The sequence below is a fragment of the Metabacillus sp. KJ11-3 genome (genome assembly GCF_055808295.1).
Genome location: NZ_CM147865.1, coordinates 4005172 through 4061680, shown reverse-complemented (window position 1 = coordinate 4061680; position 56509 = coordinate 4005172). Strand labels below are relative to the sequence as shown.

At 37.2% G+C, this 56509-nt stretch carries 66 protein-coding genes and 2 pseudogenes (2 of these 68 running past the window's edge); 44 read left to right on the top strand and 24 right to left on the bottom strand.

Features of this window, described 5'->3' with window-relative positions:
• The 3 genes from AC0L8O_RS20270 to AC0L8O_RS20260 form a co-directional block, all read right to left on the bottom strand.
• On the bottom strand, window positions 1-479 hold the 5' portion of the coding sequence (locus AC0L8O_RS20270) for an ABC transporter permease (protein ID WP_026561930.1). It extends 358 nt beyond the left edge of the window; only the first 479 of its 837 coding nucleotides appear in the window; it begins with the start codon at window positions 477-479; its stop codon lies off the left edge, out of view.
• Between the two features lies 1 nt (window position 480).
• A complete protein-coding gene (locus AC0L8O_RS20265; protein ID WP_026561929.1) occupies window positions 481-1491 on the bottom strand; it encodes an ABC transporter permease in 1011 nt (336 codons plus the stop codon).
• Between the two features lie 81 nt (window positions 1492-1572).
• Window positions 1573-3372, bottom strand: coding sequence for an ABC transporter substrate-binding protein (locus AC0L8O_RS20260; RefSeq protein WP_473444892.1), 1800 nt, complete (start codon window positions 3370-3372; stop codon window positions 1573-1575).
• A gap of 183 nt (window positions 3373-3555) precedes the next feature.
• Between AC0L8O_RS20260 and AC0L8O_RS20255 the strand changes: the two genes are divergently transcribed.
• Complete coding sequence (locus AC0L8O_RS20255; RefSeq protein ID WP_473444890.1) at window positions 3556-4074, top strand: type 1 glutamine amidotransferase domain-containing protein; 519 nt, start codon at window positions 3556-3558, stop codon at window positions 4072-4074.
• A 57-nt stretch (window positions 4075-4131) separates the two neighbouring features.
• Here the strand turns inward: AC0L8O_RS20255 and AC0L8O_RS20250 are convergent, their stop codons facing one another.
• Both AC0L8O_RS20250 and AC0L8O_RS20245 read right to left on the bottom strand, forming a co-directional pair.
• On the bottom strand, window positions 4132-4281 hold the full coding sequence (locus AC0L8O_RS20250) for a hypothetical protein (protein WP_156932025.1): 150 nt from the start codon (window positions 4279-4281) through the stop codon (window positions 4132-4134).
• Window positions 4282-4434: 153 nt separating this feature from the next.
• Window positions 4435-4659, bottom strand: a complete 225-nt coding sequence (locus AC0L8O_RS20245; RefSeq protein ID WP_026561926.1) for a DUF1128 domain-containing protein — start codon at window positions 4657-4659, stop codon at window positions 4435-4437.
• Window positions 4660-4788: 129 nt separating this feature from the next.
• Here AC0L8O_RS20245 and AC0L8O_RS20240 point away from each other — a divergent pair, with 129 nt between their 5' ends.
• Genes AC0L8O_RS20240 through AC0L8O_RS20230 form a run of 3 tightly spaced genes read left to right on the top strand, consistent with a single transcriptional unit; the run spans window position 4789 to window position 6440 of the window.
• On the top strand, window positions 4789-5259 hold the full coding sequence (locus tag AC0L8O_RS20240) for a low molecular weight protein-tyrosine-phosphatase (protein WP_473444888.1): 471 nt from the start codon (window positions 4789-4791) through the stop codon (window positions 5257-5259).
• Between the two features lie 16 nt (window positions 5260-5275).
• Window positions 5276-5602, top strand: a complete 327-nt coding sequence (locus AC0L8O_RS20235) for a YtxH domain-containing protein (protein WP_078433347.1) — start codon at window positions 5276-5278, stop codon at window positions 5600-5602.
• A gap of 19 nt (window positions 5603-5621) precedes the next feature.
• A complete protein-coding gene (locus AC0L8O_RS20230) occupies window positions 5622-6440 on the top strand; it encodes a YihY/virulence factor BrkB family protein (protein WP_473444886.1) in 819 nt (272 codons plus the stop codon).
• A gap of 245 nt (window positions 6441-6685) precedes the next feature.
• Here the strand turns inward: AC0L8O_RS20230 and AC0L8O_RS20225 are convergent, their stop codons facing one another.
• Window positions 6686-6832, bottom strand: coding sequence for a BH0509 family protein (locus AC0L8O_RS20225; RefSeq protein WP_473444884.1), 147 nt, complete (start codon window positions 6830-6832; stop codon window positions 6686-6688).
• Window positions 6833-7122: 290 nt separating this feature from the next.
• Window positions 7123-8307: an MFS transporter gene (locus AC0L8O_RS20220; protein WP_473444882.1), complete on the bottom strand. Its 1185-nt coding sequence runs from the start codon at window positions 8305-8307 to the stop codon at window positions 7123-7125.
• A gap of 304 nt (window positions 8308-8611) precedes the next feature.
• Here AC0L8O_RS20220 and AC0L8O_RS20215 point away from each other — a divergent pair, with 304 nt between their 5' ends.
• From AC0L8O_RS20215 to AC0L8O_RS20200, 4 genes are all read left to right on the top strand, one after another.
• On the top strand, window positions 8612-8995 hold the full coding sequence (locus AC0L8O_RS20215) for an OsmC family protein (protein WP_473444879.1): 384 nt from the start codon (window positions 8612-8614) through the stop codon (window positions 8993-8995).
• 120 nt (window positions 8996-9115) lie between these two features.
• A complete protein-coding gene (gene cax, locus AC0L8O_RS20210) occupies window positions 9116-10177 on the top strand; it encodes a calcium/proton exchanger (protein ID WP_473444877.1) in 1062 nt (353 codons plus the stop codon).
• Window positions 10178-10429: 252 nt separating this feature from the next.
• A complete protein-coding gene (locus tag AC0L8O_RS20205; protein WP_026561919.1) occupies window positions 10430-11035 on the top strand; it encodes a YczE/YyaS/YitT family protein in 606 nt (201 codons plus the stop codon).
• A gap of 105 nt (window positions 11036-11140) precedes the next feature.
• Window positions 11141-11935, top strand: a complete 795-nt coding sequence (locus AC0L8O_RS20200) for a YfkD famly protein (RefSeq protein ID WP_026561918.1) — start codon at window positions 11141-11143, stop codon at window positions 11933-11935.
• 24 nt (window positions 11936-11959) lie between these two features.
• Here AC0L8O_RS20200 and AC0L8O_RS20195 read toward each other — a convergent pair whose 3' ends face one another.
• Window positions 11960-12808 (bottom strand): mechanosensitive ion channel family protein, encoded by an 849-nt coding sequence (locus tag AC0L8O_RS20195; protein ID WP_473444874.1) that lies wholly within the window; start codon window positions 12806-12808, stop codon window positions 11960-11962.
• Between the two features lie 9 nt (window positions 12809-12817).
• A complete protein-coding gene (gene yfkAB, locus AC0L8O_RS20190; protein WP_473444872.1) occupies window positions 12818-13939 on the bottom strand; it encodes a radical SAM/CxCxxxxC motif protein YfkAB in 1122 nt (373 codons plus the stop codon).
• A 321-nt stretch (window positions 13940-14260) separates the two neighbouring features.
• On the opposite strand from yfkAB, the gene AC0L8O_RS20185 reads away from it, so the two are divergent.
• The 5 genes from AC0L8O_RS20185 to rlmD all read left to right on the top strand — a co-directional run bounded on the left by AC0L8O_RS20185 (window position 14261) and on the right by rlmD (window position 19844).
• Window positions 14261-14449, top strand: a complete 189-nt coding sequence (locus AC0L8O_RS20185) for an SE1561 family protein (RefSeq protein ID WP_078433356.1) — start codon at window positions 14261-14263, stop codon at window positions 14447-14449.
• A 411-nt stretch (window positions 14450-14860) separates the two neighbouring features.
• Window positions 14861-16399, top strand: a complete 1539-nt coding sequence (locus tag AC0L8O_RS20180) for a fumarate hydratase (RefSeq protein WP_473444869.1) — start codon at window positions 14861-14863, stop codon at window positions 16397-16399.
• A gap of 275 nt (window positions 16400-16674) precedes the next feature.
• Window positions 16675-17475, top strand: a complete 801-nt coding sequence (pdaA, locus tag AC0L8O_RS20175) for a delta-lactam-biosynthetic de-N-acetylase (protein ID WP_473444867.1) — start codon at window positions 16675-16677, stop codon at window positions 17473-17475.
• 90 nt (window positions 17476-17565) lie between these two features.
• A complete protein-coding gene (locus tag AC0L8O_RS20170) occupies window positions 17566-18432 on the top strand; it encodes a DNA-3-methyladenine glycosylase family protein (protein WP_473444865.1) in 867 nt (288 codons plus the stop codon).
• A 17-nt stretch (window positions 18433-18449) separates the two neighbouring features.
• Window positions 18450-19844 (top strand): 23S rRNA (uracil(1939)-C(5))-methyltransferase RlmD, encoded by a 1395-nt coding sequence (rlmD, locus tag AC0L8O_RS20165; protein ID WP_473444863.1) that lies wholly within the window; start codon window positions 18450-18452, stop codon window positions 19842-19844.
• Between the two features lie 87 nt (window positions 19845-19931).
• Here the strand turns inward: rlmD and AC0L8O_RS20160 are convergent, their stop codons facing one another.
• Window positions 19932-20264, bottom strand: coding sequence for a winged helix-turn-helix transcriptional regulator (locus AC0L8O_RS20160; protein WP_445088823.1), 333 nt, complete (start codon window positions 20262-20264; stop codon window positions 19932-19934).
• 144 nt (window positions 20265-20408) lie between these two features.
• Between AC0L8O_RS20160 and AC0L8O_RS20155 the strand changes: the two genes are divergently transcribed.
• From AC0L8O_RS20155 to ant(6), 8 genes are all read left to right on the top strand, one after another.
• Window positions 20409-20804, top strand: a complete 396-nt coding sequence (locus AC0L8O_RS20155; protein WP_473444860.1) for a DoxX family protein — start codon at window positions 20409-20411, stop codon at window positions 20802-20804.
• A gap of 24 nt (window positions 20805-20828) precedes the next feature.
• A complete protein-coding gene (locus AC0L8O_RS20150; protein ID WP_473444858.1) occupies window positions 20829-21680 on the top strand; it encodes a VOC family protein in 852 nt (283 codons plus the stop codon).
• 16 nt (window positions 21681-21696) lie between these two features.
• The gene (locus tag AC0L8O_RS20145) at window positions 21697-22758 is read left to right on the top strand and encodes an LLM class flavin-dependent oxidoreductase (protein ID WP_473444856.1); all 1062 of its coding nucleotides are present in this window, start codon (window positions 21697-21699) and stop codon (window positions 22756-22758) included.
• Window positions 22759-22778: 20 nt separating this feature from the next.
• Complete coding sequence (locus AC0L8O_RS20140; RefSeq protein ID WP_473444854.1) at window positions 22779-23378, top strand: NADPH-dependent FMN reductase; 600 nt, start codon at window positions 22779-22781, stop codon at window positions 23376-23378.
• 254 nt (window positions 23379-23632) lie between these two features.
• Window positions 23633-24604 (top strand): DUF3231 family protein, encoded by a 972-nt coding sequence (locus tag AC0L8O_RS20135; protein WP_473444852.1) that lies wholly within the window; start codon window positions 23633-23635, stop codon window positions 24602-24604.
• 189 nt (window positions 24605-24793) lie between these two features.
• A complete protein-coding gene (locus AC0L8O_RS20130) occupies window positions 24794-25261 on the top strand; it encodes a GreA/GreB family elongation factor (RefSeq protein ID WP_473444850.1) in 468 nt (155 codons plus the stop codon).
• Window positions 25262-25434: 173 nt separating this feature from the next.
• Window positions 25435-25755: a hypothetical protein gene (locus tag AC0L8O_RS20125; protein WP_473444848.1), complete on the top strand. Its 321-nt coding sequence runs from the start codon at window positions 25435-25437 to the stop codon at window positions 25753-25755.
• Between the two features lie 99 nt (window positions 25756-25854).
• Window positions 25855-26727 (top strand): aminoglycoside 6-adenylyltransferase, encoded by an 873-nt coding sequence (gene ant(6), locus AC0L8O_RS20120; protein WP_473449053.1) that lies wholly within the window; start codon window positions 25855-25857, stop codon window positions 26725-26727.
• A gap of 73 nt (window positions 26728-26800) precedes the next feature.
• On the opposite strand, the pseudogene AC0L8O_RS20115 reads toward ant(6), so the two are convergent.
• Window positions 26801-27800, bottom strand: a pseudogene (locus AC0L8O_RS20115) (DUF3231 family protein).
• A gap of 319 nt (window positions 27801-28119) precedes the next feature.
• Here AC0L8O_RS20115 and AC0L8O_RS20110 point away from each other — a divergent pair.
• The 4 genes from AC0L8O_RS20110 to AC0L8O_RS20095 all read left to right on the top strand — a co-directional run bounded on the left by AC0L8O_RS20110 (window position 28120) and on the right by AC0L8O_RS20095 (window position 32114).
• Window positions 28120-29391 (top strand): hypothetical protein, encoded by a 1272-nt coding sequence (locus AC0L8O_RS20110; RefSeq protein ID WP_473444846.1) that lies wholly within the window; start codon window positions 28120-28122, stop codon window positions 29389-29391.
• Window positions 29392-29433: 42 nt separating this feature from the next.
• A complete protein-coding gene (locus AC0L8O_RS20105) occupies window positions 29434-29766 on the top strand; it encodes a hypothetical protein (RefSeq protein ID WP_473444844.1) in 333 nt (110 codons plus the stop codon).
• 96 nt (window positions 29767-29862) lie between these two features.
• Window positions 29863-30573 (top strand): hypothetical protein, encoded by a 711-nt coding sequence (locus AC0L8O_RS20100; RefSeq protein WP_026562893.1) that lies wholly within the window; start codon window positions 29863-29865, stop codon window positions 30571-30573.
• 422 nt (window positions 30574-30995) lie between these two features.
• A complete protein-coding gene (locus AC0L8O_RS20095) occupies window positions 30996-32114 on the top strand; it encodes an NAD(P)/FAD-dependent oxidoreductase (RefSeq protein ID WP_473444841.1) in 1119 nt (372 codons plus the stop codon).
• Between the two features lie 240 nt (window positions 32115-32354).
• Here AC0L8O_RS20095 and AC0L8O_RS20090 read toward each other — a convergent pair whose 3' ends face one another.
• Window positions 32355-32477: a hypothetical protein gene (locus AC0L8O_RS20090; RefSeq protein WP_473444839.1), complete on the bottom strand. Its 123-nt coding sequence runs from the start codon at window positions 32475-32477 to the stop codon at window positions 32355-32357.
• Between the two features lie 217 nt (window positions 32478-32694).
• Between AC0L8O_RS20090 and AC0L8O_RS20085 the strand changes: the two genes are divergently transcribed.
• The 7 genes from AC0L8O_RS20085 to AC0L8O_RS20055 all read left to right on the top strand — a co-directional run bounded on the left by AC0L8O_RS20085 (window position 32695) and on the right by AC0L8O_RS20055 (window position 40412).
• Window positions 32695-33723, top strand: a complete 1029-nt coding sequence (locus tag AC0L8O_RS20085) for a LacI family DNA-binding transcriptional regulator (RefSeq protein ID WP_473444837.1) — start codon at window positions 32695-32697, stop codon at window positions 33721-33723.
• Window positions 33724-33897: 174 nt separating this feature from the next.
• Window positions 33898-34923, top strand: coding sequence for a LacI family DNA-binding transcriptional regulator (locus AC0L8O_RS20080; RefSeq protein ID WP_473444835.1), 1026 nt, complete (start codon window positions 33898-33900; stop codon window positions 34921-34923).
• 101 nt (window positions 34924-35024) lie between these two features.
• Entirely contained in the window at window positions 35025-35747 is a 723-nt protein-coding gene (locus AC0L8O_RS20075; RefSeq protein WP_473444833.1) for a ThuA domain-containing protein, read from the top strand.
• Between the two features lie 73 nt (window positions 35748-35820).
• The gene (locus AC0L8O_RS20070) at window positions 35821-36852 is read left to right on the top strand and encodes a Gfo/Idh/MocA family protein (RefSeq protein ID WP_473444830.1); all 1032 of its coding nucleotides are present in this window, start codon (window positions 35821-35823) and stop codon (window positions 36850-36852) included.
• A gap of 5 nt (window positions 36853-36857) precedes the next feature.
• Window positions 36858-37880: a Gfo/Idh/MocA family protein gene (locus tag AC0L8O_RS20065; RefSeq protein ID WP_473444828.1), complete on the top strand. Its 1023-nt coding sequence runs from the start codon at window positions 36858-36860 to the stop codon at window positions 37878-37880.
• 257 nt (window positions 37881-38137) lie between these two features.
• Window positions 38138-39106: a sugar phosphate isomerase/epimerase family protein gene (locus AC0L8O_RS20060; protein WP_026562255.1), complete on the top strand. Its 969-nt coding sequence runs from the start codon at window positions 38138-38140 to the stop codon at window positions 39104-39106.
• Between the two features lie 109 nt (window positions 39107-39215).
• Window positions 39216-40412 carry a class I SAM-dependent rRNA methyltransferase gene (locus AC0L8O_RS20055; RefSeq protein WP_026562256.1) on the top strand — a complete coding sequence of 399 codons (1197 nt, stop codon included), beginning with the start codon at window positions 39216-39218 and terminating at the stop codon, window positions 40410-40412.
• Between the two features lie 41 nt (window positions 40413-40453).
• Here AC0L8O_RS20055 and AC0L8O_RS20050 read toward each other — a convergent pair whose 3' ends face one another.
• Entirely contained in the window at window positions 40454-40651 is a 198-nt protein-coding gene (locus AC0L8O_RS20050; protein ID WP_473444825.1) for a hypothetical protein, read from the bottom strand.
• Window positions 40652-40759: 108 nt separating this feature from the next.
• Here AC0L8O_RS20050 and AC0L8O_RS20045 point away from each other — a divergent pair, with 108 nt between their 5' ends.
• The 3 genes from AC0L8O_RS20045 to AC0L8O_RS20035 all read left to right on the top strand — a co-directional run bounded on the left by AC0L8O_RS20045 (window position 40760) and on the right by AC0L8O_RS20035 (window position 42786).
• A complete protein-coding gene (locus AC0L8O_RS20045) occupies window positions 40760-40957 on the top strand; it encodes a hypothetical protein (protein WP_473444823.1) in 198 nt (65 codons plus the stop codon).
• Window positions 40899-41273, top strand: coding sequence for a P-loop NTPase family protein (locus AC0L8O_RS20040; RefSeq protein ID WP_473444821.1), 375 nt, complete (start codon window positions 40899-40901; stop codon window positions 41271-41273). The genes AC0L8O_RS20045 and AC0L8O_RS20040 overlap by 59 nt, the downstream gene beginning before the upstream one ends.
• A 379-nt stretch (window positions 41274-41652) precedes the next feature.
• Window positions 41653-42786 carry a DEAD/DEAH box helicase gene (locus AC0L8O_RS20035; RefSeq protein WP_026562259.1) on the top strand — a complete coding sequence of 378 codons (1134 nt, stop codon included), beginning with the start codon at window positions 41653-41655 and terminating at the stop codon, window positions 42784-42786.
• A 359-nt stretch (window positions 42787-43145) separates the two neighbouring features.
• Here AC0L8O_RS20035 and AC0L8O_RS20030 read toward each other — a convergent pair whose 3' ends face one another.
• The 7 genes and pseudogenes from AC0L8O_RS20030 to AC0L8O_RS20000 all read right to left on the bottom strand — a co-directional run bounded on the left by AC0L8O_RS20030 (window position 43146) and on the right by AC0L8O_RS20000 (window position 48210).
• Window positions 43146-43739 (bottom strand): peptidoglycan-binding domain-containing protein, encoded by a 594-nt coding sequence (locus AC0L8O_RS20030; protein ID WP_473449050.1) that lies wholly within the window; start codon window positions 43737-43739, stop codon window positions 43146-43148.
• Window positions 43722-44222, bottom strand: a pseudogene (locus AC0L8O_RS20025) (peptidoglycan recognition protein family protein); the annotation flags it as partial. The pseudogene AC0L8O_RS20025 and the gene AC0L8O_RS20030, both read right to left, overlap by 18 nt.
• A gap of 270 nt (window positions 44223-44492) precedes the next feature.
• Window positions 44493-44687: a YfhD family protein gene (locus AC0L8O_RS20020; protein ID WP_026562261.1), complete on the bottom strand. Its 195-nt coding sequence runs from the start codon at window positions 44685-44687 to the stop codon at window positions 44493-44495.
• A gap of 78 nt (window positions 44688-44765) precedes the next feature.
• On the bottom strand, window positions 44766-44894 hold the full coding sequence (locus AC0L8O_RS20015; RefSeq protein ID WP_078433381.1) for a YfhE family protein: 129 nt from the start codon (window positions 44892-44894) through the stop codon (window positions 44766-44768).
• Between the two features lie 283 nt (window positions 44895-45177).
• A complete protein-coding gene (locus tag AC0L8O_RS20010) occupies window positions 45178-45735 on the bottom strand; it encodes a GNAT family N-acetyltransferase (RefSeq protein WP_473444819.1) in 558 nt (185 codons plus the stop codon).
• A gap of 421 nt (window positions 45736-46156) precedes the next feature.
• The gene (locus tag AC0L8O_RS20005; RefSeq protein ID WP_473444818.1) at window positions 46157-47281 is read right to left on the bottom strand and encodes an amidohydrolase; all 1125 of its coding nucleotides are present in this window, start codon (window positions 47279-47281) and stop codon (window positions 46157-46159) included.
• A 29-nt stretch (window positions 47282-47310) separates the two neighbouring features.
• Entirely contained in the window at window positions 47311-48210 is a 900-nt protein-coding gene (locus tag AC0L8O_RS20000) for a TIGR01777 family oxidoreductase (RefSeq protein ID WP_473444816.1), read from the bottom strand.
• A gap of 113 nt (window positions 48211-48323) precedes the next feature.
• Between AC0L8O_RS20000 and recX the strand changes: the two genes are divergently transcribed.
• Together recX and AC0L8O_RS19990 are read left to right on the top strand one after the other, a co-directional pair.
• Window positions 48324-49127, top strand: coding sequence for a recombination regulator RecX (gene recX, locus AC0L8O_RS19995; RefSeq protein ID WP_473444814.1), 804 nt, complete (start codon window positions 48324-48326; stop codon window positions 49125-49127).
• Window positions 49128-49139: 12 nt separating this feature from the next.
• Complete coding sequence (locus AC0L8O_RS19990) at window positions 49140-49466, top strand: YfhH family protein (RefSeq protein ID WP_473444811.1); 327 nt, start codon at window positions 49140-49142, stop codon at window positions 49464-49466.
• Between the two features lie 178 nt (window positions 49467-49644).
• On the opposite strand, the gene AC0L8O_RS19985 is transcribed toward AC0L8O_RS19990, so the two are convergent.
• Both AC0L8O_RS19985 and AC0L8O_RS19980 read right to left on the bottom strand, forming a co-directional pair.
• On the bottom strand, window positions 49645-49806 hold the full coding sequence (locus AC0L8O_RS19985; protein WP_084043099.1) for a YpzG family protein: 162 nt from the start codon (window positions 49804-49806) through the stop codon (window positions 49645-49647).
• Window positions 49807-49839: 33 nt separating this feature from the next.
• Window positions 49840-50004 carry a small, acid-soluble spore protein K gene (locus AC0L8O_RS19980; RefSeq protein ID WP_026562267.1) on the bottom strand — a complete coding sequence of 55 codons (165 nt, stop codon included), beginning with the start codon at window positions 50002-50004 and terminating at the stop codon, window positions 49840-49842.
• Between the two features lie 111 nt (window positions 50005-50115).
• Between AC0L8O_RS19980 and AC0L8O_RS19975 the strand changes: the two genes are divergently transcribed.
• Window positions 50116-50385, top strand: a complete 270-nt coding sequence (locus AC0L8O_RS19975; protein ID WP_473444809.1) for a YfhJ family protein — start codon at window positions 50116-50118, stop codon at window positions 50383-50385.
• 126 nt (window positions 50386-50511) lie between these two features.
• Here the strand turns inward: AC0L8O_RS19975 and AC0L8O_RS19970 are convergent, their stop codons facing one another.
• Entirely contained in the window at window positions 50512-51492 is a 981-nt protein-coding gene (locus AC0L8O_RS19970) for a metal-dependent hydrolase (RefSeq protein WP_473444808.1), read from the bottom strand.
• A gap of 455 nt (window positions 51493-51947) precedes the next feature.
• Here AC0L8O_RS19970 and mutY point away from each other — a divergent pair, with 455 nt between their 5' ends.
• Entirely contained in the window at window positions 51948-53045 is a 1098-nt protein-coding gene (mutY, locus tag AC0L8O_RS19965; RefSeq protein WP_473449048.1) for an A/G-specific adenine glycosylase, read from the top strand.
• Window positions 53046-53178: 133 nt separating this feature from the next.
• Here mutY and AC0L8O_RS19960 read toward each other — a convergent pair whose 3' ends face one another.
• Window positions 53179-53403 carry a hypothetical protein gene (locus AC0L8O_RS19960; RefSeq protein WP_026562271.1) on the bottom strand — a complete coding sequence of 75 codons (225 nt, stop codon included), beginning with the start codon at window positions 53401-53403 and terminating at the stop codon, window positions 53179-53181.
• Window positions 53404-53546: 143 nt separating this feature from the next.
• On the opposite strand from AC0L8O_RS19960, the gene fabL reads away from it, so the two are divergent.
• The 5 genes from fabL to AC0L8O_RS19935 all read left to right on the top strand — a co-directional run.
• Window positions 53547-54302, top strand: a complete 756-nt coding sequence (gene fabL, locus AC0L8O_RS19955) for an enoyl-[acyl-carrier-protein] reductase FabL (RefSeq protein WP_078433389.1) — start codon at window positions 53547-53549, stop codon at window positions 54300-54302.
• Between the two features lie 79 nt (window positions 54303-54381).
• On the top strand, window positions 54382-54651 hold the full coding sequence (locus AC0L8O_RS19950) for a gamma-type small acid-soluble spore protein (protein ID WP_026562273.1): 270 nt from the start codon (window positions 54382-54384) through the stop codon (window positions 54649-54651).
• Window positions 54652-55014: 363 nt separating this feature from the next.
• The gene (locus AC0L8O_RS19945) at window positions 55015-55269 is read left to right on the top strand and encodes a YgaB family protein (RefSeq protein ID WP_473444805.1); all 255 of its coding nucleotides are present in this window, start codon (window positions 55015-55017) and stop codon (window positions 55267-55269) included.
• A 209-nt stretch (window positions 55270-55478) separates the two neighbouring features.
• Window positions 55479-56057: a Crp/Fnr family transcriptional regulator gene (locus tag AC0L8O_RS19940; protein ID WP_473444803.1), complete on the top strand. Its 579-nt coding sequence runs from the start codon at window positions 55479-55481 to the stop codon at window positions 56055-56057.
• 237 nt (window positions 56058-56294) lie between these two features.
• Window positions 56295-56509, top strand: the 5' portion of a protein-coding gene (locus AC0L8O_RS19935) for an NAD(P)-dependent alcohol dehydrogenase (protein WP_473449046.1). It continues 754 nt past the right edge of the window; only the first 215 of its 969 coding nucleotides appear in the window; the start codon lies at window positions 56295-56297; the stop codon falls past the right edge of the window.

The following is a 56509-nucleotide window of genomic DNA, read 5'->3' as shown; positions in this document are numbered from 1 at the left end:
GTTTGTGCTCTTACCGCACGAGCAGTCCACGGCCAGCTGGTAATCCCGATGACAATCGCGGTAATCAATGTACTCCTTGAATCAATGCTTACTGAGATCAAGATTAAGACAATAAAAGAAGGAATAACAATGAAGATATTTGTTACCGCTGTTAAAATATCATCAACAATTCCACCGATGTATCCTGCTGACAACCCGATAATTAACCCAATGATGGTTGCACTTAAACCGGCAACTAAACCTACGAAAATGGAAGTTTTAATACCATGGACAAGCTCCAAAAATAAGTCTCTACCGAAGTTGTCGGAACCTAATAGTAACTCAGCACTCGGAGGTTGAAAGGCTAATGCTACCATTTCTGTCGGATCACTTGTATTAATTAGCGGATATATCGTGACAAATGCAAGCATTAATAAAAAGGAAATAGCACCAATTAGAAATTTAGGGGAGCGAATTAATATTTGAAAAGAACTATTCATATTATTCTTCCTCCATTTGTGTCGCTTTGATTCTTGGATCAACTAAGCCATAGATGATCTCAATTGTAAAGTTCGCTAAAAGAACAGAAATCGCGATTAAGAGAGTGGCACCTGAGATGAGCGGGTAATCCAGTTGGCGAATGGCTGTAAATAGCCATGTCCCAATGCCGGGATAACTAAAGACAATTTCAGTAATTAACGATCCGCCAATCATCGTACCAATTGATAATGCCAGACCTGTAATCTGCGGAAGCATTGCATTTTTAAATACATATCTAGCAATTGTGGAATCTTTTATTCCTAATAATTTGCTATAAAGGACATAATCTGTGTTTAATTCATAGATAGACATCTCTCTCATTCCGATAGCTTGACCACCAATTGTGACTAAAACAATTGATAAAAACGGAAGAAAGTGATGGCTTATTACAGATCCGATAAATTCAAAACTTAAGTTTGGCGTCATTTGATAATTGTATCCGCCAGATGTAGGGAACCAATTAAGAGTTAATCCGAAGATGTACAGCATAATGATCGCAAGGATAAAGAATGGAATAGAATTAATAAACAGGAATGTCGGAAAAAGTACTTTATCAAAAATACCTTTTCGATAAGCAGCAATAGCTCCTAAGGCATTTCCAATTATCCACCCAACTAGAATGGCAGGAAGTTGTAAGGCTAATGTCCAAGGTACAGCTGATGCAAGAATTGATGTAACAGGTGTTGGATAAAGTCCAAATGATGTTCCCAAATCACCCTTCACAAGATTTCCTAAATAAATAAAAAATTGCTGCCATAATGGCTTATCGATTCCAAACTCCTCGGCAAAGGTATCATACACTTTTTTTATGGAATCACTGTCAGTCATTCCTTGTGTCATTTGGCCAGCAATTACACTGACAGGGTTTCCATCGATAAGTCTTGGTAAGAGAAAGTTTAATGCTACGGCTATAATGAGCGTCACTAAATACCAGAGGGACTTTTTAAAGAAAAATTTCCGATAAGCGTTCATGTATGTTCTGCACCCCCATATGAATTTTTCTAATTGAAAGTTGGGGGAGAAATGTCCCCCAACTACCTTTCTGATAGGAAATTATTTATTTTTAATTTGATAGAGATCTTTTATTCCCGCTCCGTCTATTGAAATTTGTGGAGGAATATTGCTTCCGTCTCCATCAGTTGCAAAACCTTCCCATACTGATTCATTCACTGTATGGAATACCCAAGGTCTGTACATGAGTGGAATAGTTGGAACGTCTTCTAAATAAATCTTCGTAAGCTCTGTGTACATTTCTTTTAGTTTGGCTTCGTCTGTAATAGTAGGAATTTCTTTAATTAACTCATCAGCTCTTTCGTTTTTATATCTTCCCCAGTTCCAAAACGCCATCTCGCCAATTGGAGCAACACCTTCAGAGTACATGATGGTTCTTGCTCTGTTCCAAGGTTGGCTCGGGCTTACAGCACCGGCAGGGGTATCCATGATAATATCGAATTTTCCTGTTTGACGGTTATTTGTCCACACAGGAGCTTCAGGGAAATTGGTTCTAATTTCAATACCGATAGCTTTCGCGTTTTGAGCGACGATCTCAAGAGAAGCATTCCAATCTGACCACCCGTATGGAGCTTCAATTTCCCAAGGTCCAAGTCTTACTCCATCAAGGACACGTATGCCGTCAGCACCTTTTTTAGCTCCGATACTGTCAAGCAACTTATTAGCACCCTCCACATCTGTTGTCCATTGAAGGGATTTAATGGCTTCCTGATCAACGAATTTTGACTCGGAAGGTGTATCCAGGGTAATGGATGGCTTCATTTCACCGGAATATCCACTCATCGCTAATTCAGAAATTTTATCGTAATCAATTGCCATTGCAATCGCTCTTCTAACATCAGGATTATCAAGGCCTTCCTTCGTTGTATTAAAGAAGATCGACGGCATTGAACCAGGCAGATAGTATGGTTTGTCTTCTAAGTATGTTTTAATTGGGGCTCCATCTTCCCACATTTTCCACACTTGAGGAATGAATTGCTGAGATACATCTACTTCACCTTTACTGAAGGCAAGTGATCCGGCAGCATTATCTTTATAAATAACATGGCTTATATATTTAGGTGCCGGTAAACCTCCAAATAGCTGTTGACCCCAATAATTGTCATCTCGTATTAACGTAATTTTTTGGTTATCAAATATATGCATTTTGTAAGGACCTGTTCCAACAGGTTCAGGGTTTACTTCCTCACGGATGGCAGCTATATCATTGTTATGTGTTTTTTCAATTTCTTCCCAAACATGCTTTGGCATCATAGGCACTAATTGAAGACTGTCTAAAACAGTGAGTCGATTAGGATTATCTTGTTTTAAGTTAATATTGACAGCATTCTCACCGTCAGCTTCAACACTTTCAATGGCTTCCCAGAAATTACTCCAGGAAATAGGGTATTTGTTTCCGAGCTCGTACGAATAAACCACATCTTCAGACGTAAAGGCTTCTCCGTCATTCCACTTTGCATCTGGATTTAGCTCAATGTGAAGAGTTGTATCATTTGTCCATTCATAACTTGTACCAAGTAAAGGCTCCAATGCACCATCAAGCATGTTAATCATAAACAGATTTTCATAAACGAGTGATCTCGAGTTTGCATAAGCAACAGGGAATGATGGATTCCCGCCTAATGGACTAAATGTTGAAGGTGGTCCCCACTGTAATCCATTTACATATAGTGTTTCATTTCTTGGAGTCGAACCCTTTGAAGTATCTTCTTCTTCTGTTCCAGGCTTTTCAGTTGTTGTATCAGTTGTAGCAGGCGGCTTTACGTCATTACTACAAGCACCAAGTAAAGCAAAAATCATAATCAATCCAAAAATTAATCCTAAAACCTTCATAAATCTCATAACCAGTTCCCCCTCTTGTTATTTATAGAAAGCGCTTCCAATGATAAATATATTAATTATATGGGAAACAAGAACTACTTTTTGTAAAAAATATTTATTAAGTGAATTTTATGGATAAAAAGTTTAACCTCGGCTTGTCCGGGTATTGATGATATATACAAAAATTGAAGGAGGATGAACAGCATGTCAAAAAAAATCGCTGTTGTGTTAACAAGTTCTTTTGAAGATTCCGAGTATACTGAACCAGCTAAAGCCTTTGAAGAAGCTGGCCATACTCTGACAACTATTGAAAAAGAAAAAGGGAAAACAGTTGAAGGAAAACAGGGTGAAGCAAAGGTGGAAATAAGTGCTGGTATTGATGAGGTGCGATCAAATGAATTTGATGCGTTATTTATACCAGGAGGTTTCTCCCCTGACATTTTAAGAGCAGATGATCGTTTTGTGAATTTTGTAAAAGAATTTATGAATGCGGAAAAACCGGTATTTGCAATTTGTCACGGTCCACAGCTGCTCATTACAGCTGAAACCTTGGAGGGACGAGATGTGACTGGCTATAAATCCATTCAGGTTGATCTGAAAAATGCCGGTGCAAATTTTCATGATAAAGAGGTTGTTGTATGTCAGAATCAATTAGTGACCAGTCGGACGCCAGAGGATTTACCTGCTTTTACGAGAGAGTCATTAAAGTTATTAGCTAATTAAACGTTTGTTTAAAGATGAAGAAGGGCTGTCTCTAAAAAGAGACAGCCCAAAAACAACCTATTTTTCTATTTCATCGTCAGAAGGCAATGGGTCGATACGATTGGAGTCTTCTGCATTTACGGCACCTTTTAAGGCATATAAGACAAGTACAATGGCGACAATGAGGAATCCACATATACTGAGTGTTCCTAACCACCAGCTTAGCATAAAAATCCCCCTCCTTATTTACATTCATATGTAAGTAAGAAGGGGGGAAGAATCATTTTATGATCCTTTTCTAACAAGGTAAGAAAAGATAAAATTCTGTTCTTAGTGTAAGTGTCTAGCTTCCAGCGCCTCTGTCCCTAGGCTGACAAGGCCTTACGCTTTTCTAAGGTTTCCAAGCTCTTCAGCAATAGCCTGCATTTCATTTGGGCTAAATGAGTTTCGTTTCATAACATGTTCATAAATATCCTTTAGCTCTTCATACATTTCTTCGTCAAAGTGAGAAGGTTTGATGGCTCCTAAGTTTAAAACTCTTAGTTTTTCTTTAATTTGTTCAATCATGTATTCAACATTTTCAACCGACTTTTCAGTAAGGTTCATGCCCTTCATCCTTTCCCAAGCTAATTACTGTCTATTTTAACATGAAAAGAGATTATGCATTCAAAAACTTCATGATCTCCTTGAAACATATTATAATATGGTCAAGAAAATAAACTCAGGGAGGATATCATGATAAAAGTTTTATTTATATGCTTAGGAAATATCTGTCGTTCACCAATGGCAGAAGCGGTAATGAGGGATTTGGTAAGGAAAGAAGGCTTAGAGGACAAAATGACCATTGACTCTGCCGGTACTGGAAATTGGCATGTTGGAAAATCTCCTCATGAGGGGACGCGTCGCATTTTAGATCGTTATAACATATCTTATAAAGGTCAAAAAGCAAGACAATTAATAGCAGAGGATTTAACTCAATATGATTATTTAATCGGCATGGATTCTGAAAATGTAGGGAATATTAGACGTCTAGCCGGTTATCTAAAATCCGGTACAATCCAAAGGCTCCTTGATTACCTAGAAGATTCTCCCGTAGCTGATGTACCTGATCCTTATTACACAGGTAACTTTGAAGAGGTTTATGAAATGGTTAGTAAAAGCTGTGTGAACTTATTAAATGAGATCAAACAAGTACATAAACTTTAGTAGGGGGACATGTTTTATGACAAACGGCAATAAACTGGTAAGAGGAATGTTGGTTGGAGCTATAGTAGGAGCAGTTGTTTCATTGCTTGACAAAAAAACTCGTGATGATGTGATCACAACGAGTAAGAATGTATCATCAAAGATTAAAGGATATGTAGAGGATCCAACGGTCCTGACGAATGAAGTGAGAGAAACAATTGATTCTGTCAAAGATACAGTTCAAGAGGTATCAGAGGATATTACATTTATTAATGAAAAGGTGAAGGAGTTAAAGGAAACGACTCCACAAGTGATGAGCCTAATTCAGGAAACAAAGGAGCGGTTCATTCCAAAACGAGATTAATCGTGAGGTGAATTCTTTGTTGAAAAAGGGATCTTTTATAAAGGAGTTAGTTTCTAGATTCTTAAGTGATGAAGTGCCAGGATTATCTGCCCAATTATCGTACTTTTTCCTATTATCACTATTTCCGTTCCTTATTTTTTTAATTACGCTAATAGGATATCTTCCCATTTCACAAACCGAGGTCCTAAACACAATAGTTGAATTTGCTCCCGGGCAATCCATGCAGCTGATCAATACTACGCTGGATGAAATCTTGAATAATCGAAATGGCGGATTGCTCTCTTTTGGTATTATTGCAACACTATGGTCTGCTTCTAACGGAATTAATGCGATTGTTCGTGCCTTTAACAAAGCATATGATGTAGATGAGAGTCGTTCGTTTATTGTTGCTAGGGGAATGGCGATTTTACTGACGATTGCCATGGTTTTTGTCATTATTGTAGCACTTTTATTACCCGTGTTTGGGAAGGAAATTGGTGTATTTATTTTTTCTAATTTCGGATTTTCTGCAGAGTTTTTAACGATATGGAATACTCTCAGATGGCTTGTGAGTGGTCTCATCCTATTCATCGTGTTTACAGCTCTTTATTTTGTTGCACCTAACAAACGATTACATATAAAAGATGGACTACCCGGTGCATTTGCGGCAACTCTTGGTTGGATGGTCGTATCGTTGGCCTTTTCCTATTATGTAGGTAACTTTGCAAATTACAGTGCAACATACGGCAGCATCGGGGGAATTATTGTTCTGATGATCTGGTTCTACCTATCCGGAATGATCATTATTTTAGGCGGAGAATTAAATGCAATGTTATATAAAAGAAAAACAATCGGTTAATTTGTTACCAATTGATTTTGTTCATAGTCAAAACTCATCGCGGGAATAGTAATCAAGAAGACAAAAGTCTTTACTATTTAAAAGGTGGGGATTATGATGACAAAACATACAAAAAAAGGCGGAAGCCATAACAAACAAAACTCAAAACAAAAGCCAAAACATAAAACAAGTGGTAGTGCAAACGGACAAAACGGCTACCATTAAACAAAAAGCTGACTGGTATTCGTATCCCAGTCAGCTTTTTATTACTCTGAATGCTCCATTAAATCTTGATAAATACCACTATAAATATGTTCGATATCAGCATCTGTCATAAAAAGAAACGAGTTCCTATCAATATCCTTCATTCTCTCAATAAATTCAATCATATTCTTTCGTTCCTGCCTGTTCATTATCCCATCTCCCTTTTTGTTGTTATGATACAGTTTATCTTATTTATTTGTATTATATAACAGTTAACTGTGACGGTTCAATCATTTTTTTTATTTGGGCAGAAAAATTTAAGTTAATTGGAGCGGAAGGTGGGAGACTCCTGCGGGAGCAGCGTGACAGGTGAGACCCCGCAGACGTTACACGTCGAGGAGGCTCACCGCACGCCCCGCGGAAAGCGAGCATCCTGAGCGGAAATTAACTCACTAAAACTACAAAGTATCAACAAAAAGCCGACATAGATAAACCTATGTCAGCTGGATATATTTTGCGAAGATGCAGCAGGCATGCTGTTTGTTTTTGAAAATGTTACAGCGACAGCTATGAAAAGAAGCATTGTACTAATAATCATAAAATAACTAATATTCGTTGTGTATTCAATAAAAAGTCCGCCAAAATAAGGACCGGCAAGGCTTCCGACACTAAATGCAATCCCGCATAACAAATTCCCGGTAGGAAGTAAGTTTTTCGGCATAAGATCTGTCATATAACTGATCCCTAATGAAAATGTTGATCCAACAACCATACCGGAAATAAACAAACAGATCATTAGAGCTATCAGTGACTCCTCTAAAAAGCCGGCCGCCGTAAAACTTAAAAAGCCTATGAAAAGAATGGACATCAATACCGTTCGCCTGCCTAGTTTATCACTAAGAATTCCGAGTGGAAGTTGAAAAGTAATCGCCCCTATTGCAAAAGTGAATAAGAGAACAGATATGTTTGGTACATCAAGGCCTATACGCAATCCGTATACAGGAAAGCTTCCATTGAGAGAGGATTCTAGGAATCCGTAGCCAAATGGGGGTAAAAAAGCAACCCAACTATATTTCCACGCCTGTTTAAATCGTTTTAACGTTTCTTTCATCGAATTTACTTCAATTGTTTGTTCGGGATAATCATTTTTCAACAAAAATACTAACAACCAGCCAACAAAGCAAAGCACCGATGAAATAATAAATGGGAGTGCTTCATTTATTGTAACCAATGGAGCGAGAAGAGGCCCTACTGCAAAACCCAGCCCAAAGAAAAGACCGTAAAGAGAAATATTGCGCCCGCGTTTTTCTTCTGATGAAAAGGAAGTGATCCATGTTTGTGAAGCAAAATGTAGGGCATGGTCACCAATTCCGATAAACAATCTCAGGAAAAACCAAAACCAAAATGTTTGCCACAAAGGAAACAGGGCAAGTGATAAGGCTACAATTAGCCCGCCAAATATAATAATCGGTTTATATCCAAATCGCTTTAATGGATATTCCATAAAAGGAGATACCAACAGAATGCCGATATAAAGTGCAGTAGCATTTAGGCCGTTAAGGTCAGATGACAACCCGGTATTTTCAAAAATAACCGCGATCAGCGGTAACAGCATACCTTGGCTAAAGCCAGATATTCCTACGACTGAAACTAAAATCCAAAATCTTAATCGGTGAGTATTCATATGCAACCCTCAATTTCCGTATGAACTAAATTCATCAAATGCCAGTAATACTTTATACTGAAATAGGAAATTTAACAAGAGCAAACACCTTTAATGAAATACAGTTTTCAGATACAATAACTTTAGAAAAGCGCAAGGCGCCCGCCTATCGGCGACAAGCATAAGGCGAATAGGAATAGAAGGCGTTCTTTGCCTTCAATTCCTATTTGACTTATGACCTCGAGCCGATGGCGCCTGGAGCTAGACACTAAAACTAAGTACAAAATTTTATGCTTCTTACTTAAAAAAGATGAGGTGAATCAAAATGAATTTTAAAATGAAAGAAGAAGAAGGTTTTACAACAACAACTGAATTTGGTGAGCTTCATGTAGCAGGTGACGAACAGTATGGTTATCGTCCTTACCAATTAATGGTTGCATCCATTGCTGTTTGCAGTGGCGGTGTGTTAAGGAAAATTTTAAAGAAAAAGAGAATTGATATAGAGGATATCGCGATCTCGACAAATGTTGAAAGGAATGAAGAAAAAGCAAATCGAATTGATAAGATACATATTCATTATAAAATCAAAGGGCAAAATTTAAATGAAAAGAAAATTCATCAATCAATCGTATTAGCAAATAAAAATTGCCCAATGGCACAATCTGTTGCTGGAAGCATCGAAATTGAAGAGACGTTTGAATTACTCTAGAGTTTTAATAGGTTAGTAAAAGGGAACTTCATTCATAAAACAAGTAGTTTATATAAGGATATTTTTTCCTTTAATGTGAAGAATAACTTCATAAACTATGTTCAGGAATGGAGAGTTCAAATGGTTAATCGTATTTTCACAATCTTTGTATTAATGGGATTGCCTCTATCGATAGCTGGAAGTTTGATGCATTGGCCATCAGTTCTTATGTTTGTGGTGTATTGTTTAACGATCATTGCTCTTGCAGGGTTTATGGGTAGAGCCACGGAAAGCCTGGCGATTGTAGCTGGTCCAAGAATAGGCGGGCTGTTAAATGCAACCTTTGGGAATGCAGTTGAGCTCATTATATCCATTTTTGCCTTAAAGGCCGGACTTGTAGGTGTTGTGTTGGCATCGTTAACAGGTTCAGTCGTGGGAAATCTGCTTCTTGTTGCAGGCTTGAGCTTTTTTATCGGGGGGCTAAAATATAAGCGCCAAGAATTTAATATTTATGATGCAAGACATAATTCAGGCTTATTAATATTTGCTGTCATTGTTGCTTTTGTTATTCCGGAAGTGTTTACAACAGAAATGGATCCTGCAGGTACAATTTCTTTAAGTGTGGGAATCTCAATTATCCTAATTATTCTTTATTTAGCAGCATTGTTCTTCAAATTAGTTACACACAGGGGCGTTTATCAGCAAAAAACAGATGAAGTGGAAGTACATGAGGAGCCAGAGTGGAAAAAAGGAAAAGCCATCGCGATTTTGTTACTTGCGACAGTAGCGGTAGCATATGTATCTGAAAATTTAGTCCATACATTTGAGACAGTTGGAGAAAGGTTTGGCTGGTCTGAATTATTTATAGGAGTTATTATTGTTGCCATTGTGGGTAATGCTGCAGAGCATGCTTCAGCCGTCCTTATGGCTTATAAAAACAAAATGAACATTGCCGTAGAAATCGCAGTCGGATCAACTTTGCAGGTCGCGATGTTTGTAGCTCCATTGCTTGTATTAATTTCACTTTTATTTACAGAGAAAATGGCGCTCGTTTTTACATTACCTGAGTTAATATCAATGGCAACAGCTGTCTTTTTAACCATCTCGGTCACAAATGACGGTGATACAAACTGGTTTGAAGGGGCAACCTTACTAGCGGCATATATTATCATTGGAATTGGATTTTATTTACTACCGGGCTAATCAAAAAAAGAGACTCTGTGTATGATTACACAGAGTCTTATAATTTGTGTAGGACGAAACAGATAACTAGAGAAATTGGTAACGCTTGCAAAAAGCATCATTAAAAACTCAGATACCTTTCGTATAATTTTATTTTACAGCATATGTGCTAATTTGTAAATCTTCTGTTTATTTATTTTTGAAATTGTTTTAAAGTTATGGTTGTCCTCATATTTTAATTAACATCTACATGGGAAAGGAACAAACATAATCATGAAAATAAGAGTCTTTTTTTATTTAATCGGTTTGTTTTTTATGGGACTTGGTGTGACGTTCACAATAAAAGCAAATTTAGGAGCAGGAGCATGGGATGCGCTGAATGTAGGGCTTTCGAAAGTGATTGGTCTAACAGTAGGAAGCTGGGTATTTGTGATCGGTGTTATCTTGATGTTTATAAATGCTTTCATAACAAAAGGAAAACCGAAATTTTTGGCCATCATTACAATCCTATTAATTGGCTTTTTCGTTGATTTTTGGATGCTCGTTGTGTTTAAAAACATGTTTCTTGATGGAATATTAAAACAAGTTGTTTCTTTATTATTAGGTATCTTTTTCATCGCTCTTGGGGTTTCAATGTATTTACAAACAAAGTTCCCGGCTAATCCTATTGATCAATTAATGATCTCCTTACATGAAAGATTTTCTCTTAATTTCATGGTGGCTAAAACAATAGGTGAAGTCGTTGCGTTAATATTAGCATTTATCTTTCAAGGTCCGATTGGAATAGGAACAATTATTATTACATTTTTAATCGGCCCGATTATTCAAATGTTCTCAAAACCCGTATCAGCACGCTATGACTTGTTGTTGAAAAGATAAACGTATTTGTTGAAAAAACTTCCAAATAAACGAAGGGATTTTTCTGGATAAACAGTAGTACACTTGAAAACAATATGGATAAGCATGTTGAAGGGAGTAAAGAAAATGAAAAAGAGATTGCTCGTTTCTTTCGTTTTGCTTTTATCATTTAGTTTTTCAAGTGTTGTTTTAGCAGAAGGAAAACCTCAAAAACCGAAAATTCCCGGCTCTGTCATGGAAATATCGAAGGAAAATACGTATCCAAACCCGACTCAAGACTTACCGTACTTACAACCAAGTGAGTTAACACAGCAGCTGATCGACACAGCCGAGGTTCCGATTGAAAACCCTGATTTAATTCGTATTTTAAACGAATCAACGATCTCTGATGCACCATTGGCTTTTGGCTACCGGGCAACAATTTACTTGGGAGAATGGGCGTTGAATTATGAATCATCCGAAACGGCGACAAATTGGGAGTATCAAAAAATAAATACTAATTATCAGGATAATCGCGGTGGAAAATCACAAATTCAAATGAGTTATCGTCAAGAAGCACAAAAATCTGTTAAAGGCGGTTTAACAGCAAAAGTTCCTGAAGCAGAACATGTCAAGAAAATGATGCTTCTTAAAGCAATGAAGAAAACAAACTTACCACTTGCTTTTGAGACCATTATTGGAGCTGGAACGAAGAAAGACCAGGTCTATAATGTTCCTCCAAAAAAGCTGGGTTATCTCTATGCATATGCACCGGCTGTCAATGAAAAAGGTAAAGTTACGTATGGTGAAGTATATCTGGTCTTAAAGGGAAATAAGAGAAGTATTGTGGTGAAAAATATCACTTCACAAGGAATCGGTGCGTGGATTCCTCTGCAAGATCATGCTTCATTTGGATTTGTCACATCTGACCGCCCAAGATAAAGAGGAAAGAGCTTTCCAATTCATTTAGTTGGAAAGCTCTTTTTCACTTTGGTCTATAAGTACACGTGATTCCGCAAGTTTAATATTAGCGTCAAATAAAGCTTTAGCAATTATTCTCCGTGCTCCTTTTGCTGTACTCCAATAAAATTGATCATCAACTAAACCGATAATCGTGTATTCATAGCCGCGAAATTGACCATTAAGGGATGTAATGCCGAACACTTGAAAAAGCTCGATTATTTCATTAACGGAATCTCTTTTTAAACAAGATTCAAATTCCATATTGATTTTTTTGCATGCTTCCTCAAGGACTTGCCAAACAGTGTCCGGATCCTCTCGATAGCTAATAACAACACGCTCAATGACCCGCATCCGGTCTATATTGTAGTTGTGAATTTGTTTTATCTCACCATTACTGATCGTTAAAAGCTTTCCGCTCCATTCACGAATCTTTAATGACCTAAGACCGATTTCCTCAACAGTTCCATGAAACGTATTATTTATCGTAATAAAATCACCTTGATGAAGCTGTTTTTCATAGATAATAAACATACCTGCAAGAATATCTTTAATAAGGCTTTGAGCACCGAAGCCGATGATGATTCCAGCTACACCGGCTCCGGCTAAGATGGAGCCGAAATTATCAACAAATTGAGAAAGAAGATACAAAATAAAACTAATGGTAGCGGTATATTTCGTTAATGACCGAATCAAGCTTTCAATTGTTTTTTCTTTTCGTTCTTCAATGAAGTTCGTTTTCTTGAAAAACTTACCAACAATAAAATTAATCAATGTCACACTTATTACTAAAATGACAGCAACTAGTATGATTTGAACGACTTTTAATCCCAACAGTTCTTTTATTGTTTCCATTTTGTCACCTTAGATCTTTGATTTTCGTTTCGTAAAGTCAATATCTTGATAATAACTATTCTTTACAAGTACATTCGGACCTAGACATTGAACAGCCGGACAATGACAGTTTAGTGATTTTGCTATAGTAGAATCCATCCATTTTGAATAGGCGGATTGAAGGGTGTTATCCTTTATATTTCCAAGAGCAGGTGTATCACCGAAATCCGTCACGATAATATCTCCGTTAAAAATATTCACATTTAAGCGTGAGCGGCCATCAGGATCATTGCGCACAGTGACATTTTTACTTTCTCTTAAGCGTTGAATAAGTTCGATATCTTCCGGGTTTTCACTGCAAGCGTAGAAGGGTAATGTACCAAATAGCATCCATGTGTTTTCATCTCTGATATCAAGTAAATGATGAATGGATTTTCGCATTTCAGAAAGTGACAAGGTTTCCAATGCACTCGCAAAATCACTTGGATACATAGGATGAATTTCATGACGCTGACAATGCATCTCGTCTACGACCTGCTTATGGATTTTCTCAATATATGGAAGTGTTCGCTTGTTTAACATCGTTTCTGCCGATACAATTACTCCGGCTTTTACAAGAGCACGGCTATTTTCAATCATTCGTTCAAACAATTTAGCTCGTTGTTCATAGGTTGGTTTTCGGTCCATCACAGCAAAACCAACTTCAACAAATTCATCAACTGTGCCCCAGTTATGTGAGATATGTAAAACGTCTAAGTAAGGAATAATCTTTTCATAGCGTTTCAAATCAAGAGTTAAATTTGAATTTATTTGTGTACGAACACCTCGTTCGTGGGCATACTTTAAAAGAGGAACAACATATTGGTCGACTGATTTCAAGGAAAGCATCGGCTCCCCGCCTGTAATACTGAGGGAACGCAGGGTTGGTACCTCATCCAATCTCTTTAATAACAGCTCTATCGGAAGTGCTTGCGGATCTTTAGGCTGCAGTGTATAACCAACAGCACAATGTTCACAACGCATATTACAAAGTGTTGTTGTGGTAAATTCTATGTTAGTTAACGTCATTTGCCCATACTGCTGTACATCTAAATAAGCTTCCCATGGATCATATGACGTTGTAATAGGGTTTGCAGATTTTAGTGCATTCATTTGTTTATGCTCCTTTTTTTAAAGGTAGGAAAGTTTGAAATTTTGTACTTAGTGTTGGTGTCCAGCTGCAGCGCCTAGCCCCTCGAGGTCATAAGTCAATTTGGAATTGAAGGCAAAGAACGCCTTCTATTCCAAATCGCCTTATGCTTGTCGGGGCTGAACAAGGCGCTTGCGCTTTTCTAGAAATAAAAGCTATAAGAAAATAGCATACCTTTCATTTTAACATGAACATGTTTTTTACACATCCTGTGAGTGAACAATAGATACTTGTCAAACAATTTAAAATAGTCTACGATACACTTATCTGAAAGGGGCGAAATAATGGGTAACGCAGTACATGACAAGGATTCCCAACTATCTTATTTGAAAAATCGATTAAATATGTTTTTAGAAGTTCTGGACTCAATGGATCCGGAATCTACAGATGTTGATGATATTGATCGATTAATTCAAATGCTTGATGATCTTGAGATGAAACAAAATCAATTTAAAAAAGATTGGGATAAGTAAGCTGACACAAGGGGTGTCGGCTTTTTTGATTAAATCTTGAAAACGCTTTGATTCGACTTTTCAATAAATAATCTTACGAGTATAATAAAAATTGTGGGAAAAACCTGAAAGTTTATGAAAGAAATAGAGTAATAGATTTGACCGAAGCACTGTATGCACATTTATTAAAGGTTTAAGAAACTTTATTATATCGGAACAGGGGTAAGCGCTTTGACATCCAGCTCCGAAGCACAGGATGTGTAAGTGCAGTTGTTGCGACAGGACGTCGCGTTTTTCAACTGCCAGCGCCTAGCACCTCTAGGGTCTAGCCAATTTAGAATTGAAGGCAAAGAACGCCTTCTATTCTAAATCGTCTTATTTGCCCGAGGCTGTTAGAGGCGCTTACGCTTTTGTTCATGGGGGGAAATCGAGATGAAAAACTTTTATGAAAGTATGTACCAATTAGTTGTTGAAACTTCGACCAATTTACCAAAAGACGTAAGAAGAGCGATTGCTCAAGCAAAGCTAAAGGAAAGTGCCGGGACACGTTCTGCGATGTCATTAGCAACAATTGCAAATAATATAAAAATGGCAGATGATAATATTTCTCCAATTTGCCAAGACACCGGCTTACCGACATTTAAAATAAAAGTGCCTGTCGGTGCAAACCAACTTGAAATGACCAAAGACATTAAACGCGCTATTGAGCAGGCGACAAAGGATGGAAAGCTCCGCCCTAACTCAGTTGATTCCATCACAGGAGGGAACAGCGGTGATAACCTTGGTGAAGGGACGCCTGTAATTAAATTTGAACAATGGGAAAATGATTATATAGATGCCCGCCTGATTTTAAAAGGTGGCGGCTGTGAAAATAAAAATATTCAATACAGTCTTCCCTGTGAACTTGAAGGCTTAGGAAAAGCCGGACGTGATCTGGACGGAATTCGTAAATGTATTATGCATTCTGTTTACCAGGCACAAGGACAAGGCTGTAGTGCAGGGTTTATCGGAGTTGGAATTGGTGGAGACCGGACAAGCGGATATGAGCTTGCGAAGAATCAACTTTTCAGACGTGTTGATGATGTCAATGAACGTGAAGAACTGCGTCAGTTAGAAGAGTACGTAATGAAACATGCCAATGAACTTGGTATTGGTACAATGGGATTTGGTGGAGAGACGACGTTACTCGGTTGTAAAGTTGGCGTTATAAACCGTATACCGGCAAGTTTCTTTGTATCTGTTGCATATAATTGCTGGGCATATCGCCGTTTAGGAGTCCATATTAATCCTGAAAGTGGTTCGATCAATGAGTGGCTATACCAAGATGGTGAGGATATTGACTTTTCACAAGGTGAAGTAGCTGCAACTGAAGAACAAGCGACAGATATAAGAGAAGTTGTTCTTGAAGCACCAATTACAGAAGAAAAAATAAGAGAGCTAAAGGTTGGGGACGTTGTTCGTATTAACGGAATGATGTACACAGGCCGTGATGCGATCCATAAATACCTCTCTGAAAATGACTCCCCGGTTGATTTAAATGGACAAATTATTTATCATTGTGGCCCGGTTATGTTAAAAGACGAAGATGGGAACTATCATGTAAAAGCGGCAGGTCCGACAACAAGTATCCGTGAAGAGCCATATCAAGGCGATATCATGAAGCGATTTGGCATTCGGGCTGTCATCGGAAAAGGCGGAATGGGACCTAAAACGTTGAAAGCATTAGAAGAACATGGCGGAGTATACCTAAATGCAATCGGTGGAGCTGCTCAATATTATGCAGATTGTATTAAGTCGGTTGAAGGTGTAGATCTCATGCAATTTGGGATTCCTGAAGCGATGTGGCATTTAAAAGTTGAAGGATTTACAGCAGTTGTCACAATGGACTCTCATGGAAATAGTCTTCATGCTGATGTGGATAAAAGCTCACTTGAAAAATTGGAGAATTTTAAAGAGCCGGTATTTAAATAAACGTTTAATTCGGAGGAAGATTCGCAAAATTGCGGGTCTTTTTTTATATTTTGAGGATTTATCAGCGATTCTGGGATTTTATCGGCGATTTTGAGAATATATCAGCGATTTTAAAAATTTATCTTCGATTCTGAGATTTTATTTTCGATTAGACTTTTTTCGACAAAATTCGCACCAACTCGCATAAAAGAGGGGAATTCCCATTTTTTCTCAGTATTGAATTCCTCTCTTAATCAACACTATAACTAATTATGTGAAATGAGGAGAGAACTGTCATGAAAAAATGGTCTATGCTTTTGACTCTTTTTTGTCTTCTTTTTTTAACGATAAATACAGCACAAGCAGTATCGAATAAGCCGATCCACTGGGGATTTAAAAAGAGCCAAAATCACGAGCCGGCTTCAGCAGGTAAGGAATTAGATGAGCTTTTAGCTAAGTATGGCTCTTTTTATATGGGGGATACGTCAAAAAAAGAAATCTATTTAACGTTCGATAATGGATATGAAAATGGATATACAGAAAAGGTATTAGATGTGTTAAAAGAACGGAAGGTGCCGGCGACCTTTTTTGTGACGGGGCATTATTTAGACACTGAACCTGATTTGGTAAAGCGAATGGTAGATGAGGGACATATTGTGGGAAACCATTCATGGTACCATCCTGATTTAACAACACAAAGTGATGCTGAGTTAAAGAAGGAGCTGGAATCTGTTCGCATTAAAGTCGAAGAACTTACAGATCAAAAAGGGATGAGCTATCTGCGTCCACCACGGGGTATTTTTAGTGAAAAAGTAATGGCTGATGCAAAAGAACTTGGTTACACATCTGTTTTTTGGTCGTTAGCTTTTGTTGATTGGAAAGTAAATGATCAAAAAGGCTGGAGATATTCATATGAAAACATTATGAGACAAATTCATCCGGGATGCATTTTACTGCTTCATACCGTATCAAAGGATAATGCCGAAGCATTAGACAATGCGATTGTGGAATTAAGGAAACAAGGCTACACCTTTAAAAGCCTTGATGATTTAATGCTCAATAAAATGCTGGAAAATCCTTATCTCATTTCCCTTTGAGTTCCATTCAAAGGGTTTTTTCGTCTTTCATTTAGATCAGTGTATGGAATGGTATAATAATAGGAAAAAGGTGAAAAGGAAGAAAAATCAATGTGGATGGAAATAATAAGATGTAAAGGTCCATACAATTTTGACTCGGTTTTGGACAGGTTATCAATGGATCCACTCATATCATTAAGTAAGAGTGAAAAGGTAATAAACGTCCCTTTGCTTATTGAAGATAAGCCTAACGTCATAACAGTCAAAGCGATCGGTACGATAGATGAACCTGTTTTTGAAGTGAGCGGAAAAGATGAAAAGACAAAAGAAGCTGCACTAAAACGAATAAAGAGTATCTTTCGTTGGGATTTCTCACTTGAGGATGTAGCTATGCACTTTGAGAAGACAAATATTGCTAAGATCTTTGAACAACACAAAGGAACGCCAATTGTGTTAGAATTTGACCTTTATAACTGTTTGGTCAAGTGTATCATTCATCAGCAGCTAAACCTGGCTTTTGCTCATACATTAACAACAAGGTTCGTCAAAAGGTACGGTTATGAAGTTGAGGGTGTTTGGTTTTATCCTAAGCCTGAAGTTGTTGCCAAACTTCAATACGATGAGCTGAGAGAACTTCAATTTAGTAGAAGAAAAGCTGAATATTTAATTGATACCTCAAAGCTTATTGTTGAAGGTATAGTGAATTTTGATGAGTTGGCACAGCAGTCTGATGAAGAAATAATGAAATCCTTGATTAAGGTGCGCGGAATTGGTCCTTGGACTGTACAAAGTCTTTTACTAAGCGGTCTTGGACGACCTAACCTTTTTCCAAAAGCAGATATAGGGATACAAAGAGCCATTCAACAACATTTTAATCTTGAAAAAAAGCCATCACATGATGAGATGGATCAATATAGTGAACAATGGTCGCCTTATTTAAGTTATGCAACATTGTATTTATGGAGAAGCATTGAGTAGAAACGGAGAGTATATCGATGAAAGAAAAGAAGCAGCAGGCAAGTAATATTAAAATTTCGAAAGGACAAACCTTTCCGCTTACGATTAAACGGTTGGGGATTAATGGAGAAGGTGTTGGTTATTTTAAAAGACAAGTCGTGTTTGTCCCTGGTGCCCTTCCTGGAGAGGAAGTCTTAGTTGAAGCAACGAAAATTCAGCCGAAGTTTGCAGAAGGAAAGGTAAAAACTATCCGAAAATCTTCACCGTTCCGTGTAAAACCACCATGTCCAATTTATGAAGAATGTGGCGGCTGCCAGCTTCAGCATTTGGCATATGATCAACAGTTAAAGGAAAAACGGGATATTGTTCTTCAATCATTGGAACGTCATACAAAATTAAAGGTAAACCAACTCGATATTCGCCAGACAATTGGCATGGAAGAACCTTGGAATTATCGTAATAAAAGTCAATTCCAAGTAGGTCAGCAAAAAGGAAAGGTCATTGCCGGTCTATATGGACTTGATTCACATCGTCTCGTTCCAATCCAAAATTGTATGGTTCAGCATCCGTTAACAAATAAGGTTTCTGAGGGAGTTAAACAAATCTTAGAGGATTTTCAAGTTCCCATTTATGATGAGCGGAAAAGAAAAGGTATTGTCAGGACAATTGTGACGCGTGCCGGTTTTCAAACTGGTGAAGTACAGGTTGTATTAATTACAACTCAAAAAGAAGTTCCTCGGAAAAAATTAATTATGGCCGAAATTCAAAAACGCTTTCCAGAGGTCAAATCACTTGTGCAAAATATTAATGGAAATAAAACATCCTTAATTTTTGGCGAAAAAACACTTCATCTAAGCGGAGAAGAAGTGATTCAGGAAACACTTGGTGATTTAAGCTTCGAACTATCGGCAAGAGCATTTTTTCAACTAAACCCGGTTCAAACGGTCAAGCTTTATGATGAAGTCAAGAAAGCCGCTAGTTTAACTGGAAAAGAAAAAATAGCAGATGCCTATTGTGGGGTCGGCACAATCGGGTTATGGCTTGCGGGTGACGCAAGCGAAGTGCGCGGAATGGATACAATTGAAGCAGCTATCATTGATGCACAGGAAAATGCACTTAAACATGGCTTTACAAACACCACTTATGTAGCGGGAACAGCTGAGCATTGGCTGCCTAAATGGGTAGAAGAAGGATGGAGACCGGATGTCGTGGTCGTCGATCCTCCAAGAACAGGCTGTGATCGGAAGCTTTTAGATGCGATTAAAAAGGTAAAACCGAAGAAATTTGTGTATGTATCATGTAATCCAAGTACATTGGCAAAAGATATTGATTATTTAAGTAAAGAGTTTAAGGTTGAGTATATTCAGCCTGTTGATATGTTTCCGCATACGGCACATGTTGAGAGTGTTGCGTGTTTGAATTTAAAGGTGTAAGAAAATATAGATATAAGGGTTGTCCTCCAAATCAGTAATTATGATTTGAAGGACAACCCTCTTTTTATTATGAAAATTTTAATAAAACTAATCTGCAGATATTTCAGATTCCGGTTTAACCCAGTCTTGAGACCAATTTTCAATAGCTCTTAAAATAGGTTCCATGGAATGTCCTTTTTCCGTTAAAGAATACTCAATAATGACAGGTGTTTCCGGTATCACCTCACGTTTTACCACCAATTCGTTCTCCAAATCCTTTAAACGATCGGATAATACCTTTCCACTTATACCAATGGCAGATTGAATTTCATTAAACCTTTGCGGTCCCAATAATAATTGATAGATAACCAATGCTGTCCATCTCTGACTTAATAGTAAAATTGCCTTTTCAAATTTAGGGCAAATTGTAGGTCGCTTCATTCTTTACATACACCTCTCTTAGCCTCTATTATACCATAAAATGTATGATTAATTACAAATTATAAATTAATTACTTGACATAACTAGATTATATAAATATACTAACTTACATAAAGTAACTAACTTATAAAAGGAGAATGAGAAGTGAGAAAACAAGAAATTGGGAAAGTTATATTAAGAGCAGTTGTAGGTCTTTTATTTTTTATACATGGCTTATCAAAGTTCCAAGGTGGAATTTCAAATACAGTTGGTTTTTTTGATAGTTTGGGAATTCCAGGTTTTATGGCATATGTAGTTGCTGTAGTTGAATTACTGGGAGGTATTGCATTGTTTCTAGGATTAGGAACACGGATCGTTACCTTGTTATTTGCACTTATTATGATAGGGGCTATTTTTACCGCAAAACTTTCACTTGGCTTTTTAGGTAATGGGCAAATGGCTGGATATGAACTTGACCTTGTTTTATTAGCTGTATCCATCTATTTTGTTTTTGCTGAGAAATCAAAAATATCTTTAGATCATTTGCTTTTTAGATCATAAAAAAACACACCAGGAGGGGTATTTATGGGATTTCATACGAAACCAACAACATTTATAGGACATGTAAAAGTAAAGGTAGAAAATTTACAACGTTCAATCGAATTTTATAGAGATGTCCTGGGATTCAATATTTTAGAACAAACAGCTTCAACAGTAAAACTAACAACTGATGGGAAAACAAGTTTTTTATCTATAGAACAACCTGAAGGTGTTATGCCAAAACAGGGAAGAACTACGGGTTTATACCATTTTGCCATTCTATTACCAGATCAATCATCTTTAGCGAATATTGTTGTTCATTTGGTTGACAAAGGAATTCGCTTTGGATCTTCTGATCATCTTGTCAGTGAAGCATTGTACCTGCACGATCCGGATGGAAATGAGATTGAAATTTATCGTGACAGGTCACCGATTGAGTGGAATTGGAAGGGTAAGGAAGTGGAAATGGCTGTTGATCCATTAGACTTTGAACATTTACTAAAAATTGCTACACCGGATAAGCCATGGAAAGGGATGCCTGCTGAAGCGGTAATGGGTCACATTCATTTACACGTGTCAGAACTAAATAAGACAGAAGAATTTTATACAAAAGGATTGGGAATGGAAGTAGTCAACCGATTTGGAACACAGGCATTATTCCTATCTTACGGAAAATATCACCATCATGTAGGGGTTAATACATGGAATGGTGTAGGGGCTCCTGCTCCGTCTAAAAATAGTGTAGGTCTCGAATCGTTTACACTCATTTTTGATAATGAAGAGTTGCGTGACCAAACAGTAAACAATTTGAAACAGATTGGTGCGGAGGTAGTAGAAGAAAATAATATTATGATCACCTTTGATCCTTCTGGAAACGCAATACAACTAGCTGTATAAGACAGGAGGTATTCAGTTGGCTTCGGAAGAAAAGACAGGTATGGAAATTGGGATTTACACACTTGCGGATATTGGTCCAAATCCCCTTACAGGAAAGACGATAGAAGGTAAGGAAAGAGTAAAAGAAATTATTCAAGCCGCACAACTTGCTGATGAGGCTGGGCTAGATGTATTTGGAGTAGGAGAACACCATCGTCTTGATTATGCTTCTTCTTCACCTGCAGTTTTATTGGCTGCTATTGCACAAGTAACCAATCAAATTAGATTAGCAAGTACTACAAGTGTTTTAGGTACGCTTGATCCTGTTCGGCTATTTGAAGATTTCTCTACTTTGGATTTACTTTCAGATGGCCGGGCTGAAATCATGGCTGGTAGAGGAGCATTTATAGAATCATTTCCTCTTTTCGGTTACAGTACAAACGATTATGACGAACTGTTTGAAGAACATATGGATTTGCTAATCCAACTGAATCATCATGAGAAAGTCACTTGGTCAGGAAAATTCCGTTCATCTTTAAGAGATGCTGAGATTGCACCAAGACCGATACAAGAAAAATTACCAGTTTGGATTGGAGTTGGAGGAACACCTGAGAGTTCCGTACGTGCTGGAAGACTTGGAGTGGGAATGGCTTTGGCTATCCTGGGTGGAAATCCAAAACGTTTTAAACCACTTGTTGATCTATATCGGCAAGCTGGAATAGATGCCGGACATGCACCTGAAACATTAAAAGTGGGTGTAACCGGCCATGCTTACCTTGCTGAGACAACCCAGCAAGCAAAGGATGAGTTTTATCCTTATTACTCAAACTACTGGGAATATGTAAACCGTCAGCGTGGGATGGGAACAAGGATGTCAAGGGAAGATTTTGACCATATGGCCAGCCCGGATTCCGCATTGTTCGTGGGGAGTCCACAGCAGGTCGCCGAAAAGATTCTTCAACAATATGAACTCTTTGGACACCAACGTTTCCTTGCTCAGTTAGATATAGGCGGTCAACCTTTTAAGAATGTGAAAAAAGGGATTGAATTGTTAGCAACGAAAATTGCTCCAATCATTCGTAAAGAAACAAGTAAATAGTTTATTAAGGCGGTGTTAATATGGGCTTTTTAGAAAAAATATTTGGGAAACAAACCAAGGAGGAAGAAATCATGACTACTAATAAATTAAACATTGGAATTATCCTGGGAAGTACTCGTCAAGGACGTGTTAGCCCTCAAGTAGGAGAATGGATAAAAGGAATTGCTGACAAACGTGGAAACGCAAATTATGAAATTGTCGATATTGCTGACTTTAATCTTCCGTTTTTAGGAACAACAGATGGAACAGAGCCTGGTATTGCTGCTTGGAATGAGAAACTCGCAAGCCTTGATGGATTCGTATTTATTGTTCAAGAGTACAACCACAGTATTACAGGTGCATTAAAAAACGCCATCGACTTTGCTCGTGAAGCCTGGTACAACAAAGCTGCCGGTATCGTAAGTTATGGTTCAACTGGAGGGGCACGTGCTGCTGAGCATTTACGAGGCATTCTTGCAGAACAGAAAGTTGCAGATGTTCGTACACATCCAACTTTAAGCTTATTTAATGACTTTGTTAATGGAACCGAGTTTAAACCACAAGATTTACATCTTGATAACGTAAATACTATGCTTGGTGAAGTTGAGGATTGGAGCAAAGCATTAAAAACATTACGTTAAAATACATGATAAAAGTCGAAGTTTCCTGAACCTCTTTAGGTAACTTCGATTTTTTTATGGTTAAAAATCCCGGTTTTTAAGTTTATTTATGCTAACTGATGAACCTGCATACATCAAATATATTGAATTTAATATGGGAATGCTATACATAATAGAGAAAATAGGAGGACTCATTTTGGGAAACAACCATGACCTGATAAAGTTAACTTCTGCGGAATTGTCCTATTTATGGTCAACATATCTCTCTGATAGCCATGGCTATATGTGTACTAAAGTATTTTCTCGAGCTTGTTGATGATGAAGATATTAAGTCACTTGCAGCCCATGCATTAAAGTTATCTGAAGAACATGTTAAGTTTATAAGAGAAAATTACTCAAAGGAAGAAATACAGATTCCACAAGGATTTACGGAAGATGATGTGAATTTAAAAGCAGAACGTTTATTTTCTGATGTTTTTTATTTAAGGTATATAAGAAACATGGCCAAGGGTGGATTAGTTACTTACGGAAGAGTGCTGCAAAATACATATCGACAAGATGTTCGTTCATTTTTTGCAAAGTGTTTAACAGATACAATTGAACTTGATACAAATGCAGCTGTCCTTTTATTGGAAAAGGGGCTTTTACAACGGCCGCCTGCTATCCCTTATCCTGAAAAGCTTGAATTTGTCCATAAACAATCATTCATTTTAGAAGGGTTAGGGAGAAGGGAGGAGCTAACAGGAACAGAGATTACAAACCTATACGCAAATATACAGACCAATTATTTAGGAGTATGTTTGGCGACTGCGTTTAGTCAGGTGGCTAAATCTGATAAGGTACGTAAGTATTTTTTAAGGGGAAAAGAAATTTCATTAAAACATATTAAGGTTTTTGGCAGCTACTTAGAGATGGCTTCGTTACCCTTGCCCGCGTCTTTTGAACAAGAGGTTTCTGAATCACAGGAAACACCTTTTTCTGATAAAATCATGATGTTTCACTTTAGTTTAATGATTTATGCAGGCATTGGAAACTTTGGTGTGTCTATTGCTGAAACTCAAAGAAGTGATTTAATTGTAGATTATTCACGTTTAGTAGCTGAAGTTCTGAAGTTTTCAGAAGATGGGGTCAATGTTATGATAGCGAACGAATGGTTAGAACAGCCCCTTTATCAGCAAACCGCAGGAACTTATCAAAAGGGTAAAAACAAATTAAACAGTTATTTATGTTTAAATATGGTAATATAATCTTGAAACCTTTACAACTTATAAAGGGGTACGTCCTCTTTATTTGGGAGAAGAAGGCAGAGAAACCTTTTAGTAGGTATTTTCTGCTTTCTTTGATGGGTTTTATTTTTTTATATAGGAGGAGTTTTATAATGAGCAACTTATCGAAAACATGCAAGAGACAAAATCCAAGTTTGGGGGTTATCTATTATGAACCATAACATCCCTCAGCACAGAGAACACTTAGTACAGCAAATGGTTTATATTGATGAGAACATAAAGGAGCTTACAAACCTTTACAATGCTTCCACTCCTGTGCAAGAACAATTAAAAAACTTTTTTCATTTATATTTACTGGAACTGGAGGAGTTGTTAAGTGCTGACCAGAAGAGCAACCTAACTTCTTCGCTTCCGAAAGTTTATATCGGTACAAGGGTTACAGTATTGTTTGATGATGAAAATGATACAGAGGATTTTGTCATCTGCTTCCCAGAAGAGTCAGATCCCGACTCTGGATGTATTTCTTTTTTATCACCAGTAGGCAGACAGCTTTTACTAAAGAAAATGGGTGAAAAAGTCATGCTCAAAGTCCCAACAGGTGAACTTCCTGTAGTGATCAAAGAAATAACATATGTTGGACATCTTTTTGATGGACAACAAAATATGAAAGAGGCTTGATGGGATATGTTGAAAGCGTTTTAGTATAAATTAGTAATATAATTGAATAGAATGATAGTAGTCCCGGTTTTTCTGCATTGTGCTCGTAATAGTGATTCGCAATGAAATGCCGGGACTATTTTAAAAGCCATCTAAGTGAAGGTTCGATGCCAATAAATAAAAAGGAGGATACGATGAAGAAGTTTTTTAGTAAACCCTCAAAGGTAGCATTATTTTCCTTAATGACCACAATGGTTGTAACCATTTTACTTTTATGTGTCTTGAGTTTAGCGGGAGTAGATTCAAAAGTTGTCCATCTGATAGGCAAAGTAACAGTCGTCATTTCCTTACCCTTCTTAATTTTGAACCCTCTAGCAGGCTTTATCTATTCATTTTTCATCAAAGGAAAAATCAAAATCGTATTTATCCTCCTGCATTTGGTTTGTATATGTACGATATCAGTATTCGCATTCATATCTTTTATGTTTAGATATTTTGTTCCTTTTGCTCCATAGCTGGGACAGGGGGACAGGTCCCTTGGCCCACTAATTAGATAAGGCTATACAATTTGTTGAAAAAAGGGACGGGACAATAAACCTGTCCCTTTGTCCCAAATATGGAGGGAATCCGAAATGATGAATATGCTTATCAATTTTGCGAAGAATGATGAGAGAATCCGATTGGTCACTCTTGAAGGGTCACGAACCAATAAAAACATTCCCAGTGATTCATTCCAGGATTATGATATATCTTATTTTGTAACAGATATGGATTCTTTTAAAGAAGATGATCGTTGGCTGGATTTATTTGGTAATCGGATTATGATGCAAAAACCGGAAGATATGGAGCTTTTTCCTCCCGAGCTGGGGAATTGGTTTTCTTATCTCATTCTTTTTGATGATGGCAATAAAGTGGACTTAACGCTTATTCCGATCAACGAAGTTGAAGATTACTTTTCTAAAAGTGATGGTCTGGTAGAAGTGCTTCTTGATAAAGATTCTCTTATTGAGAATCCGGTGATTCCGAGTGACCGTACATATTGGATTAAAGAGCCAACAGCAAGGGAGTTTGATGATTGTTGTAATGAATTTTGGATGGTTTCAACATATGTAGTAAAAGGGTTAGCCAGAGGAGAAATCTTATTTGCCATTGATCATTTACATGAAATTGCAAGACCTAATTTATTGAGAATGATGTCTTGGAAAATCGGCTTAGAACGTGGCTTCACCTTTAGCCTCGGGAAAAATTATAAATTCGTTAATCATTATCTTCCAGATGATGATTGGGAGGCTCTGCTTTCAACTTATAACCAGAACAGCAACCAAAACATGTGGAAAGCATTATTCACTTGCTATGATTTATTTAGAAAATATTCTAAACAAGTGGCTGAAACTCTCAGCTTTACATATCCGGAATATGATGCAGCCATTACAAAGTATACACTGGGACATAGGGACAGGAACCTTGGTCCAATAGATCAAGGGTAAGGATGTACGAGATTAGGTTAGACCATTTGTAAATTGGCGGGGCAAGCGGGACAATGGACCTGTCCCCCTGTCCCTACTTTTTAGATAGTGTTTCCCGGTCTTCAGCTAATGGGGGTTGTTCCAGCCATCCATGTTTTATTAATAGTTCTGCTCCATCTTCAGCGTATAGTCCAACTTCTGCCATGAGACGTGTGTATTGTATTGATAAGTCCCTTCTTTGTGAGACGGATATAGCTGCTCCGTAATAGCCTATAGCAGCCGATATTAGAATGACAATATGATTTAGCATTAATTTATCGGAGTAGGGTGGAGTTGTGGAATTTGTTACTTCTGACACCCATGAAGCAGGTGATGCTAAACCATCCTTCGTTAATGTATTACTAAGTATACTAAACTGTTTTTCACATAGTTTTTTCTCTCTGGAAATATTTCCTTACATCTTCTTTTTGACAAACTTGTGCAAATCCGACCTCTAACACGACCTTCACGATGATTTTTACCATATTGAAGCTAAGACCGCTAATTTCAACAGCACTTAAAGGACGTTTTTTACCAAACCAACCAGTTAAATAACGTTGGTTATCGACAAAATCGACTTCTTTAGGAGTGTTAATTCTTGGAGCCTTGCTGTATAACCCTTTATTCAACATGACATTTGCAATTCGTTCATATAATTCCATTGTTTCCTTATTACATTGAACAAAGTAGTTGATTTGGTCTGGACGGGAAGAAGTAGCTACTGCCCCGGCGTAACCTGTTAGTCCAAGTAAGGTCATGACATGCATATAACTTAACATAAAGGTGTCAGTAAATAAGGAAGGGGCATTCATATTAACATCCTCTTTTACTGAAAAGCCCTTAGGAATTGGGAAATTTTCCTTTTCAAAGGTCTCTGTGATTTTTGCGATATGGGATTCAGCAAGACTGCGGGCAAATTCCAAAATTTCCTTTACTTCTTCATCTTTTGCTTTTTCAATAGAATGAGCAAGAAAACAGATTGATAAAGAATCATTTATATACTGAGTCCAAAGATTTGCAATCTCTGATGAAGTAAGTTCAACATTATGGCTCATATTGTCCACCGAAAAACCTCCATTGATCATGTTATCTAATCATATGTATTTGCTCTAATTGTATTTATAGTATTGATCAATGCTGGATTTTTATGATAAAGATGGTTATCTGTTTCTGTAAAAGTTCTATTAAGTATAGTAAAAAGGTGCCAAATGACGCCTGGAGGACTAAGTTTTTGAAGTAATAAAATAGATAATATTTGCAAAAGTATGAATGACATGATCTATGTGTCACCGTTATGAGTGATATCGAAACTTTTGTAAATCTTAACCGTAGTTATATGTGTGCGAGTCTGATTTAGATAAAGGAGGAGAAGTATTGGATTCAAGAATAAAAGGATTAATAGATCTTACGAAAGAGAAATTTGGATTGCAAAACTACTACTTACAAACACATGAGATATATAGAAGAGTTAACTTTTTCAGCGACACGGTTTATACATTATGTATGGAGTGGTTTCCAAATCATGAAACGGTTGAAGATGATGGCTCAAATCCGGACGGGACAGCAGTTATTGAAATAGATATACATACTCATACATTCACGAGTGCAATTTTTGTTAGTGGTAAAACATATGCACATAAGGGGGTATCGTTTGCCAATTCAACTAAAAATGACATCATAAAATGGATTGAACAGGAAACAGGATTGATTTATGAAAAACAATTCAAATTGCATAGGGAAGAAGAGGGAGAGCTTCATTTTATGGAGTGTATTGACGGTACAGCTGTTTCACCTTCAGGATATATTGAGGTTCATTATGATGAAGAGAGAAAGCTGACCTTCTTTTCAAATCATGGTCACTATCCTTCGAAAGAAATGGTTCTTGAAGAAACTTATTCTCTAACTCTTGAAAAGATCGAACAGTTGGCAAAAGAGCAATTGAAGCTGCTTGAATATCCTTCATATGAGCAGAAACGTTTATTTCCTCTTTATGCGGTTGAAGAAATTTATATTAGAAATGATCAAAGCTACACGATTCCCTTTGAGATGTTTGTTGCAGATGTAAACTCATATCGGGAAATAAATCAAATGATGCACTGGGATAAGCCACTTAAACAAACGTTTGATCGAAAAGAATTGAATTGGAATGAGGAGGTATCTGTAGAACAAGCATATGCAGCTGAGCCATCACCTGATTCTTTTCCAATAACAAGGGATGAAAAAGAGAAATGCACATTATCAGTTAAAGACTTCTTACGAAAGGAATATTCGAATGAATCTGGTCTATGGGTTCTAAAAACACTCCATCGGGAAAATGGGTATATCCATGCCATGTTAAGAGCAACTAAACAAGTCAAGCGTTTCTTTCAAAAAAAGGTCATGCTAATGATTGATCCAAAAAGTTTTCAAGTAGTTAACTATATGGACAATAAATTCATGTTGGAACTATTTGATGAATTTCAAGCACCTGATAGGATTACAATCGAAAAAGAAGATGCCTTTGAAAAATTGAAAGACTTGTTCGAACTAAAACCCTATTATGTCTATGATTTGAATAAACAACGATATGTTCTTTGTGGAAAAATAGACTGTGAGTACAGCGTGAATGCATCAACCGGAGAAGTGATTATGTTAGATAATTTGTAGTTGTAGCCGGTGCAAAACATTATAGAGGGAGATGAGATATAAATGAGCTGGGAATTAAAAGGTACAAATGTTTTGCATATATATGCCCAAGATGCATGGCATCAGGAAGCCTATATTGTTGGGAATAAAGAGGGGTTATTGGAGCTTCGAAATGCAATAGATGAGGCGCTAAAATCAAAGGAAGCTGTTGCAAATGTATTCCCCACAGATGGTGAAGGCTATGATGCCTATGTGTTGTTAGTTGATGAAAATGAGGAAGATAAGTTTCACTCTTTAAAACTTCCGTACACAGGGAAAAATATGAGGTTTGAGATTGAATTTGATGATGAAAAAGTAAATATTCATCATCCACATGTTCTTGTTAAAAATACATAGGCCGTCCCAACATAACCTTTAGTGAAGCAAGTAGCAAGATGACTAAATGCCCATAGGATATATGATAAAGGTTATGAAGAAAAGGGGTGGCACACAATGTATAATTATAGAGCTAATCAAAGGGTTGTGGCATATGGAGTAGGTGATGTGACTGGTGACAAAGTTCCTGATCACGTTTATTTAACAGGTATAAAAACACCTGATAGTCCATTTATTCAACAAATCACACTTCATGTTCAGGATGGGAGAACAGGCAATATAACAAATGTTCCACTGCCCAAAAATGCGAATGCAGGGTATAATCCCTACTTGTTTCTTGGGGATTTCACCGGGGATGGAGTGGCTGATATTTTGATTAGCATTGCTACAGGTGGAAGTGGAGGGATCATGTATCATTATCTGTATTCCTTCTTAAACAATAAGCCAACACTTCTTTTTGATTTTAATAAATATAACGAAGAATACACGTACGAAGTGATCTATCAGGATAACTACAAAGTAAAGGTAGTCAGTCAAAAAAATAATCAAACATATTTGATAGATCTATCAATGAGAGACCCTGAATATTTAAACGAAATATATGATGAGAATGGAAAGTTAAAGAATTCTATTACAGGTTTTGTGAACCCTCTAAGTGGGTTATATCCAGTAGATTTTGATTATAATCATGTATTTGAGTTAGTAGCTTATCAAAAAATTGCCGGAAGATATAATGCTGATGCCTTAGGATATGTGTTAAACACATTAAGCTGGGATAATAAGAAGTTTTATTTACAAAATCAATATGTAGCTATATTTGGATCTTGAAGATTATAAATCTTCAAAAAACAATGTCACAAAATATAACATGAATGTGGAATACCTCTTTTATCTTTTATATAGTAAAGATAACAAAAAGGTAAAGGGGCTGCTGACATGAAAAAATCTAGAGTTGGCTTTATCACATTTTTAATCTTAACAGTAAGAACTGTATTCACATACTAATATGACACGGACACAAAGAGGATGAGAATCCTCTTTTTTTACAGGTTAGAAAGTATAAAGTTTTGAACTTAGTATTGGTGTCTAGCCACTCAGGAATTAAAGACAAAGAACGTCTTCTATTTCTAAGCGTCTCATTCCTGTCGGGGCTGTTCAAGGTTCTTGCGCTTTTCTTATGACAAAATTGTTTCCTGCTCCAATGTAAAGTAAAATAAAAGACAAATTCCACGAAGAAAAGGTGTTTTATTTTGAAGAAAATTATTGTCATTGGAGCGGGAATTCTTGGGGCGTCAACTGCTTATCACTTAGCAAAAGCTGGTGCTTATGTTACGGTCATTGACCGGAAGGATCGGGGACAAGCAACAGATGCTGCAGCTGGAATTGTTTGTCCATGGCTATCTCAGCGACGTAACAAAGCATGGTACCATCTCGTGAAAAATGGTGCTCGTTACTATCCCGAATTAATAAAGAAACTTGAAGAAGATGGAGAAAAAGAAACAGGATATAGTCGAGTAGGCGCGATAAGCTTACATCAAGATCCTGAGAAATTAGAAAAAATGGCTGAACGTGCTCGGAAACGCAAAGAAGATGCACCGGAAATTGGTGAAATTACAATTTTAACTCCTAAAGAAACAAAAGCATTATTTCCGCCACTATCAAAAGAATATGGTGCTGTGTATGTGAGTGGTGGAGCAAGAGTTAACGGTAGAGCTTTGCGTAATGCTTTAGTACAAGGAGCGAAAAAGAATGGCGCCACTTTCATTGAAGGAAATGCCATTTCACTTATTCGGGAAGGTCATACCATAAAGGGCGTAGAAATAGAGCATAATCGATTACCGGCTGAGCAGGTTCTTATTACTGGCGGGGCTTGGTCAAACGAATTAATCCAGCCATTAGGAAAGAAATTTCAAGTTTCGCCTCAAAAGGCTCAAATTGTTCATCTTGAAATGTCAACTGAAGATACAAGTACATGGCCGGTTGTCATGCCTCCAAATAATCAATATATTTTAGCTTTTGATCAAGGAAGAATTGTTGTAGGGGCAACACATGAAGATGAAGCAGGCTTTGATGAGCGTGCTACTGCAGGAGGACTTCATGAAATTTTGACAAAAGCACTGGAGATTGCCCCAGGCTTACATGACAGCACACATCTTGAAACAAGAGTTGGATTTCGTCCATTTACACCAGGTTTTTTACCTGTCATCGGTCCACTGCCTGAATTTGAAGGACTCCTTCTGGCAAACGGATTAGGTGCCTCAGGTTTAACAAGTGGTCCATATCTAGGAATGGAGCTCGCAAACCTTGCATTAGGGCAAGAACTGGATCTTGATTTAAGTCTATATCCAATTGAAAATGCTGTTGAATAAGAAAAAAAGGATGAGCCGAGTTGCTCATCCTTTTCTTATCAACTTTATGGAATAGTCTGGAAAATGATGTCTGCAAAAATAACGGAAAAACTGCAAGATTAATCTGTAAACTGCAAAAATATGCGGAGGATTGCAAAAATAAAGTCAAAGTTGCAAGAAAATCTATAACTTTGCAAAATTGTCTATCTCAAAACGAATTTCCTTGTGAAACAACAACGTAATAAGCAGATATCTCTATCCTTACATAGCATAAACCATCACTTTTACAGTAAAAACACTTAATTGATAGAGAAAATAAATACTAAATGCTACAAATGTAAAGAAAACTAAAAAGATAGCAGGAACAATACGTTTTACCATCATATAAACCTCGCAATCTAGTAAGATAATAGCAGTATGGTCAAAAAACATTTTTTTATACGCTAAGTGAAAAAAGTTTATCCAATAAATAAATAAAAACTAGTAAAATTAATAATGTAAACGTATAATATTTAGTAAATATATTAGAAATAATGGTGAGTACTTACTAGATTAAATTATGGCGAACAGTAGTTTACTTCGAAAGAATAAAGGTGAGGTCATGGCAACGATTAAGGACATAGCAGAAAAAGCAGGAGTATCACCGGCTGCAGTTTCAAGAATTTTAAACAATGATACAACTTTGTCTGTTGGAGAAGAGACAAGAAAGAGAGTATTAGAGGCTGCGGCGGCTCTAAATTATAAACCAACAAGAAAAAGAAATGTTAATAAAACAGCAGAAATGTATGAAATCGGCATAGTCTCTGCCACTTCACAAGAGGATGAGGTCTCGGATCCGTATTTTATGGCTATTCGTCTGGGAATCGAAATGGCATGCTCCAAACTTCCTTTTAAGATAAAAACAATGATTTATGCTGGTAATAGCTCTTCATTCGAAGAATTAAAGCAGCTGGATGGAGTCATTGTCATCGGAGGAATTGAGCCTTCATCTGTTCAGGAATATTGTCATGGGCATAAAAATATCGTCTTTATCAACCATTTACCAGAAACAGGTGAATATGATGTGGTTGCATCAGGTTTGGATAAAGCAATAGAAGATGTTCTGAAGTATTTAATGGATAAAGGACATACAAAAATTGGATTTATCGGCGGTTATGACATGTACAACAGACTAAATGATAGTCAGAGTTTGGGAGAAGTCCCGGATATTAGAAATATAGCTTATGAGAAAGTCATGAAGGAAAAGAAACTCTATCGGCCGGAGTTGGTACAAATTGGAGAATGGGGAGCAACAGGTGGCTATCAGCTCATGAAAAGGTTCATAGAAGCCGGAACACTCCCAACGGCCTTAGTTTGTGCAAGTGATCAAATGGCTATCGGGGCAATGAGAGCATTACATGAAGCAAACATTCGTGTCCCACAGGATCTATCCGTTATCGGGGTGAACGATATAGAGGCAGCAGAATTCCTGAATCCTCCGTTATCAACGGTTAGAATTCACACTGATGAGATGGGTAGGACGGCAGTAAAACTATTATACGACCGATTGAAAGGAAGAGAAATTCCAATTAAAGCTGTGCTAAGTACAAAATTAATGATAAGAGACAGTTCCTCCACTCCTAATAAATAAGCTGTAAGAAGGAACCTCAAATGTAATATAAATAGAGGTTCCTTCATATATTTTTTGATGGGAAGAGGATAATAGATTTATTTTTTATAAGAAAATAAGGATTGTTCTTGATCTTCTGCTACCATTCATTATATAATGACATCAAAGTTAGTTAACCGTTTAACCGGAGGCAAAATGAAGCAGAAAATAACGATAAGAGATGTAGCAAAACATGCCGGGGTTTCACCAGCAACTGTTTCCTATGTGCTTAATGGTATAAACAAGGTATCAGAAGAAACAAAGGAAAGAGTTATGCTATCTATTCGTGAGCTTAACTATCAGCCTGATTTTACGGCAATTAGTTTATCAAAAAGAAAATCAAATATGATCGGTGTCATTATGCCGCTCGTAGGTGATACGCTTGCGCCCATTCTTAAGGACAATCCTTATTTTAGTGAGCTTCTAAGCGGAGTCGAATATTTCTGTCGTAAAAGTGGTTATGATTTTGTTATATCAGGCATTTCCAATGCGGAAGAATGTAAAAACTGGATTATGAAGAGAAATTTAGATGGACTAATCGTTTTAGGGAAATTTCCTTTATCTTTATTAGAAGAAATGAAAACGCTGTCTATACCTCTGGTTTTTATTGACTCCTTCGAGGATTATACAAATCATTATCATAATATACGTATAGATGATGAACTAGGTGGATATCTGGGCACAAAGCATTTAATAGAATTAGGTCACCGTAATATATGCTTTATCCCCAATGGAAAAGTTGATTATGCGGTAGATGGCCAGAGATTTTTAGGATTTAAACGGGCATTAGCTGAAGGGAATATACCCCTTAAAGACGAAATGGTATTGGAAGGAAGATACAATTCCTTTGAAAACGGCTATTTAATTGGAAAAGATCTCGTGAAAAATAAAAACATAACAGCAATCTTCACTTCATCAGATATTACGGCATTAGGGATTATGAAGGCTGCGAATGATTCTGGTCTAAGAATTCCTGATGATCTATCAATTGTCGGTTTTGATGATTTGATGATCAGTCGCTACTCTTCACCAAGCTTAACAACGATTCGCCAAGATGTTTTTCGTAAAGGGGCGGTTGCAGCTGAAACAGCCATCCATGCAATCGAAAATGAAGATGTTAAGACAGAAGAGATTATGCTTTCTGTTGAATTAGTAGTCCGAGGATCTACTAAGGAAAAATAGCACTTTAAGGAGGTGAACTCATCTAATCTCATTGTGTAATGATGAATTGTTAACCGGTTCACTAAATGTATGAAAAATAAATTTTGATTAGGGTGATATAAATGACAAACGTAACAGTATGGAATGAAAATAGACATGAACAGAAAAATCCGGTCGTAAGTGAAATTTATCCTAAAGGAATTCACGGTGCGATTGCCGAATTTTTACAAGAAGATAATTATGAGGTTAGAACAGCTACATTAGATGAGCCTGAGCATGGGTTAACTGATGAAGTTCTGGAAAATACAGATGTACTAGTATGGTGGGGACATCTTGCCCATCATGAAGTGGATGATTCAATTGTAGAAAAGGTTCAACAAAGAGTACTTGATGGAATGGGACTTGTTGTCTTGCATTCAGGTCATTTTTCTAAAATTTTCAAAAAGTTAATGGGGACTAGCTGTGATTTAAAATGGCGTGAAGCGGATGATAAAGAACGTCTATGGGTTGTAGATCCTAGCCATCCAATTGCTGACGGTGTTGGAGAATACATTGAACTTGAAAAAGAAGAAATGTATGGTGAGCACTTTGATATTCCGGCTCCGGACGAATTAATTTTCACAAGCTGGTTTGAAGGTGGAGAAATCTTCAGAAGCGGCTGTGTATTCAAACGTGGTAACGGAAAAGTATTCTATTTCCGACCGGGACATGAAACATATCCTACGTACCACAATGAACAAGTTCAACTTGTCATTAAAAACGGCGTAAAGTATGTAAGCCCTGTCAACCGCAAGCGTCCAGTGTATGGAAATGCAAAACCGCTTGAGGCTATTTCAGCAAAATAATCTTAGATATACACTTTGAAATCATAAAAAAGAAGGGGAAAGCTCCCCTTCTATAAAAATGGAGGAATGTAAAATGGGTAAATTACGAGTTGGAGTTATTGGGTGTGGAAGTATTGCACAATATCGTCACCTTCCTGAATATGCATCAAACCAGAATGTTGAACTAGTAGCAGTATGTGACATCGTGGAAGACCGTGTAAAAGAAGTTGCAAATAAGTACGGTGCAAAAGCATTTACTGACTATAAGGAACTTATTGCAAGTGGTGAAGTAGACGTAATTAGCGTGTGTACGCCAAACTACCTTCATGCACCTGTCTCAATTGAAGCCTTAAACAATGGTCTTCACGTATTATGTGAAAAACCGATGGCAACATCTCAAGAAGAAGCAGATGCAATGATTGAAGCAGCGAAAAAGAATGATAAAAAACTTATGATTGCTCATAACCAACGTTTTGTACGTTCTCATGAGCTTGCGCGCCAGCTAATTGAAAGCGGTACACTTGGAAAGATCTACAGCTTCCGTACAGCATTCGGTCATCCGGGACCAGAAGGCTGGAGTATCGATGGAAGAGAAAGCTGGTTCTTTGAAAAAGAAAAAGCATATATCGGTGCAATGGGTGATTTAGGAGTTCACAAAACAGATTTAATGCGCTATTTACTTGGAGAAGAAATTGTTGAAGTTGGTGCATTTATTGAAACAACAGCAAAAGAAGGTGCTGATGTGGATGATACAGCTGTTTGTGCCCTTAAAACAGAAAGCGGAATCATTGGAACTCTTGCAGCAAGCTGGTCTTATACAGCAAAAGAAGATAATTCAACGATTATCTATGGTGAAAAAGCGATCCTTCGCTTGGAAGACAATCCAACATATTCATTAGTTGTTCAATACACAAATGGTGAAGTTGTGAACTATGAATTAGGTAAAATTCAATCAAATGATGAGGGTGGCCAAAACACAACTCATGTGATTGATAACTTTGTCACATCCATTGTGGAAAACACAGAGCCGCCAATTAATGGTGAAGAAGGTATGAAGTCATTAGCTGTTATCCTAGCCGCCATTAAATCAAATGAAACAAAAACAATTGCTAAAGTATTTGAGTGATAAAAATGAGTAAACTACGTATCGGAATCATTGGTGTTGGCGGAATTGCTCAAGGCCGTCATATTCCAGCATTTCAAAGCTTTGCTGATGACTGTGTAATTACAGCAGTCAGTGATGTAAATATAGAGAGAGCACAGGAAGTTGCAACAACACATAAAATTGAACATGTAGTAGAAGATTATCGTGAACTTTTTCAGCATGTTGATGCAGTATGTATTTGTACACCGAATAAGTTTCACGCTGAAATTACAATCGCCGCTTTAGAAGCGGGAGTAAATGTCCTTTGTGAAAAGCCAATGGCCCTTTCTGCACAAGAATGTGAAAGAATGCTGGAAGCTTCAAAGCATACAGGCAAAGTATTAGCGATTGCGTATCACTATCGTTTTATGAAAAACTCTCAAGCTGCTAAGCAATTAATGGAAGAAGTGGGAACGCCGCTTGTCACAAGAGTTCAAGCTTTGAGAAGAAGAAAAGTTCCTGGCTGGGGTGTGTTCACAAACAAATCCCTTCAAGGTGGAGGTAGTTTAATAGATTATGGCTGCCATCTATTGGATCTTGCCATTTGGTTAATGGGAAGTCCGAAACATGTTGAAGTAAACGGCAGCACATATAATGTGTTAAGCAAAACGCCAAATGGTGTCAACCAATGGGGTGCCTTTGATCATGAAAGCTTTGATGTAGATGATCATGTGACAGCATACATTAAATTTGAAAATGGTGCTTCACTCTTATTGGAAACATCATGGGCAGCAAATATACTAGACGATCAGGAACATCTAAGTATCTCAGGAGTAAATGGCGGTATAAGTGTATTTCCTCTTGAGCTCTACACAGCCAAAAACGGCATGTTAATGAATAGCCAAGCTGCTTGGGTACAAGGTGAAGATAACCCCGGAATCGCTCAAGTGAAAAACTTCATTGATGCTTGTCGTGGAGAAGCTGAGTTAGTCGTAAAACCTGAAGAAGCATTACAAGTTTCACAGATTATCGATGCAATTTATCAATCTGCTGAAAGAACTAAGGGATAAATAAGTAAAGCTTAATTCTTATAGGTTGTTGCTTTAGAATACTATTTTTATAAACTTAGTGGAATGGAGCTGAAGACACTCGACTCCTGCGGGAAGTAGAGGAAAGGCTGAGACCCCGCAGGCGTAGGCGAGGAGGCTCAGCTTCCTCCCCGCGGAAAGCGAGTGTCTGGAGCGTAATGAAACAAACTTGTTCATAGAGATTAACTATTATTCGTTAAAAGTGTTCAACCATAATCTAAATTATAGGAGGAATTCCAATGAAATTAGGCGTATTTACAGTACTTTTTAATGACAAATCCTTTGAAGAAATGTTAGATCGTGTGAAAGCATCAGGGCTTCACGCAGTAGAAATCGGTACGGGCGGATATCCTGGAAATACTCATTGCGAATTAGATGCTCTACTGGAAAGCGAAGAAAAGCGTAACGAATACCTAGCGAAGATCCAAGAGCGCGACCTCATCATCAGTGCATTCAGCTGTCACGGTAATCCGATTTCACCAGACAAAGAATTGGCAAAAGACCATCATGAGACAATCATGAAAACAATTAAACTAGCTTCACTAATGAATGTACCTGTTGTTAATACATTCTCAGGTACACCAGGTGACAGTGAAGATGCAAAATATCCTAACTGGCCTGTCACACCATGGCCGAATGAATATGGTGATGTGTTAAAATGGCAATGGGAAGAGAAACTAATTCCGTACTGGAAAGAAGTCGGAGCATATGCACAAGAGCATAATGTGAAAATTGGCTTGGAATTACACGGCGGATTCTTAGTTCACACTCCATATACATTATTAAAACTTCGCGAAGAAACATGTGATGCAATCGGTGCTAACTTAGATCCAAGTCATCTTTGGTGGCAAGGTATTGATCCGGTAGCAGCGATCAAAATTTTAGGAAAAGCAAATGCTATCCACCATTTCCATGCAAAAGATACATACATTGACCAAGACAATGTAAATATGTATGGATTAACTGACATGCAGCCATACGGCGAAGTTCAAACAAGAGCATGGACTTTCAGATCTGTTGGTTGTGGACACAGCCTAACAGAATGGAATGATATCATGAGTGCCCTTCGCACATACAACTACGATTATGTTGTAAGCATCGAGCATGAAGACCCAATTATGTCAATTGACGAGGGCTTCGAGCGAGCTGTTACAAACCTGAAAACAGTATTAATCAATGATCAGCCATCTCAAATGTGGTGGGTATAAGATAAAGGTGCGCCCCTCTAGTACAAGAGGGGTTTTCTTTTTTTGTGAAAAATCTGTATCATGGAGAATAGATTCGTTTGACGGAAATAAATGAAGCATAGGTGAAAAGATGGCAAATCCAATTCAAGTACAGATAAAACCAAACTATGTAAAGCAATTTAGATCAGGTTATCCTCTTATCAACAAAGAGGCAATCAAAAATACTGAAGTTCTAAAACAAGAGGGTTCGATTATTGATCTTGTTGATGAAAGAAATCAATTTATAGCTAAGGGATACTATGGAATACAAAATAAAGGAAGAGGTTGGATCTTAACTTATAACCAAAGGGAAGTCATTGATCAATCCTTTTTTGAGAAAAAAATAAAAGCTGCGGTTGAAGATCGCCGGTCTTTTTATCATGATCCTGATACAACTGCTTTTCGCGTTTTTAATGGTGAAGGAGACGGTATCGGCGGATTGACGATTGATTGCTTTGAAGAAGGGTATTATGTGGTCACTTGGTATAGTGAAGGAATCTATTCTTTTAAAGAAGAAATTATAAAGTCTTTAAGCAATACTGTTGATTTTAAAGGAATCTATGAAAAGAAACGATTTGATGTTAAGGGTACTTATATGGAAGATGATGATTTTGTTACAGGTGAGCGTGCCAGCTTTCCGCTAATTGTGAAGGAGAATGGAATCCGTTTCGCAGTTTACCTAAATGACGGGGCAATGGTAGGGGTTTTCCTTGACCAGAAAGATGTTCGCAAAGCAATCCGTGATAAATATGCAAAAGGAAAAAATGTATTAAATACATTTTCCTATACAGGAGCCTTTTCTGTTGCAGCAGCACTTGGAGGAGCAGCAAAAACGACAAGTGTGGATCTAGCAAATCGCAGTAAAGCAAAAACAATTGAACAGTTTAGTGTAAACTCTCTTGATTATGAAGCACATAGTATTATTGTTGAAGATGTATTTAACTATTTTAAATATGCTGTTCGAAAAAAACTGTCATTTGATATGGTCATCCTGGATCCGCCAAGCTTTGCAAGATCAAAGAAGCATACCTTTAGCGCAGGAAAGGACTATCCGGATCTATTGAAACAGGCGATCCAAATAACAGAGAAACAGGGAATCATTGTTGCTTCCTCTAATTGCAGTACTTTTGGAATGCAGAAGTTTAAAGGATTTATTGAAAAGGCATTTCAGGAAATGGGAGAAACGTATAAAATTCTTGAAGAATTTAGTTTGCCGAAAGATTTTAAAACAATAAAGGAATTTAAAGAAGGAAACTATTTAAAAGTTGTTATCATAAAAAAATTGTAAGCTAAAAAACTGACATTCCCCGGAATGTCAGTTTCTTTAAGCTAATGAATAATTAAGTAGGATTTATATTCTTTAATAATGTCCCCGCGTTTTCCTAGAAGTGTTTTGTATTCCCTTAATAAATCTGTATTACTTCTATCTTTTACCCACGCAGAAAATGCACGCTCACATTCTCTCGAAATGGCTGACAACTCATTGTTAATTTCATTCAATTTCTTAATATGAACATGCGTAACCATCGGGAGCCACCTTTCTGTTACTTTTTCATATGATAATTAGGTGATACCCTAAATTTCTATTACGTAAACATAAAAATTAAAAAATATTTAACGAAGGGGTAGAGAATTTTGAAGAAAATTATGGTTATAGGGGTATCAGCAGGAGCGGGAAAATCGACATTTGCCAGAAAGCTGTCAGACATTCTTCAAATAAACGTGCACCATCTAGATACGATGTACTGGGAGCCGGGATGGGTTGAAGCAGCATTTGAAGATTTTAAATCCAGTGCAACAGGAAGTTATCAATCAACAGGCATGGATTATTGAAGGAAATTATCGTAACACCTTTGAAATGAGAGTAGAAAAGGCAGACACTATTATTTATATTGAAAAGCCATTGACAGTCTGTTTATATCGGGTCTTGAAAAGATGGCTAACGAACATAGGGAAAGATCGACCTGACCGTGCCATTGGTTGTAACGAAAAGATAGACATGGCTTTCATCAAATTTATATGTAGCACATATTTTCAACGTAAGAAAAAAGTGAGACAACAACTTCAAAACCTAAAATCTAGTAAACAAGTCTTCATTCTTACATCAAATACAGAAATTGACTCATTTTTACGAAGACTGGCGAATTAGAATTATTTCTGGGGAAATATGACGAATTATGGATTCATATATTACACTGGGTGGAAATTAGCTATACTATAGATAGTGGTGAGAAAGGTTAGTTGCTATGGTGCTGTTTTCGTTTAGATAGTTTTCTTTAGAATCTTAATTGTGAAAAATGATAGTGGAATGGAGCGGAAGACACTTGACTCCTGCGGGAAGTAGAGGAGAGGCTGAGACCCAGCAGAAGAAGCCGAGGGGACTCAGCTTCCTCCCAGCGGAAAGCAAGTGTTTGAAGCGCAATGGAACGAACCCCGTGCTTTCTATAAATAAACAGCATTAAGTGTATTGAAAATAATGAACTCTTAACATGAATACATACAGAAGTTAGTGGAGGAGATAAACAAATATGTCAGAACAAAACTTTTTACAAGACGCAGAACCATTTTTACAAAATAATTGGGAAAAAGCAAAATTTCCAGAACCTACAGCAATCCAACTAAAAGCAATCCCTCCAATCCTGGAAGGAAAAGACGTTATCGCTGAATCCCCTACAGGAACAGGAAAAACCCTTGCATATGTGCTCCCGCTTTTAAACAAGGTAGAAGTTAATAGGAAATCAGCACAAATCGTAATATTAGCACCATCAAGAGAGCTTGTTATGCAAATATTTGAAGAAGTAAAGAAATGGTCAGAAGGAAGTACCATCACAAGTGCCTCTTTTATTGGTGGAGCAAATATTAAAAGACAGGTTGAAAAACTAAAGAAAAGCCCTCAAGTAATCCTTGGAACACCTGGAAGAATCCAAGAATTAATAAAAATGAAAAAGTTGAAAATGCATGCAGTAAAAACAGTTGTACTAGATGAAGGTGATCAACTTTTAACTCCTGAACATAAAAAGACAATTCAGGAAATTATCAAATCAACATTAAACGAACGTCAAGTTGTCTTGTTCTCAGCTACCACAAATGAAAGCACCGAATCCAGAGCAAGAGACCTTATGAAAAAGGATCCTGAAATCATTAAGGTGAGCAGAGATGAAATTCCGGTTGGACAAGTTGATCATGTGTATCTTGTTTGTGAACAAAGAGAAAAAGCACACATCCTTGAAAGATTGGCCAAAAATATACCGATGAAAGCTTTAGGGTTTGTAAAGGATATCGGCAACTTAGATGTATTAGGAGAAAAGCTTGAATATAACGGAGTAGATGTTCATCTTTTACATAGTGATACAAAGAAAGAAGAACGTGAGGCTGCACTAAAAAGCCTTCGATCAGACAAACAGGGACTTTTACTTGCTACTGATGTGGCAGCGAGAGGCTTGGACATTGCTGAGCTATCACATGTTATCCACTATGACCTGCCGGCAAATGCTTCCCAATATGTTCACCGCTCAGGCAGAACAGGACGTCAAGGGGCATCAGGTACGGTTATTTCAATTGTAACAGAGAGGGAAGAAAGAGAACTAAAGAAACTGGCTAAAGAGCTGGACATTACTCTTGTAAAGAATGAATTGTACAGAGGAGAATTAGTTGAAAAATAAAAAAGAAATTTTGTACTTAGTGTAGGTGTCTAGCTCCAGCGCCTAGCCCCGAAGCATAGGACGTGCAAGTGGCAGTCTTTGCGACAGGACGTCGCGTTCTTAGACTGCCTCTAGGGTCTAGCCAATTTGGAATTGAAGGCAAAGAACGCCTTCTATTCCAAATCGCCTTTTTCAGGTCAGGGCTGGTCAAGGCGCTTGCGCTTTTCTTAACAAGAAAGCACGCCACTCTATATGAGCAGCGTGCTTTTTCGCTTCATGATGTGAGTACTGTGATGTACTAATACTTTATGTTGCAGAAGGAATTGTTATACATCTTTTTCACATGAAGTTTTTACAGATTTTTTCTGGTGAGACTTGTGCTAGTCATCTAATTCCATTCTGATATACTTTCTTGTATTTGGTCCGTAGATTCCATCATCTTTAAGTGCTGCATACATGGATTGAAACCTTCTTACTGCATCTTCTGTTCGGGGACCATAAATCCCATCTACCGTACCCGGATTATAGTTTATTTGCTTGAGGGCTCTTTGCAGTTGTCTAACAGATTCTCCTTGATCTCCACGTCTCAAAATACCGCTTGGTAGAGGAAAATCAGGTGCAGATACTCTTTGTTGATTCACCTGCTGCAATTTGGATAACGTGACTTGCCCAACTAAACCATCTACAGCTAAATGATGATCTCTTTGAAACCTCATAACCGCATTTTCAGTCTCTTCTCCAAACACACTATCTGCACCGTAGCGGGGTAATCTGTATCCTGCTTTAATGAGCTGTTGCTGAATATCTCGAACAAATGCACCTGAAGCACCTTCCCCAATCGGTAATTTCACAGTGGAGCCTTTTGTTACCCGATTTGGGGCCGGAGCTGTTTGCTGTGGAGGTTTGCTTGGCTGACTTGGTGTTTTGGCACCATTAAAGTTTCGAAGAGCTTCAGCGACATCATCAATAAACATCGACCAAGATATGCCGTGTGTTCTAAGGATTCCAACTGGATCTGTTCTTCTTGAAGGATCCAGAGTGGCGTGAGCAACAATATCGGATTTAGGATTCAGATTAAATCTGTCACATAAATACGCATGATACCAAACATATCGATCATATGCAGCATCAAAATTTATTTTACCGCCATGGCATAATTCTACCCCGATCGCTGCACTATTGGCATTAGCTCCATAAAGTCTGTTATCTGCTGTAACATTTGAACGGACATGATAGGCGATCTCGGTTAAAGGAATTATTTCTAAAATATATTTATCATCAATAAAGGTATGAGCAGAAGCGGATGGTTGTTGTCTATCAAAATAATTGCGATTTCCATAAGCTGTCGAGCCCGGGTTTCCAGTGTCATGACTTACAATGAAGCGTACGGTGTTTATTCGTTGCCCTGAACGGGAATTTCCGGTACGAATATAATCTTGTGTTATTTCATAAGCCAACTATTAACACCCCTGTCTATATTTAATACAAAGTAATACACTGTAATATATGTTTTTTATGGGGAAATGTCACTTTGAAAAGTTATTAACAGTTCCCACAATATACACAGGAGAGGATTTTTGAAGAAAGTATGTAACTTGTGGATAATCAAAGCCTTTTTTTAGAGATATTAACATATGTATCCACATTATCCACAATTTTAATATTGATTTATCCACAGAGTTTTCCCCAAATAGAAAAGGAAGTGGAGTTATCCACTTCCTTTCTTATTAAGAATTGCGGTTTGTACTTTGTCGTTGATTGGCAGCGTTTGCTCTTGCCTGAGCCTCTAGATCAGCCTGATCTGCTAATTCTCTCGAAAATTCTTCATCTACACCGTCTCTTTTTAAGTTTTTAGGTGTTTGTGGAAGAGTTGTTGAGTTCTTATCACGTGCTTTATGGTTATGTTGATGACCTCTGCCCATGAAAAAAAGCCCCCTTAATCAAATTGAACTTTTGGTTCAAGTTTAGGATGGCTTAATTTCGTTATTTCATGTTGGAAGTTAGTGACTATTTTTGCTTATGTATCCACCAGCACGATCAGCATTTTTGAATTCTCTAGAGTATGTCACTTCCTGCATACTGGAAAGTGTACTTTTTGATTTATCTCGTCTTTTCTTTTCTGATGCCATCATAATCATCCTTCCAAAATATAGTATTCAAGATTTAGTTTTGACAAGGGGGAGGGATTCATACAAATTGTCTTTAAGTTTAGATGGAGTGGAAGAAAAAAAGTCGGTCAATTTTTGTCGGAAAATGTCTAATAGTAAATATATTCTCAGAATCGTTAATAAATCTCCAGAATCGAAAATATAACTTCAAAACCGGAAATAAATCCACAGAATCGAAAATATGTACTTTACTCAAAGTTCCTCTCCGAATAAAAAAGGCGGGATTCAATAGAATCCCACCTAATTAAGCCTCTTTCAGCTGCTGATCATCAACTTCAGATGCATTATGGTATTTATAAATTGTATATTGATCTCTAGTAATTTCAAACAAATGAAAAATGTCTTCTCCATTGTTAATTTGTTCTAGTAAATGTGCTCTTGTTTCATTGGCATTCACAACATAAGGTAGTTTTTCTGCGGCTCTAGTTGAGCGGATGTTTTGTTTGCGAATTCGCAAGAAGATTGTTTCGATATCTAATTCGTAGAATAGCTCGTTAAAGAAAGCGTCTTTTGCCATCTGATTATAGCCTTTGCCGTGATACGGTTTACCGATCCAGGTACCTAAAAAACCTGCTTTGTCTTGGATATCAAACAAACTGATTGTGCCGATTGGAGAGCCCCATTCATCTAAAATGGTACGTGAAATCAATTCACCTCGTTCTTCAGCTTCAATCGTTTGTTTTGTTAGAAATAGATATTCTTCAAAAGAATTTGCTTTATGACGCACAAATGGGAAGACATCAGGGTGAACCATGTGTTCATAAAGTGTATGACTATCATAAATATCACGTTTTTTTAGCATCTGGACCCCTCCAACCTGAGGGCAGACTCCACGTGATATGGTCGTCCTCACCCTCGAAATTTTTTATGTTGATTTACCTTCAAAAAATTTCGGGGTGGGAATCGAACCCACTAGAACCAGTAAAGCTGGTGGCGCACCATTTGCCTTCCCATTACTAGATTTAATTGTGTTTTCATATAAAAGCATTGCTTCCATGAAGTATCATACGGCATTTTAAATGAAAAAGATACTCCTTTTTTGTCGAATAAAAAAATATTTTTTTTATCGTACAATAGTTGTTGATTTAGCCAACATTCTGATATCCTGGTAAATTATTCTGCTTGGAAAACATACTAATATCATATGTTTTAGTGCGTTAAATCAAAAGAGCTTCAAAGAAGGCTGACGAAAAACAAAACAATAGTAAGATAATATTATTTTGTCACTTTTTATACACGACGTCACCGCTAATCATCGTTAGTTCCGGCTTTGCAAGATAGTGGAAGGGGTGGTAATTCCAAATAACAAGGTCTGCGTCTTTACCTACTTCTATACTACCGACTCGTTCATCTACTCTTAAATTGCGTGCTGCTGTTATTGTGATCCCTTCCAGTGCTTTTTGTTCATCAAAACCTTCTCTCACTGCAAGAGAGGCACATAGATTTAAATATTGAATCGGAGTATAAGGGTGATCGGTTGTGATAGAGACTTCGACACCTTTTTCAGATAGTGCTTGATAGGTTTCCCATGTTTTGTTTTTTAATTCTATTTTTGATCTCCTGGTTAAAGTGGGTCCCACACATACTTTCATTTTCTTCCCTACCAATTCATCTGCAATGAGATGTCCTTCTGTGCAATGCTCAATTCGATAGTCTAAACTGAATTCCTCTGCAAATCGTATAGCACTCATTATGTCATCTGCTCTATGAGCATGGATGCGTACCGGGATGTCCCTCCGTAATGCTTTTTTAATAGGAATGGAACGAAAATCTTCTTTTTCATCACAATATTTTGCATGGTAGAAAGCCTCACGAAGCATACCCATTATTCCCATTCTTGTAATAGATTCTTTATTACCGTGGCTATGCATTCGTTTCGGATTCTCACCAAGTGCAATTTTAAGTCCGGCTGTTTCCTGCAGGATCATTTTTGAAACATTAATACCATATGTCTTAATAACAGAAGTGGTTCCTCCTATCACATTTGCGCTTCCCGGCATCACATGTGCGGTTGTGATACCGTATTTAATGGCATCCTTAAAAGCAGGATCCAGTGGATGAACACCATCTAATGCACGGATATGCGGGGTAATGGGCTCGATCGTTTCATTGGCGTCATTGCCTGCCCATCCAGTTCCTTCGTCATAAAGACCTAAGTGTGTATGAACATCAATAAATCCGGGGAATAAATATTTATCCTTACATATAATCGTATCCGTCGATTCAGACGGGTCTAAATTTTTTCCGATAGCCTTAATCTTACCGTTTTCTACAAGAACATCGGTCTCATAAACAGGAGGAGAGGTTATCGGATAAACGGTTGCTTGTTTAAAAAGTGTTGATTTCATCTTTCGATACTCCTTGTTTTCCACCATCTTTAAGATGATGTTAAAATATCTTGTAACGCTTTATCAACATGTGGATAAGTAAATGTGAAACCATCTTCTAACGCCTTTTCTGGTAATACTTTTTGACCTTCCAAAATAAGTAGGCTCATTTCACCTAACATTATTTTTAAAGCAAAGGCGGGAGCAGGAAGCCAATGAGGACGGTTAAGGACGTTGCCTATTGTTTTTCCGAACTCGTTCATTGTCACAGGTCTTGGAGATACAGCATTGACCGGTCCTGAAATCGTTGAAAAGATGATATGTTCGATTAGACGGACAAGATCCATCACATGAATCCATGACACCCATTGTTGTCCGGAACCAAGGCTGCCACCTGCAAACAATTTATACGGCAACACCATCTTCGATAACGCTCCTTCATCACCTAACACAATTCCAAATCGAGTGAAAACAGTACGAACATTGAGCTCTTGGATCTTGCTTGCTTCCTTTTCCCAGATTTCAACTGTTTTTGCAAGGAAATCTGAGCCAGTTTCATTTGACTGTTCGGTAAACGTTTTTGTTAAAGAGGTACCGTAAAGGCCGATTGCACTTGCATTAATGAATACTTTAGGCTTTTCATTTAAAGAGGAAATGATCGAGTAAATCGCTTTTGTTGATTCAACTCTGCTAGCAATTATTTGTTTTTTCGCCTCTTCGGTCCAACGGTCATTAATGGACTTTCCAGCTAAGTTGATTATGACATCAACTCCTTCAAGAGACCGAACGGGATTTGCGGTTTCTGTCATCCATTGAACAAAATGTAAGTTCTTTTCAGCAGAAGTTTTTTGGCTTCGTGTTAAAATATACATATCATGACCTTTATTTAAAAAATACTGTGTTAAATGCTTTCCAATAAAACCAGTACCACCTGAGATGGCAATTTTCACTAACACCACTTCCTGTTCATGTGTATTATTCTATAGTTCATTAATACCATTTATTTTGGAAATATCCTCTTTTGAATGTGTTTGTTATTAAAAAGTAGTAGGTGAGAACAAGAATGGCTTTGATTACAAAAATTACAACCCAAAAGCAATCAACAGAACGTTTCAATATATTTTTGGACGACGGTCAAGGAGAAAAGTATGCATTTAGTGTTGATCAAGATGTTCTCATTAAATACAATCTCCAAAAAGGCCAAGAAATTGATGAGCTTGAAATCCATGAGATCCAATATGGAGATCTTAGTAAAAAGGCTTATAATAAAGCTTTAGAGTTCTTAAGTTATCGTATGCGATCGATAAAAGAAGTGGCCGAACATTTAGCAAAAAAAGAATTTAATGAGGCAATTATTCAAGACGTCATCTACAAATTAAAAGAATACAACTATGTTAATGATTTGGAATTTGCCATCGCCTATGTTCGGACTCAAAAACAAACAAATGGAAAAGGACCAAGTGTTTTAAAAAGAGAGCTAATCGGAAAAGGCATTAATCAGGACTTTATCGAACAAGCGCTTCAAGAGTACAACGATGATGATCAGCTTCAAGAGGCAATAGATCATGCAGAAAAACTGTTAAAAAAGAATAACAAGATATCCACAGTCCAGATTAAGCAAAAAATTGAACAGCACCTAATGAGGAAAGGTTTTCGATACGATATTATTTCTAAGGTATTAGATGAAGTCCAATATGAACAAGATGAATCAGAAGAATGGACAGCTCTAATGAAGCATGCTGAAAAAGCACAAAGAAAATATCAAAATGAAGATCCTTATCAGTATCGAATGAAGATGAAACAATTTTTATATAGAAAAGGGTTTTCCATTGAGTTGATTGAAAAGTTTCTTGAAGATGAAGAATGAGGGGGATAAAAAGTGTTAACAAAGCGTTATAGTGAAATGACGGAGTATGAATTGAAAAATGAAATAGCGGGACTTAAGGAAAAAGCAAGAAAAGCAGAGCAGCTGGGAATTATCAATGAGTTTGCAGTTTTGGAAAGAAAAATTACGATGGCAAAATCCTATTTGTTAGATCCTAACGATTATAATCCTGAAGAAGTTTATGAAATTGAAGGAGCACCAGGTGAGACATTTAAAATTAACTATATGAATGGCATCTTTGCATGGGGATCTCGTTTATCAACACCTGATCATGAGGAAGCTTTGCCAATTTCCATGTTAATGAAAAAGGTGACTCAATAGAGAACTATTGAGTCAACCTTAAACTTGTCGTTTAGGAAATTGATAAGCGCTTCGACATCCAGCTTCAGCGCCTGGACCCTCTAGGGTCTAGCCACAAATGAATTGAAGACAAAGAACGTCTTCTATTCATTTGCGTCTTATTTGCCCTAGGCTAATCAAGGCGCTTGCGCTTTAGTTGTTACGATTGCTTTCTAACTTGTCTTTTTAAAATGATGAGGTCTTGTGTTTGTTGTGTTTGCCCATTTACTTGAGCATGTGCATGTTTTGGATTAGCCCAAGGCTGATTGAATGGATTTGCATACATATTGTCGTAAAATTTTTTATGACTGTGTGAACCCATTATTAAGCACCTCCACAAGTTTGGTTTAGCGTTTTAAGAGTAAGGATTTTCACGTTGACCTGATGCTCTCATCCGTTCTTGCGGGTGAGAGTTAATTGTCCCGTTTGCTCTTTTTGAAGCAAATTCATCTTTCGCTCTTGGTTCGCCTTCAAACTTGTTGTTGCCCATGTTTGGAAATCCTGATGCTTTGTTTCGCAACACAATCCCCTCCAAATCATCATTTATTAGCTTCACTAAATGAAGCGTATTAATAGTATGGTTGCTAAATGGTGAAATATAAGTAGAGAATCCTGCCTAGAGGTGAGAATAATGGAAGATTATTTTGAACGATTAACAAATGAGCTACTAAGCAAAAATAACAGTTTATCCTATGCCCAAGCACGAACATGGGTAGAACTGCTTTGGGAAGACTTCGAATCAACCCAAGCCAAAACAGGAAATACTTATCAAGGAAAACAAGTAACAGAAACAGTTGTGAGACAATTAATTACGCATTATGGAGATAAGTTGCATGATTTTATTGCAACTAATCCAACGTATCGTGACTTACTGAATAAGGATGATTATTTAAAACATTAAATACTAAGGGTTTTTACTATATCAACTTATTAGTGGAATGGAGCGAAAGGGAACGAACTTAATTTACACCTTTTCTAAGTGATACAAAATAGTAAGAGGATGACTAAACGTCATCCTCTCACTATTTTATTCGGGAATAAGCTCAAGTTTTTTACGCAGCTTTTCTTCACTAAAAATCCAGCCTGTATAAGAGCTGACAATATTTAAGTCTGTGTCTAATTGGACAATGGCGACAAAAGGATAATATCCCTTACTGCGATAACGAAGATCGATAAATCGAACCTCGAAATGATCACTGAATTCATCAACCTCCCAGCGATAAACCGGTGAAAATGATAAAAAAGCTGAAATATTATCATCCTCCTCTGCCGCCTTAATGACTTCTGTTTGTGGAACAGGCACACGCTCAAACTCATCCAACAGAATAATCTCTTCGTTAACAGAACGAGCAACATGAAAAGTTTTATCAGTCATGATTGCAATATGCCATTGACGAAACCTCATTGTCGGTGAAATGATGATCTGCTCAATATCTGGGATGATTTTGTGTAAACGACGGACAATATTTCTCTTCATAGCAAAACGAATCAGGTAATAGCCAATCAAAATGATATAAATGCTCAAAAATGTGTAACCTGGATGAGCACCGAAAACCCAAATCACAATTCCGATAATATGCATGAAAAAAATAAAAGGATCAAATGTATTAATCGTTCCTAAGGCGATCCATTTTTTTGTGAACGGCCTCAATGCTTGAGTTCCATAAGCGTTAAAAATATCAACAAAAACATGAAGAACGATCGCGAACAATGTCCAAAGATAAAGATGAAGCAGATTGCTCTCAGGAATAAAAATCGTCAACATACCTGTAATCAAAAAAGACCATATAAAGATAGCCGGAATTGAATGTGTAATCCCTCTATGATTTCGAATATATTTCGCATTATTTCTTAGTTTTAAAATGGTATCCAGGTCAGGAGCTTGTGACCCAATAATTGTGCCGAACATTACAGCTGTAGCAGTGGGATTATCAATGCCAACGACCGGATCAAGAGTCGCTAACCCGCCAAGTGCAATGCCCATGACCACATGTGTTCCAGTATCCAATGAATGTACCTCCTTGTTTTAACACCCGAGGATATAACCCAAGTTTTCTAAGTGATTGTCCATAAAAGCTCTATTTCATAAGTTCTTTGAAAATATATGATGCAATAATGTCCAATGTGAACATTTCTGTTTATTTTTAAACATCAAGACTTTATCTATAAATGAACTTGTACTATTCTAACAGGTAGAAAGTGTGTTAAATTTAGAATTTAGTCTTGGTGTATAAGCTCCAGCGCCTAGCCTCAGATCGCACAGGACGTACAAGTGCAGTCGTAGAGATTGATGTCGCGATTTTAGACTGCCTCGAGGTCATAAGATGCAAATGAATTGAAGACAAAAAGTTCTATTCATTTGGATCTTATTTGCCCTAGACTGATCATGGCGCTTGCGCTTTTCTTATTACCATATATTTTCCCGATTATGAAGTAAATTAACATCCGGAGGAAAAATAAATGATAAATGAAGTGAAAGATAAGCTGGAAAGCTTTCAAATACATGATTTTCAGCATGATTTAATATCATGGTATAAACATGAAAAAAGAGATTTGCCTTGGCGTAAAGACCAGGATCCCTATAAAATTTGGGTATCTGAAATCATGCTTCAGCAAACAAGAGTAGATACCGTTATTCCTTATTTTAATGCATTTATAGGGAAATTTCCTACTATAGAAGCACTTGCAACTGCAGATGAGGAGGAAGTTTTAAAAGCATGGGAAGGACTTGGGTATTACTCACGGGTTAGAAATCTTCATTCGGCTGTTAAAGAGGTTGCGAATTCTTATGCAGGTGTTGTTCCGAATACACCAGAAGAAATTTCAAAATTAAAGGGTGTAGGACCATATACAAAAGGAGCAATATTAAGTATTGCATATAATATTCCGGAGCCGGCGGTTGATGGAAATGTGATGAGAGTATTTTCAAGAATATTATCGATCTGGGATGATATTGCAAAACCGAAGACAAGGAAAACCTTTGAAGAGGCCACATATAAATTGATTTCCAAAGAAGATCCATCTTCTTTTAACCAGGCGGTAATGGAACTTGGTGCGTTAATTTGTACCCCTACATCTCCTTCTTGTTTATTATGTCCGGTCCGTGAGTATTGTTCAGCTTTTGCGGAGGGAGTACAGGCTGAGCTTCCGGTAAAAAGCAAGAAAAAGAAGCCAAGACCATTACAAATGGCTGCAGTTGTTCTTTATGACGATCATGGCAGACTATATATTCATAAACGTCCTGGTACAGGGTTATTAGCTAATCTTTGGGAATTCCCGAATATGGAGATCAAAGCAGAAACAAAAGAATCATATCGGGAACAAGTAAAGCAGTTTATAAAAGAAGAATACCAAGCTGAGGCAGAAATATCCGAATTAACAGGAACTGTTGAACATGTGTTTTCCCATTTGATTTGGAATATCTCTGTGTTTATCGGAACATTAACTAATATCCCCTCAGAGGATTTATTACCTGTAACAGAAGAAGAAATGAAAAAATATGCTTTTCCTGTATCACATCAAAAAATCCATAAAATTTTCCAGGAAGAGTCTGTGAGATAATATTCGAGTTCTTCAGATTAGTGATGAGGGATATATTTGAAGGTTTTGACACTAGTTATGCCCTTCATACCAGTGATGAAGGACATTATTGAAGGGTTTGACACAAGTAATGTCCTTCATACCACCTTTTTAATTATTCATAAGAAACTCTAGTGCCATGTGTATAATCTGCTTCATTTCGTTTTAGCCCGCCGCGTGACGTAATTTCTTGAACGATCTCACGGTGAATGGTTTGTCCCTCTACATTAAGGTACGGAACCATTTGTTGAAGAGAATGATGGAAATAGGCGAGCTCTTCTTTTTTCCATTCGTTTTTGGGCATCATTGATAACTCAGTCATATCACGACCAACGTACATATATATCCTCCTCTACTGGAAAAGAGTCTTTAGGTTGTACATGAAATTGATTTTGGGAACACCAACAAACATAGAAGTTTCACTATATTATTTGATACAATGATGACATCTATGCGATTAGATACATATAAGGAGATGACAAAATGACCCAAGTAAATAAAGTAGCACTTATTACAGGGAGCAGCCGTGGAATTGGAAAAGCTGTTGCCCTTCGTTTAGCAGAAAAAGGATATGATATTGTTGTTAATTATGCACGAAGTAAAACAGCGGCTCTAGAGGTTGTGGAGCAAATTGAAAAGCTTGGTGTAAAAGCGATTGCTGTTAAGGCGAATGTTGGAAAACCGGAAAAAATTAAAGAGCTTTTCGCTACTATTGAGGAAGAATTCGGTAGATTGGACGTATTTGTAAGCAATGCTGCTTCAGGTGTTCAAAAACCGGCAATGGAGCTTGAAGAAAGCCACTGGGATTGGACGATGAATATCAACAGTAAAGCATTACTATTCTGTGCTCAAGAGGCTGCAAAGCTGATGGAGAAAAATGGTGGAGGGTTTATCGTTAGCACGAGCTCTTTAGGATCAATCCGCTATTTGGAAAATTACACAACAGTCGGTGTTTCAAAAGCAGCGTTAGAAGCTCTGACAAGATATTTAGCAGTTGAGCTTTCTCCGAAGAATATCATCGTAAATGCAGTTTCAGGCGGAGCGGTTGACACTGACGCATTAAAGCACTTCCCGAACCGTGAAGAACTTCTTGAGGATGCAAAGAAAAATACACCAGCAGGAAGAATGGTTGAAATAGAGGACATGGTCAATGCAATTGAATTTTTAGTAACAGAAAATGCTTCCATGATTAGAGGCCAAACAATCATCGTCGACGGCGGACGTTCTTTGCTTGTTTAAATAAATAAATTTTTTCTTAAATTTTGTGGATATAAAAATCACCTCTGGGACAATCTATATTTCGTGGAGGTGATATCGAATGGCACAAAACAACAAAACACAATCAGGTACTAACATCCAACACGTAAAACAACAAAACGCTCAAGCTGGCCAATCTGGTCAATTTGGCACTGAATTTGCGAGCGAAACAAACGCTCAAGAAGTAAGACAACAAAATGCTCAAAGTGCTCGTGGCAGCCAAGCTGGCCAATCTGGTCAATTTGGTACTGAATTTGCGAGCGAAACAAACGTACAACAAGTACGTCAACAAAACCAACAAGCTGAGTCTAACAAAGGTCAAAACTCTTAATTAGCTTAGCTTAAAGACACCTCTCTATTCACTAGAGAGGTGTCTTTTCTATTGCTCTTTTTTAGAAAAATGAATGTATTAAATACGTTTTATAAGCATAGAATATTCAGGTTGACTAATCTTACCATCATTCCAAACGACAAAACTTCTGATTCATCTACATAAGTAGTCAAAGGATCGATTGAGCAAATGGCGAATTTAATAGTACAAACTTTGGTTTGAGAAATAAGGACTTAAATCATTAGTACTTAATTTAGGTGGCTAGCTCAAGGCGCTATCAGCTAGTCATATAGGAATCGAGAGCAAAAAGCGCCTTCTATTCCTATTCGCCACCTTCCGCTTTTCTAAGAAAGGAGAGAAAAAATGAATTTTGATCAATTGGTAGGAGAGCAATTAAAAACGATGGATAAATTATTATATTTACAATCGGAAATTGAAAGATGCCAGGATCTTAAGAATCAATTGGATATCTTACAGGACGAAACGAAACTTCAATCCATTCAGGATGAAATAGAGAACATGAAAGAAGAATTATATAAGATTCAACAAGTATTCGAAAAACAAACACAAGAAGTTATCCAATCCTATGAAGACCAAAAGTTCGAAACGGTTTCATAAAAGACAAAATAAAGGAGTCATTTCTTCGGGTAAGTCGTTCCGTTTTGTGAATAAACATAGTAAATAGTATATGATTAGCATATCAATTTGGGCTGTAATTGGTATGCTATTTTAATTGTCATTTTATCCGAAAAAGGAAAAGTTTATGGATAAAAATGTTAAAATGAGTAAGGAACATCTAAATAATCTCAGTTAGAGAGGAAGGTAATATGGAGGAAGTACTATTAAAGTATATGGCTGATTTTACTTCACTCAGTGAAAATGAAAAGCGGGCAATCTATGAAAGCTTACAAATTGATGAATATATAAAAGGGAAATACCTTCTTAAACAAGGAGAACTTTCTGCTAATAAATGTTATTTCGTATTAATGGGGTGTGTTAGGCAGTTTTATGTAAATGAATCAGGTAAAGAGGTGACCTCAAATTTTTTCACTGAAGAACAAGCTATTCCAATTAACAACGAACAGACACAAGGTGATGTATCAAAGTATTCATTAGTTTGTGTCGAAGACTGCATATTAGTTGTTGGAGACGTTGGTTCTGAAAAAACGATGTTTACCAAATACCCGCAACTGGAAACCATGATACGCAAAATGATGGAGATCAACCTTGGTGAAATCCAAGAACAATTCGGAGAATTTATCAATTCTTCTCCAGAGGAACGCTACGAATCCATTTTAAGGAAACGTCCACAGTTAGTTGACCGTGTACCACAGCATCAATTGGCTAGTTATCTTGGAGTTACTCCTGAGTCATTAAGCAGAATTAAAAAGCGAATGTTAAAATAGATGCCATCCACATTTTACAATCTTCCCTATTCTTTAGCAGCAACAAAATACCGAAGCTTAACTCACAAGCATTATTGAGCTTACTTTTTTGTCATAACCACCAAAAAAATACTCTAAAATCTCTAGAAATTGATTTAAGTCAATGAAAGGTTTAAATCTCCTTGTTAATATTAAAAAAAATTAGTGTAAGGAGATTAGAGTATGGATAATTTCGGAAATAAACAGACAAATCCTTTAATGAAAGCAATCGTTTATGAAAGATATGGTTCACCCGATGTACTTGAATTAAAAGAGATAAAAAAACCTTTACCTACTGAGGATCAAATATTAGTGAAAGTTCATTCGGCTTCCTTGAACTTTGGTAACTTTGTTCTTTTGAAAGGCAAACCCTTTTTAGCCCGTTTTGCCTTTGGACTAACGAGACCAAAATATTCTATTCCGGGAGGTGACAT

Bases quoted from the DNA above. Each gene is read 5' to 3' on its own strand.
- AC0L8O_RS20105 (WP_473444844.1), top strand. From the start codon at position 29,434: ATGAGCTGGGAATTAAAAGGTACAAATGTTTTGCATATATATGCCCAA.
- recX (WP_473444814.1), top strand. From the start codon at position 48,324: ATGGCTTTGATTACAAAAATTACAACCCAAAAGCAATCAACAGAACGT.
- AC0L8O_RS20180 (WP_473444869.1), top strand. From the start codon at position 14,861: ATGAAAAACTTTTATGAAAGTATGTACCAATTAGTTGTTGAAACTTCG.
- AC0L8O_RS20185 (WP_078433356.1), top strand. From the start codon at position 14,261: ATGGGTAACGCAGTACATGACAAGGATTCCCAACTATCTTATTTGAAA.
- AC0L8O_RS20205 (WP_026561919.1), top strand. From the start codon at position 10,430: ATGAAAATAAGAGTCTTTTTTTATTTAATCGGTTTGTTTTTTATGGGA.
- cax (WP_473444877.1), top strand. From the start codon at position 9,116: ATGGTTAATCGTATTTTCACAATCTTTGTATTAATGGGATTGCCTCTA.
- rlmD (WP_473444863.1), top strand. From the start codon at position 18,450: ATGAAAGAAAAGAAGCAGCAGGCAAGTAATATTAAAATTTCGAAAGGA.
- AC0L8O_RS20170 (WP_473444865.1), top strand. From the start codon at position 17,566: ATGTGGATGGAAATAATAAGATGTAAAGGTCCATACAATTTTGACTCG.
- AC0L8O_RS20055 (WP_026562256.1), top strand. From the start codon at position 39,216: ATGGCAAATCCAATTCAAGTACAGATAAAACCAAACTATGTAAAGCAA.
- AC0L8O_RS20060 (WP_026562255.1), top strand. From the start codon at position 38,138: ATGAAATTAGGCGTATTTACAGTACTTTTTAATGACAAATCCTTTGAA.
- AC0L8O_RS20265 (WP_026561929.1), bottom strand. From the start codon at position 1,491: ATGAACGCTTATCGGAAATTTTTCTTTAAAAAGTCCCTCTGGTATTTA.
- AC0L8O_RS20065 (WP_473444828.1), top strand. From the start codon at position 36,858: ATGAGTAAACTACGTATCGGAATCATTGGTGTTGGCGGAATTGCTCAA.
- AC0L8O_RS20015 (WP_078433381.1), bottom strand. From the start codon at position 44,894: ATGGCATCAGAAAAGAAAAGACGAGATAAATCAAAAAGTACACTTTCC.
- AC0L8O_RS20080 (WP_473444835.1), top strand. From the start codon at position 33,898: ATGAAGCAGAAAATAACGATAAGAGATGTAGCAAAACATGCCGGGGTT.
- AC0L8O_RS20030 (WP_473449050.1), bottom strand. From the start codon at position 43,739: ATGTTTATTGATGATGTCGCTGAAGCTCTTCGAAACTTTAATGGTGCC.
- AC0L8O_RS20255 (WP_473444890.1), top strand. From the start codon at position 3,556: ATGTCAAAAAAAATCGCTGTTGTGTTAACAAGTTCTTTTGAAGATTCC.
- AC0L8O_RS20225 (WP_473444884.1), bottom strand. From the start codon at position 6,832: ATGAACAGGCAGGAACGAAAGAATATGATTGAATTTATTGAGAGAATG.
- AC0L8O_RS20220 (WP_473444882.1), bottom strand. From the start codon at position 8,307: ATGAATACTCACCGATTAAGATTTTGGATTTTAGTTTCAGTCGTAGGA.
- AC0L8O_RS19950 (WP_026562273.1), top strand. From the start codon at position 54,382: ATGGCACAAAACAACAAAACACAATCAGGTACTAACATCCAACACGTA.
- AC0L8O_RS20140 (WP_473444854.1), top strand. From the start codon at position 22,779: ATGGGCTTTTTAGAAAAAATATTTGGGAAACAAACCAAGGAGGAAGAA.
- AC0L8O_RS20260 (WP_473444892.1), bottom strand. From the start codon at position 3,372: ATGAGATTTATGAAGGTTTTAGGATTAATTTTTGGATTGATTATGATT.
- AC0L8O_RS19985 (WP_084043099.1), bottom strand. From the start codon at position 49,806: ATGGGTTCACACAGTCATAAAAAATTTTACGACAATATGTATGCAAAT.
- AC0L8O_RS20090 (WP_473444839.1), bottom strand. From the start codon at position 32,477: ATGATGGTAAAACGTATTGTTCCTGCTATCTTTTTAGTTTTCTTTACA.
- fabL (WP_078433389.1), top strand. From the start codon at position 53,547: ATGACCCAAGTAAATAAAGTAGCACTTATTACAGGGAGCAGCCGTGGA.
- AC0L8O_RS20075 (WP_473444833.1), top strand. From the start codon at position 35,025: ATGACAAACGTAACAGTATGGAATGAAAATAGACATGAACAGAAAAAT.
- AC0L8O_RS20235 (WP_078433347.1), top strand. From the start codon at position 5,276: ATGACAAACGGCAATAAACTGGTAAGAGGAATGTTGGTTGGAGCTATA.
- AC0L8O_RS20150 (WP_473444858.1), top strand. From the start codon at position 20,829: ATGGGATTTCATACGAAACCAACAACATTTATAGGACATGTAAAAGTA.
- AC0L8O_RS20250 (WP_156932025.1), bottom strand. From the start codon at position 4,281: ATGCTAAGCTGGTGGTTAGGAACACTCAGTATATGTGGATTCCTCATT.
- pdaA (WP_473444867.1), top strand. From the start codon at position 16,675: ATGAAAAAATGGTCTATGCTTTTGACTCTTTTTTGTCTTCTTTTTTTA.
- AC0L8O_RS20130 (WP_473444850.1), top strand. From the start codon at position 24,794: ATGAACCATAACATCCCTCAGCACAGAGAACACTTAGTACAGCAAATG.
- AC0L8O_RS20100 (WP_026562893.1), top strand. From the start codon at position 29,863: ATGTATAATTATAGAGCTAATCAAAGGGTTGTGGCATATGGAGTAGGT.
- AC0L8O_RS20085 (WP_473444837.1), top strand. From the start codon at position 32,695: ATGGCAACGATTAAGGACATAGCAGAAAAAGCAGGAGTATCACCGGCT.
- AC0L8O_RS20215 (WP_473444879.1), top strand. From the start codon at position 8,612: ATGAATTTTAAAATGAAAGAAGAAGAAGGTTTTACAACAACAACTGAA.
- AC0L8O_RS20070 (WP_473444830.1), top strand. From the start codon at position 35,821: ATGGGTAAATTACGAGTTGGAGTTATTGGGTGTGGAAGTATTGCACAA.
- AC0L8O_RS20135 (WP_473444852.1), top strand. From the start codon at position 23,633: ATGGCTATATGTGTACTAAAGTATTTTCTCGAGCTTGTTGATGATGAA.
- AC0L8O_RS20245 (WP_026561926.1), bottom strand. From the start codon at position 4,659: ATGAACCTTACTGAAAAGTCGGTTGAAAATGTTGAATACATGATTGAA.
- AC0L8O_RS19960 (WP_026562271.1), bottom strand. From the start codon at position 53,403: ATGTACGTTGGTCGTGATATGACTGAGTTATCAATGATGCCCAAAAAC.
- AC0L8O_RS20005 (WP_473444818.1), bottom strand. From the start codon at position 47,281: ATGAAATCAACACTTTTTAAACAAGCAACCGTTTATCCGATAACCTCT.
- AC0L8O_RS19940 (WP_473444803.1), top strand. From the start codon at position 55,479: ATGGAGGAAGTACTATTAAAGTATATGGCTGATTTTACTTCACTCAGT.
- AC0L8O_RS20160 (WP_445088823.1), bottom strand. From the start codon at position 20,264: ATGAAGCGACCTACAATTTGCCCTAAATTTGAAAAGGCAATTTTACTA.
- yfkAB (WP_473444872.1), bottom strand. From the start codon at position 13,939: ATGAATGCACTAAAATCTGCAAACCCTATTACAACGTCATATGATCCA.
- AC0L8O_RS20020 (WP_026562261.1), bottom strand. From the start codon at position 44,687: ATGGGCAGAGGTCATCAACATAACCATAAAGCACGTGATAAGAACTCA.
- AC0L8O_RS19945 (WP_473444805.1), top strand. From the start codon at position 55,015: ATGAATTTTGATCAATTGGTAGGAGAGCAATTAAAAACGATGGATAAA.
- AC0L8O_RS20010 (WP_473444819.1), bottom strand. From the start codon at position 45,735: ATGCTAAAAAAACGTGATATTTATGATAGTCATACACTTTATGAACAC.
- AC0L8O_RS20050 (WP_473444825.1), bottom strand. From the start codon at position 40,651: ATGGTTACGCATGTTCATATTAAGAAATTGAATGAAATTAACAATGAG.
- AC0L8O_RS20240 (WP_473444888.1), top strand. From the start codon at position 4,789: ATGATAAAAGTTTTATTTATATGCTTAGGAAATATCTGTCGTTCACCA.
- AC0L8O_RS20195 (WP_473444874.1), bottom strand. From the start codon at position 12,808: ATGGAAACAATAAAAGAACTGTTGGGATTAAAAGTCGTTCAAATCATA.
- AC0L8O_RS20125 (WP_473444848.1), top strand. From the start codon at position 25,435: ATGAAGAAGTTTTTTAGTAAACCCTCAAAGGTAGCATTATTTTCCTTA.
- AC0L8O_RS20200 (WP_026561918.1), top strand. From the start codon at position 11,141: ATGAAAAAGAGATTGCTCGTTTCTTTCGTTTTGCTTTTATCATTTAGT.
- AC0L8O_RS20035 (WP_026562259.1), top strand. From the start codon at position 41,653: ATGTCAGAACAAAACTTTTTACAAGACGCAGAACCATTTTTACAAAAT.
- AC0L8O_RS19975 (WP_473444809.1), top strand. From the start codon at position 50,116: ATGGAAGATTATTTTGAACGATTAACAAATGAGCTACTAAGCAAAAAT.